Here is a 44,254-nt window from a genome sequence, read left to right on the forward strand (position 1 = left end):
TACGTAACCAACGAGGCCCCTCGGGTGATGAGTTCAGACGTCAGACATCTGTCTCAACACCCCTGGAGCCTCGCCCGTTCTGCCCCAACCCTCGTCACCCGACCGATGACCGAACTGAAAACGCTCAGTCACTACGAGTACGGGCCCTGCCGCTCCAAGCTCTGTCCGGGCCACGCCCAGGGCTTGTACCAGAAGGTTGGAAGTCAGACCGCCTCGCCGGAATTTCCCCGGCACTGACCGTGTTGCAGAGTGATTCAGCTGATCTGCGACATGACCCTCGCGTCGCAAGAGTGATGTCGCAGACCTGCCAGCCTTCACTGCACGAGGCCTGTTGAACTGATCACGCAACGACACACCCTGCACAGGACGGAATTCATGGCCTCGACCAACACCACCACCATGTGCCACGCTGACGGATTCGGCTTACCTACTCGATCTCCCCTGATCGGGTGGCTGGCCGTGAGCGCGATAACGCTGGGAATCTTCTCCATCGTCACGACCGAGATCCTGCCGATCGGCCTGCTCACCACGATCGGGTCCAGCTTCGCCGTCTCCGACGGAATGGCCGGTCTGATGATGACCATGCCGGGACTTCTCGCGGCCATCTCCGCACCCGTGGTCACCGTGGCGACCGCACACATCGACCGCCGCCTGATGCTGTGCGTGTTCATGCTCCTGCTGGCTATGGCGAACTTCCTGGCCGCCGCAGCACCCGACTACTGGCTGCTCCTGGTCTCCCGTGTCATGGTCGGCATCGTCATCGGGGGCTTCTGGTCGATCGGTACCGGACTGGCCGAGCGTCTGGTGCCCGCGGCGTCGGCCGGTCGCGCCACGTCGGTGATCTTCTCCGCAGTGCCACTGGGCTCCGTGCTCGGTGTACCGGCCGGCACATTCATCGGGGACCTGGCCGGCTGGCGCACGGCATTCGTCGTCATGGGCGCCCTCACCGTCGGTGTGCTGGCCATGCTGCTCCTGGTCATGCCCCCGCTGCCGCCCGACCGGACAACCCGTCTGGGTGTGCTGCGCAGCATGTTCAAGGGCGTCAATACGCGTTTCGCACTGCTGCTGACCTTTGTGGCCGTGCTGGCGCACTTCGGGACCTACACCTACATCACTCCGTTCCTGGAGCACGTCACCGGTGCCGGTCCGCAACTGATCACGGTCTTCCTGCTGGTCTACGGTGCCGCAGGAATCGTCGGCAACTTCCTGGGCGGAGCGGCGGTCACCCGCTACCCCCGGACCACCTTCGGTCTCGCCGCCGGCATGATCGCAACCGCCACCTTGCTGCTGCCGGTCCTGGGGCGCTGGCAGATCGGCGCGCTTGCCTTGCTGATCGTCTGGGGCGTTGCTTATGGCGCCGTCCCCGTCTCCTCCCAGACATGGTTCGCCAAGGCGACCCCCGACGCGCCCGAGGCAGCGTCGGTGCTGTTCACGGCTTCCTTCCAGGCGACGCTCTCACTCGGCGCGGTGGCTGGTGGCGTCATCGTGGACCGAACCTCCCTATCCACGGTCATGACGCTCGGCGGCCTCGTCGCCGTGCTTACGGTCGTGGCCGCATGGGCGCACTTCGCCCGCCGCCTGACATGGCCGGACCACACCTGACGGCAGACCCCGGGCCTGACCGTGCCCGGGGTGGATGACTTCCGCGAGGCAGCTCGCAGAGATCTCGAGCATCTGTTCCGGCGAGCGGCTTCCGCGGTGCCCCGCAGGACCGGACGCGGACGGTGGGCGGGTGCGCCGCCGCCGAGAGTGCAGTGTGTGCGGGGAGGACGTGCCCTACGAGCACGTGGCCAGTGGCGTACAGCGACTTCACCGTGCCGCTGTCAGCTACCTACCGCTCGTCGGGTGGGTTGACGACGGCGCCTCCTGCTCTACCAGGCAACCTCCAGCGCCATGGGACGGCGAAGGATGAGGTTGAGAGGGCGGGACGCGGGGGTTTCAACGGTGAGGGTGAGGTCGGGCAGGGCCTGTGTGAGAGCGGTCAGGGCGTGCTGCGCGACGAGGCGGGTGTACTGGGCTCCGGGACAGTAGTGGACGCCCGCGCCGAAGGCGAGCGTGGGGGGCGTGTCCCGGCGGCGGTGGTCGAAGGTGAGGGTGTCGCGCACGCCGTGGTCTTCGTCGTGAGCGGCTGCGTGCATGAGCAGCAGCAGGCGGGACCCGGCGGGCAGGTCGGTGCCGGCGAGCGTGACCGGGCGGGTGGTGGTGCGGATCCAGCCGATGAGGGGCGGATCCATGCGCAGGGTTTCCTCGACGGCAGCGGGTGCTTCCTGGGGGTGCTGTGCCAGCCGGCGGTAGCCGTCGCCGGTGAGGAGGTGGCGGAGGCCGGTGACGATGAGCAGGCCGAGGGTTTCGGCGTTGGTGGTGAGGACCTCCATCAGGGTGGAGGCGATCTCGGCGTCCGTCAGGGCTGCACCGTGCTCGTCGCGGTGGTCGATCCACGCGGTGGTGAGGTCGTCTCGCGGCTCGCTGCGCCGCCGGCCCACGAGGTGGGAGCAGTGGTTCCACAGGTCGAGGACGGCTTGGGCGCAGCGTTGTTGCTCGGCGGGTGGCTGGAAGGACCAAAGGAGGTCGGCCATGCCGGCCGAGCCGTCGATGACGCATGGTTCGTTGTCGGGGGCGACGCCGATCAGGTCGCTCATGATGCGGGCGGTGAGGGGGCGTGCGAAGTCTGCGGTGAGCTCGCCGCTGCGGGTGGGCCGCGCGGCGAAGGCCTTCGCCGCCTCCTGGGCGCGCTTTTCGATGTGGGTGTGCCAGGGGGCGAGCTGAAGCGCGCTGGTGGGCCACACCGCGGTGAGCGCGTCACGGTAGCGGGTGTGGACGGGGGGATCGGTGGAGGCCGCGACGGGGACGTCCTGTACGCCCGTGTAGATGCGGGCGGCCTCGGGATCGGTGGGCTGGACGGGGTCGTAGCTGTGGGCGGGGGTGAAGATGCGGTGGCGGTCGCGCAGGACTTCGTCGATGTCACGGTGGCGTGAGACGACCCACAGGCCGAGCTCGCGGTCGTGATAGACGGGGTGCTCCCGGCGCAAGTGCGCGTAGGCAGTGTGGAAGCCACCGGTGGCGTGGCCGGTGATGGTGCCGGGAGCGTGGGCGGGGCACCCGGGGTACGGAGTCGTCACGGGTTTCCTTGGCGGAACGAGCGGAACGAGCGGAACGAGCGAGGCGAGAGGAAGGCGCGGAGCGAGAGGAAGGAGCGAGGACGAACGGGGCGGGGCAGCATGGTCAGCTGAGCGGGGAACTGCGCAGCAGGCAGGCTACGTAGCCGGTCTTGTCCGTGAGGAAGGTGAGAGTGTCGGTCAGTGTGGTGTCCATGCCCTCGGCGAAGTCCGTGCCGAACTTCTCGGCCACGACGGTGCGGTTCTCCCGGTAGATGCGTTCGTAGGCGATGCCGGTGGGGGCGATGTGCTCGGTCAGGTCGTGGACCTGCTCGGCTGTGAGTCCGGCCGCGCGGACCTGGTCAAGGACTTCGGCGTGGGTGGGCAGCGGGCAGAAGGCGAACGCGTCGCGGCACATGGCCAGTTCCGCGTCCGTGGCGGGGGCGCGCTGGGTGTAGAAGGTGACCAGGATCGGCGCTCCCGGGCGGGCGACCCGGGCGGTTTCGCGCAGTCCCTGAACCGGGTCGTGGAGGTGGGGAAAGCTGTCGAGGGCCCAGACGGCGTCGAAGCGGTCGCTGTCGTGGGGCAGGTCCATGGCGTCGCCGAGGGCGAAGCGGACCCGCTTCGTCATTTCCGCGGCGGCGGCACGGCGGGTGGCCTCGGTGATCTGGGCGTGGCTGATGCTGCACCCGGTGACCTCGATGCCGCGCTGCCGGGCGGCGTGGAGGGCGGGGCTGCCGTGACCGCACCCCACGTCGAGCAGGTGGTGGCCGGGTTCCAGGCCGAGCAGGTCGCAGAAGAAGTCGGTCATCCGGTCCTGGGCCCGGGTGGCCAGCTCCCGGGCGGGCCGCGGGCCGTCGAGGTCACCCTGCTGCCACAGCCCGTAGTGGAAGCTGTCCCCGCTGATCAGTTTGCACAGCTCGTCGGAGGCTTCGTACCAGGCGGCGACGTCGGCCGAGGTGAGTGGGGGCGGGGTGCCGGGAGTGGTGGGCGCTGTGGGCGCGGTGGGCGTCGATGTCATGGGTCGGCTCCTATCGGGTGCGGCGGGGGCGGGCCAGGAGCATGACGGCGTCGTCGTGGAAGCGGTCGGTGCCGGTGGCGAAGTGCTCGCGCAGGGGCGGCAGCAGTGCCTCGCGCAGCTGGGCGAGCCGGGGATGCCCGGTGTTCCAGAACTCGGCGAGCACGCCGGCCGCGGCTTGTGCCCTGGCCTCGGCGCCCTCCTCGGAGAAGACCACGTCGACACGGGCGCGGGTGAAGGAGATGTCGTCGAAGCCCCGCTCGGCCAGGGTGTGAGCGGCACGGGTGAGCAGGTAGCCCTGGTGATCGTGCGGCTCTCCGAGGAGCGGGGCGCAGGTGCGGTTCCACAGGTCGATGAGCTCGTTGTCCGGGGCGCCCTGGACGAGGACGACACGTGCTTCCGGGTGCTTCCGGTCGACGGTACGGGCCATCTCGGTGACGGCCGTCTCCGGATCGTCTGTGTAGTGCAGCACCCAGGTGGCGACGGCGGCGTCGAACTCCGCGTCCCCCAGTGGAAGGCGCTCGGCGCACCCGGGCAGCACGGTCACCCCGTGTCCGGCCAGGGGCCGCATGCTCTCCTCGCGCGCCGCGTGCGGTTCGACGGTGGTCACCGACCCCAGCCGGGCGGCGATCTCCTTCACGACCGCGCCGGTGCCGCCGCCCACGTCCAGGACCCTGTTGTTGTTCGCCAGTGCGTTCACGACGACGGCGATGTCCTGGCGTTCGAAGCGGGCCTCCATGCCCAGCCAGCCCTGCTCACTGAGCTCGTGCGGGCCCCGGTAGGACTCGGGGAGCGGGTACGGGCCGGCCAGGGGGTGCGGGGGTACGGCCGGGCCGCCGGGCTTGCGGGCGTAGACGAAGAGGTGCTCCTCGGCGCCCATGCCGGGGAAGTCGGGGTGGAAGATACTGACGTGCTCGTGCACGATCTCCAGGCCCGCCTCGCGCAGCAGCCGGCCGTACGTATCGGTCGGATAGCTGGTGCAGCGGATGGTCTGGCCCATCCACTGGATCTCCTCGCCCTCCGCGTCGAAGGGCACGGTCGCGAAGACGAAGAGCCCGCCCGGGACCAGCCAGTCGGCGATCCTCGCGAGGGTGGCATCCAGGTCCGTGCGGGGCATTTGGAGGAGGGGGAAGAAGGCGGTGACGGCGTCCCACTGCCCGGAGGTGTCGGGCAGGGCCCGGACGTCGGCCAGTTCGAAGCGGGCACGGGGGACCTGGGTGCGGGCCAGCTCGACCATCGTCTTTGACACGTCGTAGCCGGTCACCCGGTGACCGGCGGATGCGATCAGGTCGGCGGTCGGCCTGCCGGTGCCGGAGCCGATGTCCATCACCCGTGCCTGCTCGGGCAGGCGGGCCAGCAGCCAGTCGATCGCCGCCAGCCGCTCGGTGAGTTGAGCGTAGGCCTCCTCGTACGTCTTGCCGAGGACGTCGAAGGGACGAGCGGCGGCTTCCGCCGAGCCGGACGGCTGCGGGGGAAAGCCGGTCGATTCCACGGTCATCGTGTGATGGCTCCTCTTCCGGACGTGGCGATCACCACGCCGTCGGAAGACTACACTGCGGATTTTTTCAGTAACACACAGTTGTTAACCTGTGCTGATTCCCTCCTCCTCTCTGGGAGCTGACCCCGCATGACCAGCACCGTATCCACCGGCCACGCCGCGTACTTCACCTTCCGTGACCAGCTCCTGGGCGACCTGTACGAACTGGGGCGGTAGCGCTTCCGCTGGGGCCGCTGTGCGGCCCTGACGGCCTCTACCGAAGCCGCGCGGCAGGGACGGCGGCGGGTGCACCGGCATGGTGCGGTCATGGTGGGGTCATGGTGCGTTTGGCGGGAATCAGGTCTTTCGTGGCGATCTTCGCAATGTTTGGCTGGCTGCGTTGTGTCCGCTGACGTTCACGAGGAGCGATGACGCATGGCAAGTGGTTCCCGTTCCAAGCCGCTTCAGCCCACCCGCCCGACCGCGCCGACCGAACCGGTGAAGCCCGTTCCACACCGCGTTCCGGGTCCGGAAGAGGCGACCGGCGAGTACACGATGAACTGGCGGCCTCCCCGGACGGGCCACGAGAGGGTGAAGCGCACGATCGTCCGGCTCATACCGCCGAAGTCGAAGCAGCCGTCGTGGAAGGGATACACGAACGCCAGTCTCCGTGCGGCGATGGACGAGGTGGTCGCGTACGCGAAGAGCCATACGTTCACCGAGTTCCGTGACCACCTGCTGGCCGACGGAGTCCTTCCGGAGTGCATCTCGGAGGACGAGTACAACGACGTCCTCTCAGGAAGCAGTCCCGATCAGAACCTGTGGAACCCGCCTGGCCCGTTCAAGTTCGACGCGACGACCATGTGGTCCAACAGCGCGGAGGACGTCTACCGCGCCGCGCGTGTCCCGGGCCCGAAACGCTACTCGGCCAAGCAATTCACGGCCGTCGGCCTGACCGACCTGGCGCCGGCCTACACCGAGGCCGCCTCCCAGCAGGCGTGCAAGGACAAGCTGACCGAGCAGGCCGCAGAGACCGACCGCAAGGACACTGCCGCCTACGACGAGGCGATGGAGACCTACCGGCAGGACAAGACCGCCTACGACCAGGACCTGGCCGCCTGGGAGAAGTCGATGGACGCCTACCGGGCCGAGCTGGCGGACTACCAGCAGTGGCTGCGGGACAACGACCTGTGGGTGGTGCGCGGCCAGTACGAGTTCTGCGAGCCCGGCGACGGCGCCGACGCCCTCATCGAGCCGGCCCGGGCCCCGGCGGCGGGCACCACCCGGTTCGTGGACCCGGCCCCGGACCACGTGCACGTCGGCTGGGGCCGCGTCGGCGGCTCCCGTACCGATGCCCTGGACGGGTGGCGGGCCGACGCCCAGCTGATCGCCGACGTCACCCCCGTACCCGGAACCACCGATGTGACGATCACGGCCCGCCTGCGCGGCGTCGCGGTCCGCCGCAACGACGCCGGGGTGTGGGGCCGCACCGCCCCCTACAAGGCGCGTGCGGTCCTGAACCTGCTCGCCCGGGACATCAACGGCAACTTCGGGGTGGTGTCCCGGGCGAAGACGGACGATTCGGTGGACGTCACCGGCACCGATCCGATCCTCGTGGGCACCCTCACCCACACCGTTCCGCGCAACGCGCTGATGGACCTCGCGATCGACTGGCTCTTCTGCGCCGACGAGCCGTACGGCGACGCCGTCATCGTCCGGGGGATGACCAAGGGGCTGAAGGTGCTGTTCCTGCCGCCGTCCCTGGACGGGACCGGCCCGGGAAGGCCAATGATCCGGCCACCGGCAACCGGACCGGAGAGACGACCGTGGCCCGCTCCACCCCGATCCAGCACACCGTCCACGGCCACGCCACCCTCACCACCGCACCGGCCAAGACCACCGGCAAGACCACCGTCTCCGCAGAGGTCTACGCCGAGCTGCGCGGCATGGCCGACCTGCTGCCCGAACTGGGCACCAGCGTCGACCTCGACATCGTCAGCGTCCTCGAACGCTACGACACCGCCACCGACCGGTGGAAGAGCGTGGCCTCAGGCTCCACCCGCGTGAACAAGGGCCGCCTGGCCTCCTCGGTGACCAGCGGCAAGTTCAGCACCGAGGTACCCACGGGCGAACTGAACCTCTACCGCTACGCCTGGCGCGCCGGGGACACCTTCCAAGGCGGCTCCTACGTCGAGGGATCCCTCTTCCCGATCTACACCACCGGCAAGTAGTCCGGGCGGACGAGGAGGGAGTACGCCGGCCGCCCGTGCGTGGGCCGGCCGGTCCGAGGCGCCGGCCGCGGGCCGGGGCCCTCGGGACGGAGCCGGGCCCGCGTTGAACGGGCCCGGCTGGTTCGCATGGGCCGGCCGAGGGGCGGGCGGGCCGATCCGCATCGGTCCGCCCGCCCCTCAGCCACCCACTCGCCGCTCGTCACGCGAAGGCGCTGTGCCCGGTGACGGCCTTTCCGACGATGAGGGTGTTCATCTCGCGGGAGCCCTCGAACGAGTAGACGGCCTCGGCGTCCGCGAAGAACTTGGCGATCTCGTAGTCGAGGACGATGCCGTTTCCGCCGAAGAGTTCACGGGCCCAGGCGACGCATTCCCGCATCCGGGTGGTGGTGAACGCCTTGGCGAGCGCCGCCTGTTCGGCACCGCCCCGGCCCGCGGCGACCAGCTGGTTGAGGCGGACGACCATGCCGAACATCGCGGTGACGTTGCCGAGCATCTTCACCAGGAGGTCCTGGACCAGCTGGAAGGAGCCGATGGGCCGGCCGAACTGTACGCGCGTGACGGCGTAATCCCGCGCGAGCTCGTAGGCGCGTACCGCGATCCCCAGCGCTTGCCAGGCCACCCCGCCCCGCGTGTGCGCCAGGACGGCGGCCGTGTCGCGGAAGCTGTTGATGCGCTGCAAGCGGTCGGATTCGGGAACCCGTACCCCGTCGAGGACGATGTCGGCGTTCTGCACGGTCCGCAGCGCGACCTTCCCCTCGATCTTCGTGGCGGTGAAACCGGGGGTGCCCCGCTCCACCACGAATCCCTTGACGTCGCCGTCGGTGACGTCGCGAGCCCAGACGACGACGAGATCGGCGAAGGTGCCGTTGCCGATCCACCGCTTGGCACCGTCGAGCACCCAGGTGTCCCCCTCGCGCCGGGCGGTGGTGCGCATGCCGCCCGCGACGTCGGAGCCGCCCTCGGGCTCGGTGAGGGCGAACGCACCGATCTTGTTCATCGCGGCCATGTCCGGCAGCCAGCGCTCGCGCTGCTCGGGGCTTCCGCCGCCGCGGATGCTGCCCATCGCCAGACCGGTGTGGACGCCGGAGAACACGGCCAGTGACGGGTCGACGCGGTTCAGTTCGAGGTTGAGGAAGCCGGAGAAGAGCTCGCTGCGCGGGCGCCCGTCGCCGAACTCGGGGTAGGCGTATCCGGCCAGCCCGAGCTTGGCCAGCTTCCCGACCACCTCGAAGGGGAATTCCGCCCGGTCCCAGGCGTCCTGGGCCAGCGGCCTGATCTCGCTTTCCAGGTAGTCCCGGATGGTGGCCAGTTCGGCCTGCTCGGCATCACTGAGCAGGTCGGAGAATCCGAAGAAATCTGGAGTGGGGTTGGCGGACTTGGGCATCGTTGCCTCCTCGTTGTGAGAATTCAGCGTCGTGAAAATTCAGCCGTGGTCGGCGCGGCGCAGCGCGGCGGTCAGGGCGAGCTGTTTGCGGTCGCGGAGCAGGGCGCGCGTCCGGTACGCCTCGGGGCCGTGTCCGTACGCGGCCTCGGTCTGACGGACGATCGTGGCGACGGCGTCGTCGCCCAGCTCCGGGCGGCCGAGGCGTTGCCAGCCCTCGGCGAGGCCGGGGCCCAGGTGCCGCATCATGTGGCGGATGCCGCCGGGGCCGCCGCCGAGGTGGAAGCTCTCGAACGGGCCGACAGCCGCGTACCGGCCGCCCAGCGACGCTTTCATCACGGTGTCGAGCTCGTCCGCGTCCACCACCCCGGTGAGGACGAGGTGGATCGCCTCCTGGAGCACGGCGCTCTGCAGCCGGTTGGCCGCGAATCCGGGGATCTCCTTGCGCAGCCGCACGGGTGTCCTGCCCAGGGCCCGGTAAAAGGCGGCGGCCGCCTCGACGACGACGTCCGCGGTGCGCTCGCCCGGCACGATCTCCACGAGCGGTACGAGGTGCGGCGGGTTGAAGGGGTGCGCGACCAGCAGCCGGGCGGCGACTTCGTCCGGGAGCCCTGCGGCGATTTCCGAGGCGATGATTCCGGAGCTGGAGGTGGCCAGCACCGCGTCGGTTGGGGCGTGCCGGGCGATGTCGGCGAACAGCCGCTGCTTGAACTCCAGGTTCTCCGGGCCGTTCTCCTGGACGAGCCGCGCTCCGGCCACGGCCCCGGCCAGGTCGTGGGTGGTGCGGATGCGGCTGTGCAGTGCGGCGGCGTCGCTGCCGGGCAGTCCGGCGGCGAGCATCGGCAGTGCCTCGTCGAGGGCTTCGCCGAGGTCCTCGCGCGGATCGGTGACAGTGACCTCGATTCCGTACGAGGCGAACAGCGCGGCCCACGCGAGGCCGATGGTGCCGGCGCCGACGACGGTGACGGCTTTCCACTCGGAGGTTGTCCCGGGGGTCGTCCCGGGGCTCGTACCGGGGGTCATGACGCCTCCTCCTCGGCGAGGTAGTCGTGGACGGGAACGGCTCGGTCCAGCGTGAGGTCCGTGACGATGTGACTGGCCGCGACGATCTCGCGCACCGGAAGGTCCGCCAGCGGCGCCAGCACGTGCGCGAAGAGCTGCAGCCGCGCGGGGCCGGTGTAGGCCTCCTTGACCACGAGGTCGGTGATCCTCGTGCGGACCAGCTCGCAGACGCGCGGGGTGCCGTCGTAGCCGGGGACGACCTTGACCATGTACGTGGGCACGGCGATCTGCTCGCGGGCGAGCTCGGGGTCGAGCGGCCGATGCTTGTAGCCCATCGTCGCGGTGGCCACCCGCACGCTGCCGTAGTCCAGCGTCCCGACCAGTGCGGCGTGGTCCGCGAACAGGGCCGGCGTGCCCATCGCCTTCGGGTAGGCGCTCACCTCGCGGCCCGCGGCGGTGGCGGCGAAGCTGTCCAGGTACATCGCGTGCAGGTACTCGCCGCGCTCGTCCCCGAACCGCACCGGGATCGCCTGCCCGGCCTCGACGTACGGTCCGTAGGCCGTGACGTCGCCCATCTTCATCACCTCGAACCGCACCAGCGGCTCGCCGGGGTCGACTCGCAGCGGCTCGGGCACCACGGCCCGCAGTGCGTCGGGGTCGGTGCGGTAGACGATGCTGAGGTACTCGCGATCGGTGAAGCGGGCCGCGACCGGGGCGTAGGCGGGGGCCGTGACGGGAGTGCTGAGGGTCTCCAGGATGCGTGCGCGGTTCATCGTCGTGTGCGTGCGGTTCATCGTCCGCTCCACTGCGGGGTGCGCTTCTCGGTGAAGGCACGCACGCCCTCGGCGAAGTCGGCCGAGCGCAGCAGGGCTCCGGCTTCGGCGGCCTGCACGGCGAACGCCTCCGGCTCCGGCGCGCCGTCGGACAGCCGTACGGTCCTCTTCACCGCGGCCAGGGCCAGGGGCGCATTGGCCACGATCTCCTCGGCGAGCTCCAGTGCGGCCGGCAGGGCGCCGCCGTCCGGGGTGAGGCGGTTGACGACACCGAGCTCGCGGGCGCGTTCGGCGGTGACCGTACGGCCGGTCAGGAGCAGTTCCATGGCCAGGTGATGGGGGATACGCCGGGGGAGCCGTACGACTCCACCGCCGGCGGCGATCAGCCCGCGCCGGACTTCGGGGAGGGCGAAGCGGGCGCCCTCGGCGGCGACCACTAGGTCGCAGGCCAGGGCGAGCTCGAAGCCGCCGCCCAGGGCGTGGCCCTCGACGGCCGCGATCAGCGGCTTGGTCGTGGGCGCCTCGGCGAGTCCGGCGAAGCCCTTGCCGGGCACGGTCACCTGCTCGCCGCGGGCAGCGGCTTTGAGGTCCATGCCCGCGCAGAAGGTGCCGTCCGTGCCGGTGAGCACGCCGACCCGCAGCCCGGGGTCGGACTCCAGCCGGTCGACGGCGGCGGCGATGCCCAGGGCCACCTCGGCGTTGACGGCGTTGCGGACCCGGGGGCGGTCGATGGTGACGACGAGGGTGCCGCCGACGCTCTCGGTGCGGACAGCCTCAGTGCAGACAGTCTCAGCACAGAGGGTCTCAGCACGGGCGGTGTCAGTACGGACGGTCTCGGTGCGGACGGTGTCCGCTCGGATGTCGCTCATCGCCGCACCTCACCGCGGTCGATCTCGGCGAGCACTTCCTGCGTGTGCTGACCGGGCAGCGGCGCGTGCCGGCGCACCGAGGCCGGTGTCGCGGAGAACGTCAGCGGTATGCCGACCACCCGGTACGCGCCTTCGCTGGGATGCTCGGCGACGTCCAGTAGATGTCCCTCGCGGACGTACGGGTCCTCCGGGGCGTCGTCGAGCCGCAACACGGGGCCGACGGGGATGCTGTGCTTGGTGCACACCTCCGTCCACTCCTCCGTGGTCAGGTGCGGCGTCACCGTCTCCAGCAGCTCGGCGAGGGCCTCGCCGTCCCGCTGCGCGTCGATGAACTCGCCGTTGACCCGCGGATCGCCGGCCAGGTCGGGACGGCCGGCGGCGGCGAACAGGTCGCGGAAGTTCTGCGGGCTGTACGGGATGATCATGGCCAGGCCGTCCTTGGTCGGGCGGGCCCGGTGCCCCTTGTTCATGGACAGCGGAAAGCCGGTCGGGCCCATCGGCGGCTCGAAGGTGAGGCCTTGCAGGTGCTCGACCAGGTTGAACGCCAGGAGCGTGTCCACCATGGGCACTTCGACGTGCTGGCCGCGGCCGGTCGCGCGCTGGTGGACGAGGGCGGCCAGCGCCGCGTAGACGATCGTCAGCGCGGCGACCTTGTCGGCGATGATGCTCGGCAGCACCACCGGTGCCCCCACGTCGCCCGCGCGCTGCGCCAGGTCCAGCAGCCCGGAGGCGGCCTGCACCGTCTCGTCGTACGCGGCCAGCTTGGCCCGGTCGGAGTCCGGGCGGAACCCTTGCGCATGGACGTGGACGAGGCGCGGGTGGTCTGCGGCGAGGCTGTCGTAATCCATGCCGAGGCGGCGCAGGGCCTCGATGCGCATGTTGGTGATCAGGATGTCGGCGGTGCCGATCAGCTCCAGCGCCCGGGCGCGTTCGCCCTCGTCCTTGAGGTTGAGCGTCACGCTGCGCTTGTTGCGGTTGACGTTGAGGTTCAGCGGCGTCATGCCGGGCGTGCGGTGCAGAGCGCCGACGCGGACGGTGTCGTTCGGCGATTCGATCTTGATGACGTCGGCGCCGAGGTCGCCGAGGATCTGCGCGGCGTAGGGCCCCATCACGACGGTGGCCATGTCGATGACGCGCACACCGGCCAGCGGGCCGCCGGCCGACGGGTCTGTCCCTGCCGCGGGTTCTGCGAATTCTGCTGATTCCATTACCACTCCACTACGGAAAACGGGATGGAAAGGGGGCTTGAACTCCTCGTGAGGGGTGTTCCTGCGCCCAGGGAAAACGCTAGTCCGGTGGTGTGTGGGAACCCAAGCGATCAGTGACACCAATGCGCGAAAAACGGCGTGACCGCAGCGGTCACGCCGTTTTCCGGACAGGGTTTCTCAAGGGTTTCTCAGGATGTCCCGGTGAACACGGCTCCGGTCTCCGCCACCAGCTCATGCAGGTCACCGTCCGGTTCTGCCCGGTCCCGGCGCCAGATCAGCCCGGTCGCGAGGGCGGGGGAGAAGTCCCGGAAAGGCAGGACGACGCTCGCTCCCTTTCCGCTCTCGCCTTCTTCGTTTTTCGTGCTGAGCAGGGTGATGCCGAATACCGAGCCGTTGGCCACGATCTCGCGGACGCTCGCGTAATCCCCGATGTTGAGGGTTATTTCCTTTCGGATGCCCGCGGCCTTCAGGCGCACCCGAAGCTGGTCGAAATACGTTGGGAGAGTCCCGGGAGCCGACGTCACATAGGTGTGGTCCGTGAGCTCGCTCAGCGACACCGAACTCCGCGCACCGAACTCGGCGGCCGGCAGCAGCGCACCCAGCGGCTCGCGCAGCAGCTCCAGCACCTCGATCCCCTCGGCGTGCACCGGCAGGTGCACCAGCGCCATGGCCAGGTCACCGCGCTGCACCGCCTTCACGAGGTTCGCGCTGTTGCCGGGCCAGCGCTTGACGTCGAACCCCTCGGCGCAGCGCTCCTCGACCCGCTCCAGCCGCTCCCGCAGCTGTGGGTGCAGAACGGGCACCACCCCCACGTACACCGTCTGCCGCTCGGATCCCAGGGCCCGGCGCAGCTGCCAGGGAATGTCGTCGAACCGGCCGAGGACGTCCTTCGCGACGGGCAGCAGCGCCGTGCCGGCGCTGGTCAGGGCCACGTGGTGCGAATCGCGGTCGAACAGCCGCTGGTCGAGCTCACGCTCCAGGTCCCTTATCCGCTGACTCAACGGCGAGGTGGCCATGTGCAGTTGACGCGCGGCCCGGGAAAAGCTGAGGTTCTCGGCGACCGCCACGAAGTAGCGTAGATGGAAGATCTCCATCGCCGTACCCTAAAACCCCTCTGGTGACGCTGTGACCAGGGGCTGGGCGTAAGTACTTCAGCGAGCTGCTGTTCCAGCCGCGCCGCCTGTCCTGCTCGGGGTGCGGTGCCACGGACGGCTGGGAGCCGGAAGCGCGGGGCACAGGGCTGGCCGGCGCGGTGATGGGCGGCACCGAGGACCCGTTCTTCCGGCGGCCGCTGTGGCTGCAGACCCGTTGCTGCGGGAAGTTCCTGTGGGCGTACAACGAGGCACATCTGCACGAGCTGACCGCCTACACAGAGGCCCGCCTGCGCGAGCGCGGCCCCGCCCGTCCGACGATGGCGATGCTCGCGCGGCTTCCGGCGTGGATGAAGCGGGCCGAGAACCGCGACAAGGTCCTGGCCGGCCTGGGAACACTTCGCGTCCTGGCCGAGCGGTCGTCCCCCGCGGACCGCTCCGATGCGGCGCACGAGCACGACGACCGTCCCGGAGCGCACCACAGCGTGTACTTCCGCGGCGGCGCGTACTGAGTCCGACTGCCTCCGGCTGCCTGCCACCTGCTGTGCCGGGCCTGCGTGGGGGTGTCGTACGGGGGCATGCTGCTCACGACGTGAGGGACGCCGTGGGGCCCCGGCCGGTGCCGGGCCCCACGGCATCTCCGGGGCGTCACGAGCCGGAGAGCTCGACCATCTCGGTGATCTTGTTGCCCGGGCCGAGCGTCACGTTGTAGTAGTTCTGGCCGGCGCACCACTCCTTGTGGTCCGCCTTGCTCTGGTTGTCGTACTGCTGGTGGTTCGGGTCCGCGCATTCCTTGACGTGACCGATCCCGGAGAGGACCTTGTCGGTCGGCCGCGCCGGGCGGACCTCGGGGCCGTCCTGGCCGATGACGGTCACCTTCGCGTGCTCGTTGTCGAAGGCATAGGTGTTCGTCGCGCCCTCGGGACGGTAGAAGGCGCCTTCGTCCATCGCCGTGTTGCAGGACACCTTGGCGTCCTGCGCGACGATGTTGTTCATCGCGCCTTCGACGACGTTCACCTTGATGAGCTTGTGGCCCTTGGGCAGCGGTGCGCACGGGTCCTTGTAGCCGTCCTTGTAGCCGTCCTTGCCCTTGTCGCCCTTGCCCGCAGTGGGCTGCGACGGCGCCGCGCTCGCCGAACCCTTGGCGTCGTCCTTCTTGCCGCCGTCCTCGGTGGGCCCGCAGGCAGTCAGCGCGAGCGCGCCGGAGACGACCAGTGCGGCCGCGACGACATGGCGAATGGGCATAGGGATCCCCCAGGGTGCTGCCCGGCATCGACTGCCGGGATTGAACGGTGAACTGCTTACGAACCAGCCGGAAGTTTATGAGCATGATCATGGCGAAAATCGGCCGTTTGCTCGACCATGATCAAACTGCGACCGAATGACGACGGAGCCGTATCCGACCTGTATCCGGGTCCCGCCTGACCGTGCGATGCCGTACCGCCTTCCGCGCGTACGCCCGGGGGTCCTACCTTCGCCGGTCTGCGCAACCTCATCGGCCGACGTGCTGCCCCGGAGTACGACGGTGCCCACTCGGGCGTGATCCCCGAGTGGGCACCGTCGTGTGGAACGGCAGCCGCTGCGGCACGGCAAGGTGCGGCGGCGCGGCGTCAGGGTGTGGCGGTGAGGGCCGGCCAGAGGGTGGTGGCGGTGACGGATCGGGCCAGGCGGACGGCCCAGCTGTTCTCGTCGCCGTCCTCGTCGCGCCAGGACCACAGCCGGGTGGTGGCGAGGTGGAGCGGGCTGAGCTGCGTAATGCCGATGGCGCCGTGCAGCTGGTGGGCTATCCGGGCGATCTCGGCGGCGGAGGCGGATGCCTGGGTCTTGGCAGCGGCGACGGCGAACGCTGCGGCCGGGCTGCCGGTGTCCAGGGGCGCGGCGGCGGCCTGGACGGCGGCGCCGACTAGGGCGGTCTCTTCGATCAGGCGTGCCTGCTCCTGTTTGACGGCCTGGAAACGGCTGAGCGGACGGCCGAACTGAGTGCGGGCGGCGGTGTGGGCGACGGTCAGCTCGGTGCAGCGTTCGGCGGCTCCGGCGATCAGGGCGGCCCGGGCCAGGGCCGCGCGGTGCCCGGCCTCGTCGAGCAGGTGCCGGGGGATCCGGCGGACCTGTGAGGCGGGGATCTCCAGGGCGGTGAGGTGCAGGTCGTCGCGGGGTTCGCCGGCGAGGTTGCCGCCGGGGGTGAGGACGGCCCGGTCCGGGGCGAGGGTGAACAGGACGGGGCCGGAGGGTGCGGTGGCCAGGACGATCACGGCGGTGGCGGTGCGGGCCCAGGGGACGCGGCGCAGGATGCCGCTGACCAGCAGCGTGTCGTTCTCGCCGGAGCAGCCGGCCGAGCCGACGGCCGAAGCGGCCGGGTGGGCGTATCGGATCGTCAGTTCGGGGGCGATGGCGTAGCTGAGCGGGCCGTCGGGTACGGGGAAGCCGGCGCGGCGCAGGAGCGGGCGGGCGACCAGGGCGGTTTCGGCGAACGGCGCGGGGACAGCGCGGCGTCCTGCCTCCCGGACGGCGGCGAGGACATCGGCGGTGGAGGCGGACGGGGAAGGGAGGGGCACGGCGTCCGGGGCAGTGGTGTGGGTGACGGTGGCGATGGTGTCCGGGGCGGCGTAAAAGGCGGTGGTGTCGTAGTCGTCGGCCGGGATGGCGGGGGTGTCGGTGTGGATCGTGTGGGTGTTCATCAGTGCTGCTCCAGACCGCGAGTGATGATGCCGCGAAGGATTTCGTTGGTGCCGCCGCGCAGGGTGTAGCCCGGGCTGTGGAGCAGGGCGAAGGCGAGCAGTTCGGAGTGGGTGCCGGGGGTGGCGTGCGGGTCGGCAGGGGTCGGCAGGATGCTGCGGACGGTGTCGACGAGTGCGCCTTCCAGCCGGGTGCCGAGGTCCTTGACCAGGGCGGCCTGGATGTCGGGCGAGGCTCCGGCGTCCAGCGCGGCGGCCACACCGAGGGACAACCGGCGGACGCTGTGAAGACGGGCCGTCAGGATGCCGACCTGACGGAGCTGTTCGGCGGTCGCGGCGCGCTGTCCGAGTTCGCGGAGCAGGGAGACCAGCAGGGGAAAGGTGGTGAGGTAGCGTTCCGGGCCGCTGCGCTCGAAGGCGAGTTCGCCGGTGACCTGCTTCCAGCCGTCGCCCTGCCGTCCGAGCAGCATGCCGTCGGGGACGTCGACGCCTTCGAGGTGGAGGGCGTTGAAGCGGTGCTCGCCGCTCATCAGACGGATCGGCTCGATCCGCACGCCCGGGGCGCGCAGGTCGACGATGAACTGGCTGAGGCCCGCGTGCCTGTCCCCGGTCTCGTCGGTGCGGGCCAGCACGATGGCGTAGTCGTTGACATGGGCGCCGCCGGTCCACATCTTAGTGCCGGTCAACCGCCACCCTCCGGCGGTGCGTTCGGCGCGAGCGGCGACCGAGGCGAGGTCGGAGCCGCTGCTCTTCTCGCTCATGCCGATGGAGAAGAAACACTGCCCGGCGGCGATCCGGGGCAGGAAGAAGCGCCGCTGCTCCTCGCTGCCGTGCTGGAGGACAGAGGGTCCGGCCTGCCGGTCGGAGACCCAGTGCGCGCTGACCGGAGCCCCGGCGGCGAGGAGCTCCTCGATCACCACGTAGCGCTCCAGGAATCCGCGGCCGGCGCCGCCGTACTCGGTGGGCAGGGCCATGCCGACCCAGCCGCGCCCGGCGAGGCGGCGGCTGAAGCCGTCGTCCCAGCCGGCCAGCCAGGAGTCGGGGCGGCCGAGCACGGTGCCGCGGGCGTGCTCCTCGTCGAGAAAGGCACGGACCTCGGTACGCAGGAGAAGTGCCGATTCGGGCAGGGTGACGTCAGGAAATACGAGAGGTGACGGCCTCGAAGAAGACATGGTTCATTCGCTCCCGGATTGGTGAATCAATATTGGTGAATCAAAGGTGAATTTCTTTTCAGTGCGGAAACCCGGAAACCCGGTCAACCGGCGGGGCGCAGCAGGGAAGGGTCGAAGCCGGCTTCGCGGAGGACCTCGTCGGTGTGCTGGCCGATGCCCGGGCAGGGCCGCGGCTCCGGCTCCGGGTCGGCCGAGTAGCGGACCGGGCGGCCGATGACCCGGTAGCGGCCCTCGGTGGGGTGCTCGGCCTCCCGCAGGAGACCGCCCTCGCGTGCGTACGCGGTGGTGGCGGCGGACTCCAGGTCGAGCACCGGGGCGGCGGCGATGCCCGCACGATCGCAGAATGCCTGCCACTCGGCGCTGGTGTGGTGCGGGGTCAGTCCGGCGAGCAGCGGATAGAACTGGTCGGCGTTGCGGGCCCGGTCGGGACCGGTGGCGAAGCGCGGGTCGGTGGCCAGTTCGGGGCGGCCGACGAAGGCGGTGAAGTCCCGCCAGTTGCGGTCGCTGTGCGGCAGGATGCACATCCAGCCGTCGGCGGTGCGCTGGGCACGGCGCTGCGGGCTGAGCGAGCGGGCCGAGCCGAACTCCCCGTCGGCCTCCAATGCGGCCGCTCCCAGGTGCTCGACCAGGTTGAAGGCGAGCATGGTGTCGGCCATGGGGACCTCGACGTGCTGGCCGGTGCCGCCGTGCTCCCGGTAGTGCAGCGCGGCCAGCACCGACTGGGCGATCTGCATGCCGCAGATCTTGTCGGCCAGTACGGTGGGGACGTAGTGCGGTTGGCCGGAGACCTTGTGGTTGAGCCAGACCAGGCCGCTGGCCGCCTGGATGATGTCGTCGTAGGCGGCGTGGGTGCCGTAACGGCTGTCGCTGCGGAAGCCCTGGGCGCTTGCGTAGATCAGCCGGGGGTTGACGGCCGCGACCTCGCGGTACCCCAGGCCGAGCCGGTCCAGGGCCTGCGGGCGCAGGTTGGTGATGAAGACGTCGGCGGTGCGCAGCAGGGCGAGCAGGGCGTCGCGGCCGTGCGGGGCCTTGAGGTCGATGGCGGCGCTGCGCTTGTTGCGGTTCAGGTTCAGTGCCGGGCCGCCCATGCCGGGGTGGCGCCGCGGCGGGTAGTGGCGCGTCATGTCGCCGGTGGGCGGCTCGACCTTGATCACGTCTGCGCCCAGGTCGCCGAGTTGCTGGGCGGCGTACGGGGCCATGATCACGCTGGCCAGTTCGATGACGCGGACTCCGGCGAGGAGTCCCCGGCCGGACGGGCCGCTCGGCTTCTCGGACATCGTTCGGTGCCTCCTGGGGGCGTGCGGTAGGGGAGTTGGGTCGGGCGGTACGGACAGTGGCCCGCGGTACGTGGTAGGCGGTACGGGTGGCTGGAGAGCGGTGGCGTACTGCCTCGTTCCTGCCTCGTTCCTGCCTCCAGGAAATCCGGCGGGCACCGGCGCCGTCCAATATTTGTTGGGCGCCGTACAGATATGGCGGGGGATATGTATCCACGGCCCCGACTCGGCTCATACGGCCGGGGATATCGGTGATTCGGCGAACTGATATTGGACGTAGCGGGTCGAGCCCGCTGTGCTGATGGAGGCCGCCCGGCGAGGGCCGGCCGCCGCGTCCGACGCGGCCCGTCGTCCCTTGAGGGGACCCGATGAGGAGAGCCGGCATGACCGTCGAACAGCAGCAGAACAGCAGCACCGCGTACGGCGCCCTGGAGAGCCTGTACCGGGAGTTGGGGATCACGGCACATGACGCCGGCGGCACGGTGAAGATCACCGGAGCAGATCCCGTGACGTCCTCGGTGCACCGGATCGGCGACGCCGCGGCGGCCGCGCTGGCCGCGCTGGGCACCGAAGCCGCGGCCGTCCACCAGCAGCGCGGCGGCGCGGCGCAGGACGTCACGGTCTCCGTGGAGGCGGCGGTGCGTCAGCTGATGGCCGTGTTCTACACCCGGATGCGGGGCGTCCCGGTCGCGCACATGCAGGAGGACCCCAACCTCCTGGGCAACAGCGACTTCTACCGTGCCGCCGACGGCCGATTCGTCTTCGTACTGTTCTCCTACCCGCACCTGCGGGACATCGCCTGCCGGGTCCTCGACTGCCCGCCGGACCGCGAGCGGATCGCCGCTGCCGTCGCCCAGTGGGACGCGCTGCGCCTTGAGGAGGCGATCTGCGAGCGGGGCGGCACCGCGATCGCGGTACGGACCCAGGACGAGTGGCGCCGGCATCCGCAGGGCCGGCTCCTGGCGGAAGGGCCGCTGATCCGGATCGAGAAGCTCGGCGAGAGCGCGCCGGAGCCGTTCCCGGAGCCGTTCCCGGCGGCGGACGGCGGCCTGCCGCTGGCCGGGGTACGGGTGCTGGACAACACCCATGTGATCGCCGGCCCGATCGCCGCGCGGATCACCGCTGAACTGGGCGCCGACGTGCTGCACCTGTCCGCGCCCGGCCGCCCGGACCCGGTCGGCATGATCGTCGAAACCGGTATCGGCAAGCGCGCCGCCTTCTGTGATCTGACCGACCCGGCCCAGGCCGCCGCCTTCTGGTCCACCCTGGCAGGCGCGGACCTCTACGTCAGCAACTACCTGAACCTGGACAGCAAGGGATTCGGCCCGAAGACGCTGGCCGAGCGGCGGCCCGGGCTGGTCGTGCTGGACTTCCACGGCTGGGGCACCCAGGGCCCATGGGCGCAGCGCGGAGGATTCGACCAACTCGCCTCCGCCGCCACCGGGTTCGCCGCCGAGGAAGGTTCCTTCGACGCGCCCCGGCTGCCCCCGACCTACCTGCTCAACGACTACCTCGCCGCCGTACTAGGTGCCACCGGAGCGCTGGAGGCACTGCGCCGCCGAGCCCGGGAAGGCGGCAGCTACCGGGTCCACGTCGACCTGGCGAAGGTGTGCATGTGGGTGCAGGACCTCGGGCTGCTGCCGCGAGAGCAAGTGGCCGGGCTGCCCGCCCCCGACCCCGCACGCACCGGCGCCGGGCTCGCCACCGTGCACGGGCCGTTCGGCGAGGTCTGCTATCTACCGACCCAGGTGGGCTACTCCTCACTGGCTCCACGCCTGAACCGCACCGCGGAACCGCTGGGCGCTTCACCGCTCGCCTGGTGACGCCACCGCGGCTTCGGCACCCCTACGAAGCGCCGCCTCCGTGAGCGCCGTCTCCGGAAGAGCCGCGATGCGCATCTGCGAGCTCACCCGGTGCGCCGCCCCCGTGCACAGCGCTGTCCGCTGCGGCCGCACCTCTCCTCAGCCCGGAGTACCCGCTGATGGCCTATTGCTCCGGTCCGGCGGCGCTGCGCCGCAAGATGTGCGGCGCCGGAGCCGACCGGCTGCAGGCCGCGCTCCTCAAGGAGACGGTGCATCCGGCCACCGAGGGGACGGGCGGGAGAACAGGAGCCGGACGCCGGGCGGCTACCGGACCGTACGGGTACCGCGCGGCTCGGGGCGGCTGCCGGCCTCCTGACCGCTCCCGTCCTCCACCTGCTGCAACTCCTGCACGGGCGCTGCCCCGCCTCCCTCGATCTCGGGACGGTGACGCCGCATCAGCTCCAGCAGGGTGGAGACGGCGGAGTCGGCGGCCGGGCGGCTGAGCGCCGCCACCGTGGTCACCAACCGGTCGGCATCGCTCTCGATCGGGACGAAGCGGACCATGGGATGTCCGAGTGCCGCGATCCGCTCCGGGACGAAGCTCAAGCACACTCCGGCCGCGGTGTAGCCCAGCATGCTGGTCAAGTCCTCGGCCTGAGCGCGGCTGCGCGGGACGAAGCCGGCCTTCCGGCAGGCGCTCTGGATCACCTCACGGATCTGGGGCATGGCCTGCGGAGCGGCCGTGACGAACTCCTCGTCGCCGAGCCGGGAGAGCGGCACCGAGGCGGCCCCGGCGAGCGGATGGCCGAACGGGACAGCCAGCACGGTGCGCTCCTCGGCCACCTCCCGCACCTCCAAACCCTCCAGGTCCGTCACCGGCAGCCGGACCAGCGCCAGGTCCACCGCCCCGTTCCGGACCTGCCCGGCCAGCTCCGCAGAGCTTCGCTGACGGACGTGCAGCCGGAGGTCCGGCACCTCCCGGGCGGCCACCGCGAGCAGCCGGGGCAGATGCCAGTAGCCCAGGCTGCTCACACAGCCGAGCTGAACCGTGCCCTCGACACCCCGGGATATGCGCCGGACCCGTGCCACGGCAGCGCGCTGCGCCTCCAGCATCTGCTCGGCGTCCGCCGCGAAGGCCGCTCCTGCCGCCGTCAACTGCACGCCCCGGCCGGTGCGTTCCAGCAGCAGCACGCCAAGGCCGCGCTCCAGCCTCTGGATCGCCTGGCTGAGCGGTGGCTGACTCATCGACAGCCGGTGGGCCGCACGGCCGAAGTGCTGCTCCTCGGCGAGCACCACGAACTGCTCGAGCAGGCGGGGGGTCAGCTCCATGACCGGTAACCCTAAGGCGCTCTCCCAGAGTGGATCAAGAAGATGTGGATCAAGAGCGCGGGACGGCCGGTCTTCACGGTCCGGGCAGCGGCGCGGCATTACGGGAAGAGGCTGCGGGGCCCGGCGGCATCCCGGCACGGCCACCTTGCCGAATGGAATGGGTGGTGAGCCGGGTGCGAGGGATGCCCGACCAGTGGGGCCGTCGGGGTTCCCTTGCCCCGGATTCTCGCGGCCGGCGGGCCGGAACGCACGCCGTGCCGCCCGCCCGGGGCACCCGGGAGCCGCACCGGCGAGCCCCCGCCGGCCCGTCGTGGCCGACCACGGGCCCGTGCCACCGGCCACCGGCCGCCGTCGGCCCGCGGGCCGCGAGAGGGCGCCGTGCCGGGGCCCGGCGGCATGGTCGGCTCACCTGCCGGTGCGGACGGCACGGCCGGAGATCCGGGTGACCGGGATGCGCACCCACATGTCCCGGTCACCGCCCGCCCAGGGGTGTGGGCTCGGTGCCAGTCCTCCCCGGGCCGCCGCCTCCTCACGGTCAGCCCGAGCTCCTCGCGGCGCCGCGCCGCACGACGCCCGATGTCACCAGGGCGTGCGGGCCGTACTTCGGGCGGCTGCCGGTTCGCGGTGCTCACGGTGCCACCTCCTCAGTCCGCCCGCCGGACCGCGACGGTGCGTGCGCCGGGCTCCTTCTTCGGGGGCTGCGGTACACGCACCGTGAGGATGCCGTCCCGGTACTCGGCCGTGACGCCTTCCTCCGGCCGGCTCAGGTAGGTGGGACGGCTGCCGCGGATCTCTCAGCGACGCCGCCCGGCCATGGGCCGCTTACAGAACAGACTCACTCTCACTCTTCGGCTCACTCTTCGGACGAGTCCACGTCGTCCGTGTCCTCCTCGCCGCTCATGCCGTAAAGACACTCCGGGAATCCCCTCAGCTCCGGAGTGGCTCTTGACGGAAGAGTGGACAGTTGCGACGGGAGATGTACGAACAGCGTCGGGCCGAAGGCGTGGCACGACACGGTGACGGCCTGCTCGATCACCGGCGCGTGCGCCGGCTCCGGCAGGGCGGGGGAGGGGAGCGCGGCAGCGTAGGCGGTCGATGCGGCGCCCGTGAGCAGGCCGATGCCGGCGGTGGCGAGGAGCAGGCCCGGCGAAGGACGGTGGAACGAAATCATGGAGCCGAGCATGCAGCGGGAAGGCGCCGCAGAGCAGCAGGGACACAGCGTCACCCCTCGAGTGAGTGACGCCCTGTCAACCGAGCAAGCACCTCACTGATCCCCCCCCGGCTCACTTGCCACGCCTGGCCGATCTCCTCCGGGCGCTGAGCGGCGCGTGCGTACGTCGGGGAGATTCAGCAGGCCGGGGCCGGCGTGGGCCGGCGTGACTTCGCCGAGGTGCGGGGCCGGCTGAGCGAGCGACTGGACTCTCGGGCCTGGATCACTGACGACGGGCCGGAGCCGCTGTTCGATGCGTCGGCCGGGAGGCTGCGTGAGTGCCGGATAGCACGGGGGTGGGGCGGGCAGAGGCTTACTCCCGTCCGCTGCTCCACCACACCAGGATCACTCCGTGGCGTGACCGTTCACCGGGCGCCCTTGGGGGCCGAGTGGCGCTCCAGGACGGCTTCGACGATCCGCATGAGCCGCTCACCCGCGTGTTCGACGCTTCCGTTCTGGGTGCTTACCTGGGCTCCTTCAAGGATGAAGGTGATCTCAGCGGCCGCCTCGTCCGGATCGGACAGCCCGGCCCGGGCGCACAAGTCAGTGAGCCGGCGCATCTGGTTGGCCTTATGGGCTTCGATCAGCCGGCGCGCCGGGTGGGCGCGGTCGGGCAGTTCCGCGATGGAGTTGATGAACGGACACCCCCGGTGGGAGATCTCGGGAAGTCCGTCGGCGATGAACCGGGCGATCCCCAGGATCTGTGCCCGGGGCTCGTCGGGGTGTTCCTCCTCCAACCGGTCGAACACAGCGGTGTAGTCGGCCGCCACGATGCGGAGCCACTCCTCGACCAGTGCGTCCTTGGTAGCGAAATGGCGGTACAGCGCCATCTTGGTGGTCTCGGCCCGGTCGGCGATGGCCTGGACGCCCACCGCCTTGATCCCCTCGCGCGAGAAGAGTTCCTCCGCCGCGTCGAGGATCCGTTCCCGGGGCGGCAACTTGGCCACCCTGCTCTGCCTGCTGACTCTGTCCATGCTCGCCGTACGGCCCTTCATCGGTCCGGTGGGGGGTTGCGCCGCCTGCTTCCAATGCTACGGTACCGCTCAGTCCCACACGATACCGCTCGGTATCTTGAGATACCGGGCGGTCTTGCTGGCCGGTGTCGCTTCTCCTGAATGGACGAAAATGCAGCTCTCCGAGTACGTGAACTACGACGGCGTCGGCCTGGCTGACCTGGTCGCCCGCGGCCAGGTGACTGCCGCGGAACTCGCCGCGACGGCCCAGTTGGCGTCCGAGGCGGTGAATCCGCAGATCAACGCCGTCGTCGAGACCTGGCCCGCACAGGACACGCCGGCCCCCGGCAGCACGCCACTGGCGGGGGTACCCTTCCTGATCAAGGACCTCGCTGTCGCCATGGCCGGCAAGCGAGTGGAACTGGGCAGCCGCCTCGCCGCGGGAAACGTCGCCGGGGCCGACTCATCACTCATGGCGCGCTTCCGCCGCGCCGGGCTGGTGACACTCGGACGCACGGCGACTCCGGAATTCGCCTACAGCACCACCACGGAAGGCGTCCTGTACGGCGCCACCCGTAACCCCTGGGACCCGACCCGTAGCCCTGGCGGCTCCAGCGGCGGCTCGGGAGCCGCCGTCGCCGCGGGCATCGTCCCGATCGCGCATGCCACCGACGCAGCGGGCTCCATCCGTGTCCCCGCTGCCAGCAACGGTCTGTTCGGGCTGAAACCGACCCGCGGCCGGATCTCCATGGGCCCCGACGCCGACGAGGTCTTCAACGGGCTCGCCGTCCATGGAGCCCTCAGCCGCTCGGTACGCGACAGCGCCGCACTACTGGACCTCGTCCACGGCCCCGAGACCGGTGACCCCTATTCCGCCCCACGGCCGGAGCGGCCCTATGCGCAGGAGATCACCCGCTCCCCGGGCAGCCTGAGGATAGGCCTCCTGACACAGCCCTGGGGCGGTCGGACCGCCGACGCCACCGTCGTCGACGCCACACTGCGCTCCGCACGACTCGCCGAGTCCCTGGGACACCGGGTGGAAGAGGTCCAGGTCGACCTCGGCGTCAGCTGGGAAGAATTCGTCCTGGCCAATGCCCGCATCTGGAGCACCAATCTGGTGACGTGGATCGACGGCTTCGCCGCGGCCTTCGAGCGCCCCGTCGACTCCACCACTGTCGAACCCGAGATGCTGGCCAGCTACGTGTACGGACAGCAGGTCAGCGGGGCCGAGTTCGTCCACGCACTCGCGATGCGCAACAGCGTCGCGCGCGCGATCGGCAGGTACTTCACCGACTACGACCTGCTGCTCACCCCGACCCTGCCCGAACTGCCCGTCCCTTTGGGTACGTACGCCGAGGGTGCCGAAGGCGCCGACGGTCTCGGCTGGGTCAGGCAACTCTTCCACCGCTCGCCCTTCACCGCCGCGTTCAATGTCGCCGGCACCCCCGCCATGTCCGTCCCCCTGGAGACCGACCCCGCCACCGGACTCCCCATAGGCATCCAGTTCGCCGCGGGTTACGGACGCGAGGACGTCCTCTTCCGCCTCGCCGGACAACTGGAACAGGCCGCTCCCTGGGCCCAGCGAACCCCCGCCGTGTGGGCGGGCAATCACCACAACGCCTGACGGCGCGCCCCCCGCCACAACGACGGGCCCGAGCAGATGCCGCCCTTCGCCGGCCGCACCGGCCGGCCCGACTGGGCCGCCGCCGCGTCCGGCGCTGGCCTAGTGTTCCCTCCATGACCTCCCCGGACGACGACACTGATGACAAGCCCAACGTGACCATCCGCTGCCAGGACAACACGTTGGTCGGCGTGACGTTCTGCGACCGGTTCAGCTTCGACGCAGACTCCGTGCACTATGCCGTCGAGCTCCGTGCCCCGGGTCTGACTGCGCGCGTCAACGAGGTCGTCGCCTGGATCTGGGACAGCGATCTCGCCCCGTTCCTGGAGGAGCTCGCCGCCGATTTCCGGGGGTGGGACGGCGTACGGAGCTGGCAGACCAACGACCGGGACCTGGCGGTGTCAGCCGTCTTCCGGTCCGGCGGGCACGTCGGGCTGACCTGGTCCCTGCGGCCATGGCCGTCGGACACCGGCGGCTGGAGTGCATCGGTAACCACCTGGCTGGCGTCCGGCGAGCAGATGACTTCTCTGGCAGCCGACATCCGGCACTTCCTCGCCGGGGAACAGCAGTGACACCGGTCATCTGCGTCGTCACCTGGACTGGGGGAGGGGAGTGCTGAGGCGCTGCCGCGCTCGGATCGGTTGTGTATCTGCCGGCTGCCCGGACACCGCCATCGAGGAAGGGCCGGGACCTGTCCTCGATGAGCGGCATCCTGGCCGACAACGCCTACCGTCTGTTGCCGGCCTGGCGGCCGGGCCTCACTTCAGGTGCCGGTCGTAGAACCGGCCCCCATCCTCCACCTCGAACCACGGGGTGCCGACGTGGCCGCCCAGGTTGGCGTGCAGCGTCTTTTCCTTACTGCCGAAGGCGTCGAACAGGTCCAGGGCGCGCTGCCGGGGGTTCCCTTCGTCGTCCCACTGGAGCAGGAACAGCAGCGGAATGGTGACCTGCCGGGCCTCCTCGCGCTGGGCGCGGGGGACGTAACCCCCGGCGAAGAAACCGGCGACCGCGATGCGCGGCTCGGCCACCGCCAGCCGAATGCCGACGGCGGTCATCCCCGAGTACCCGACCGGGCCGCCGATCTCGGGCAGCGCAAGGAGGGCGTCCAGGATGGTCCGCCATTCCAGGACCGCCTTTTCGACCAGCGGGCCGACGAAGGATTCGAAGATCTCGTCGACCGGCTCGCCGGCCTGCATCGCCCGGCGGAGGTCGGCGCGGGCCTGCTCGTCGGTGGCGGAACGGGGCCGGTCCCCGTGCCCGGGGTGGTCGATGGCCGCCACCGCGTAGCCGTTCGCCGCGGAGTGCCGGGCTCGGGCCACCAGTCGGGATTCCCGCCGGTGCAGGCCGCCGTTGTGGCCGATCAGGATCAGCGGGGCCGGTGCGGCGGATTCAGGCGTCCACAGAGTGCCGGGGACCTCGCCGAGGGTGAATTCGCGTTCGAGGACGCCGTCGTCGAGGCGCTGTTCGGAAGTGAATTGCATGGTCGTGCCTTTCGGGAGTGCTCTGGAACGGCGCTCCCGGACGACCTATCGCCCGACCGTGACCCCGGAGGAGAGCACCCATGTCAATACTGCGTTCACGGGTACCACCTCCTCGTTCTCTCGCACGGCCACCGGCAAGGTAGCAGTGGCCGTCGTGCCCTGCCAAACGGTTTTCTGCGGAGGCTCTGAGGCCCGCCGTCATCTGTGATCGTTTCCTGTCCTTGCGGCAGAGGGGCGAGCGCCTGCGGCAGGTGCAGAATGACGGCGCGTGGCGCGCCGGCCCCCGGGCCGGGGCGGTCCGACGACAGTGAGGGGAAGGGCATGGTCGTCAGGTGCACAGGCCCCAGAGGAAGGAATCCCGCCCGGCCCACGAAGTCCGCGGCGTGATCCGTGGTGATCCGGATGGGCGCCACTCCTTGCCCCACCACCTCGCGCCACCAGGCAAGACGGTCCTCCGGCGGCAGGCTGGTCGTGTCGAGCTCCGTATACGCCATCGGGCTCCCTCCAAGCGCTGCGACGGCGCCGAGCATGCACCTACCGCCCACCAGCCACAATCGCCCTCCACTGATATGGCTCAGCGTGCTGTCGGCTATGGCCGGGAGGCTGTGGGCTGCCGTATGAGGTAGGCGCCCCCATCGGACTTGCCTCCGGGTAGCTCAATGACTGAACAAGCCGCAAGCCGCAAGCCGCGGATCCGGAACACAAAAATCATCATGGGCAGGTCAGGCGTTGATCGTTTAGAGTTCTGAGGATCATCAACTGTCCAGGGGGAGCAGGGCATTTCATGGCGATCTCGCGTAGATCCGTACTCAAGGGTTCGTCAGCTGCGGCTGCGGTCCCGTTCGTTGCCGGTGCTGCCGGGGAGGCCGCTGCTGCATCTCCGCCGGCGACGCCGGCGCCCGGGCCGCTCCTGCAAAGCCGGCCGCACCGGCTGGGCGCGCCCGGGGTGCTGGGTGTCCACCTACAGTTCGGTTCGGACCCGTCCTCTGAGATGACTGTTTCTTGGATTACCCCGCAGTCGGTGCGCCGGCCGCAGGTGCGCCTCGGTACGCCGGAGGGCGGGCACGGTGGCCGGGTCGTCGAGGCGGAGACGCGTACGTATCGGGATGGGTTGTCGAAGGAGGAGGTGTACGTCCACCACGCCCGGATCACCGGCCTGCGCCCCTCGACCACGTACCTGTACGCGGCCGGGCATGACGGCGCGGCCCCGGAGACCGGTTCGTTCACCACGGCGCCGCGCGGCCGCGCCGCGTTCACCTTCACCAGCTTCGGTGACCAGGCGACACCCAACCTGCGCCGGGTCATCCACCTCCCGGACGGCGTCCCTTCCCCCGTCAACCGCTACCCGTTGCACACCAGCAGCCAAGTCGGCTCGCCCGCCTCGGCGGACATCGTCTCCGCCGTCGAGCGGGTCGCCCCGCTGTTCAACTTCGTCAACGGCGACCTGTGCTACGCCGCGATCGCGGGTGCGTGGGGCACGAGCCGGACGGCGACCTGGGCGGACTGGTTCATCAACAACAGCCGTTCCACCCGGCTGCGCCCGTGGATGCCGTGTGCGGGGAACCACGAGAACGAGAAGGGCAACGGGCCCATCGGCGCCGCCGGCTACCAGACCTACTTCGCACTGCCCGCCTCCTCAGCCTCCTCCGACGAGGAAACCCGGGGCATGTGGTACGCGTTCACCGTCGGCGCGGTCCGCTTCATCAGCCTCGCCAACGACGACGTGGCGCTCCAGGACGGCGGAGACACCTACATCAGCGGCTACTCCGGCGGCGCCCAGCGCCGCTGGCTGGAACGCGAACTGAAAGCCGCACGCGCCGACCAAGCCATCGACTGGATCGTGGTCTGCATGCACCAGCCGATGATCTCCAGCCACCGCAGCGCCGGCAGCGACCTGGGGGTGCGCCGGGCGTGGGGCCCGCTGTTCGACGCGTACGGGGTTGACCTGGTGGTCAGCGGGCACGAGCACCACTACGAGCGGTCCCACCCGGTACGCGGCACTCTCCCCAACGAGGCCCGCACCCCTCTCCCGGTCTCCACCCGCACCGACCTCATCGACACGGGCAAGGGCACCGTCCACATGGTCATCGGCGCGGGCGGCAACATCGCCACGAGCCAGGACGACCTCTTCGACACCCCCCAGGCCCGGGTCCTGACCGGCCTGAAAGACGACAAGACCTCCTCCGGCCACCGCGAACCGGTATGGATCCCCGAAGAAGCACCCTGGGCCGCCGTCCAGGACCGCAAGTACAACCGCGGCTTCGCTGCCTTCGACATCGACCCCGGCACCCACCGCGAGGGCCTGACACGCATGCGCGTCACCTACTACACCTTCGACGGCCCCCACGGCGACCTGACCCCCGTCGACACCTTCACCCTGCAACGCCCACGCGCGGACGCCCGCCACTGAACCACCCAGCACCGGCGGCCCGGACCCGCGGGCGGAGGAGGCTGGTCCGTTCCCCCGTCGCGCGGGGAGCAGCCGCCAGCCATTCGACGTGGGCCCCGCTGGGAGCCCTGGTTGTCGAGTGCATTCCTCGCGCTCGCGGGGATGGTCGTGGCCGCAACGGTTGGAGGGAAGTGCGCAATGGGCGTTCCCTGTGTCCGTTGAGGTGGTCCAGAGAGCTCCGAGCATACGGCTGCCGGATGCTCCGGTGCCCGCGTGATGGTGGGAGGCTCTCCGCTCTCACCCGAGGGGCGGGCGGATCGCCTGCCCTTCTCGCTGTGGCAGGGCGCGAGCCTTGGAGCCTGGGCTTTCTGGATGAAAGCATGATTAATATGCTGGCATGCTTGGGGCGTTGGGTTGTGGGCGAGTCGTTCCAAGGGTCTGATAGCTGAGGTATGTCCGAGTTTTTGCAAGTGAGTAAAAACTGGCCTGGGCCCCACTAAAAGGCCTGGTCGCCGAGTGTGCTCCCCGCACCCGCGGGGATGGTCCCACCGCGCGCCTCGGCGCCCGTGGCCTGCTGTCCTCGCCGCAACGCATGCACGCGGCGGTGATGTCCTCCTTCGCCGACCTCCTGCCCAATGGGGGAGACAGCCCGCGAATCCTGTGGCGCGTCGACCGCAATTCCCGGGCAGAAGTCCTGCTCTACATCGTGAGCGCCGACCGCCCGGATCTCACACACCTGGTCGAGCAGGCGGGCTGGCCGACGACGGCCGGCTGGCAGACGTACGACTACAAGACCTTCCTCGACGGCCTCACCGAAGGCAGCACCTGGGCCTTCCGGCTCACGGCCAATCCCGTTCACCATGTGCGCCGCACACCCGAGGAGCCCCGCAAACGGACGGCACACCTCACCCCGCGCCACCAGATGGGCTGGCTCCTCGCGAGGCAGGAGAAGGCCGGATTCCGAGTGCTGGAGACACCGGCCGACCGGCGGCTACCGAATGGAGGGAACGAACACCAACTGACGGTACGGGACGAGCAACGCCACCGTTTCGACAAGAACGAGCTGAGCACCGGCCAGGCGAATCGCGTCCCCCTGGTAACCGTAACCTTCGACGGCCGCCTGGAGGTGACCGACCCGGCAGCCCTGCGCCGCACACTCACGCTCGGGCTCGGAAAGGCGAAGGCGTACGGGTGCGGCTTGATGACGATCGCCAAGGTCGGGTGAACCGTCATGACCACGATTTCCCAGCGCCCCGGGTCATCGCCACGTCAACTGACACGCGCGGCGGACCGCGTCTCCTTCGTCTACCTCGAACGGTGCTCCATCAACCGCGACGCCAATGCCATCACAGCGGAGGACGCGGACGGTACCACCCATATCCCCTCCGCCACCATCGGAACTCTGCTCCTCGGCCCCGGCACGCGCATCACCCACCAGGCGATGAGCGTGCTCGGGGACAGCGGAGCAGCAGTGGCATGGGTAGGTGAGCACGGCGTCCGCTACTACGCGGGTGGACGTTCCCTCAGCCGCTCCTCAGCCTTGCTGGAGGCCCAAGCCACCTGCTGGGCCAGCCGCCGCACACGGCTGGAGGTGGCGCGGGCCATGTACCGGATGAGATTCCCCGACGAGGACCCCTCCGGCCTCACCCGTCATGAACTCCTCGGCCGCGAAGGACGCCGACTGAAGGATTGCTACCGCCAGCAGGCAGAACTGACCGGCGTCCCCTGGCACGGCCGTCGCTACGTGCTGGGAGACTTCACCGCCGGCGATGCGGTCAATCAGGCCATCACGGCCGCCGCACAGTGCATGTACGGCGTCACACATTCGGTGGTCACCGCATTGGGCTGCTCCACCGGCCTCGGCTTCGTCCACTCCGGCCACGAACTGTCTTTCGTCCTGGACGTTGCCGACCTCTACAAAACCGAGATCGGAATCCCCGTGGCCTTCGAAGTCGCCGCGGAGAGCCAGGAAGACGTGGGAGCACGAACGCGCCGGGCCTTGCGGGACAGAATCAACAAAGCACGTCTCCTCGACCGATGCGTTGCCGACATCAGACACCTGCTCCTGCCGGACGCGGCGGTGGACGAGCCTTCATCCAATGCTGGCGAAGGCCGTGTACTCCTCCAGTCGGACCGCGCCGTTGAGGTGCCGGCCGGACGCAACTACGGGGGCGAGGTGACCTGGCGACGGTCATCGTGCTCACCCAGTGCCCGGTGGGCCTGCGTGGCTTCCTCACCCGCTGGCTGTTCGAGATCTCACCAGGCGTCTTCGTAGGCAAACCGTCGGCGCGCATCCGCGAAGCGCTCTGGTCAGAGGTCAAACAGTACGCAGGCCAGGGTCGAGCCCTTCTCACCTTCACCACGGACAATGAACAAGGCTTCACCTTCGAAACCCACGACCACAAATGGCGTCCTGTCGACCACGAGGGTCTCACCTTGATCCATCGTCCGAGCGATCGCGCAGAAGGACGGGTAGCACAGGCGAAGGGTTGGAGCAGGGCGGCGAAGCGGCGCCGTTTCGGCAATCGGTAAGGGGAAAATAGGTTGATTGCCTAAATCCATGAAAGCGTGCGAGACGTGGGCTGCGCCGTGCTCGAGATACAGGTCACGAAACTGCTCCCTGCGATTGCCCCGGTTCCTACCTGACGATCGCCCACAATGGCGAGACGATGGCAGCGATTGGCGACCTGGCCGGGCAGCACCCGGTCTACCGGCGGACCGAGGGCGCCGGGACCTGGTGGTCGACGTCGGCCGCCGTGGTGGCTGCGCTGGACGGGGCGTCGGCCGACCCGGCCGCGCTCGCCGCCTATCTGGCCCTCGGACAGCCGGACGTCCTCGGGTAGCGGAGCCTCTGCCGCACGATGAACCGGGTGCCGACCGGGCACCTGCTGCTGATCACCCTCAAGCAAGCCTCGGCCATACGCTACGAGCTGGCCGAGGCCGAGCCGGTGAGCCTGCGCGATGCTGCCCTCACGGTGCGGGCCGCGGTGAGCGAGGTGGTTGGCCTGAAGATCTTTAGTCCATCGCCGGAGCCGGTTCTTGGGAGGCCGGCGTGGTGGTGTCCTTGTCCTCGCTGGGCAGCGGTTCGGGGAGCGCTGCCCAGGCCGGCGAGGTGAAGGTGCCCGTGTCGGCGCCGCACTCGGTCAGCGTGCGCAGGAAGTGCTCCGGCTTGCCGTCCACACCATGGATCACCTTCACGGGCCTGCGGGTCGTGTTGGCGAGGGTCTGAGCCTGGTCCATGACGGAGGCGACGATCAGCGTGAGCTGCCCGTTGACCGAGATGGACCGGGTGCGTTCCGGTCCGGTGTGCCGCCCCACGGCCACGTGCACTTCCCAGCCGACGGGCCGGCGGTGATAGTCGGCCAGGACCTGCACCAGCCATGCCTCGGCCTCCGCGTCCGTCAGGTCGCCGCCGTCGCGCAGCTGGTCGAGGCGTTCCTCGCCCGGGCCGGGCTGTGCTGCAACCTCGGCCATCCACTCAGTGAAATCCGTCATGGCCTGGGAAACGACCGGGGTCGACTCCGGTCGCAATACTTACGGCCGTCCGGGTGCCCACGCGGCGACCAGCGGCCCGCAGGCCACCGACCGCGGACTGCCCTGACCCTGGTGAAGGTGCTGCTCCTCAGACGCCGGTTCCGGCGGTGTCCCCAGGCTCGGCCGACCGCACCAACCATTGCTGGGCTGCCGTTGCAGCCTTGGCCTGGACGAGGGCGGTAGCGGATCAGCAGAGGGGCGCTGACTGCCCGGAACCGGCAGTGGCGGGGGTACCCGGTACCGCTCGGGGCCAGTGGCCCGGGTTGTCGGCCGGCTGTCCGGTGGTGGGTCGCTGTTCGAGGGTGGTCTCTCCACCGCGGGCGCTGTGGCGGTAGACCAGGGAGAGACCGGCACGGGTGAGGGCTGTTCCTGGGCTGTGGTGGTACGGGTGGTGGCCTCGCGGGCACCGGAGGAGAGGTGGGTGCAGGTGATGTGCCAGACGCGCGACGTGTCGGCCGGCCGCGCCGCTGCTCCAGGAGGTCCGGGCCGGCGGACAGGCTGTCCAGGGCGCCGAATCCCACGGCGTCGTCCGGGCCCTGCCCAGGTCGGCGCGGCCCGTGAACGTCTCCTTGAAGGCGGCGACGATCAGGTCGCACCGGGCACCGCTGAAGAGGACAGCGAGGACAGCGTCGCCGGGGGCTTCTTCTTCAACACTTTCGACGCCTACCGAGAAATCCCCACGCTCGGAGAGGCCACCCTCGCCGCGCGCATCCCCGCCGACACCTTCTCCCGTCGATACCTCGTCCACACCGAGGCCGCGTCGGCGGAGTGCTTCTCGGTCACCGAGTTCTCCCGTGCAATGGTCGAGCGCCGCTCCGGCCTCCCGTACGGCAGGAGCCGTCTGTGGGCGGCCACGAAGATGATCTGTGCGCTGCGAGAGCCCAAAGCCACCTCCTCGCCGCCGCTATGGAAGACCGGTTCCAGCAGCCGGAACGCCGCTGCGCCTGCCACCCGCTACGACCCCCCTCTCCGCACCATGCGTGAGCCGACGGACACGATCCGGAACCGCCTCTTCGGATGAGGGCAGGAAGCACGGGCCCGGCGCAGAATTGGTGGTGGCGGGGCGCGCTCGTCGTGTGCCTCGCCCGCCCTACGAGAGAAGGGGCACCGGATGGCCGGCGTTGAACGGCGCAGCAGTCCGGCGTGGCTTCCGGCCTCGCTGCTTTCGAGCCGGCAGCTGAGGACGCTCGCGGACCTCGGGGCCGAGCGCACAGTGGACTCCGGCGAGATCCTCTTCTCGGCGGGAGACGCCTCCTACGACTTCTTCGTGGTTCTGGACGGGGCCGCGGACATCGTCGAACAACTCGGTGCCGCCGAGCAGCGACTGGTCGCCTCGTACGGCCCCGGAGAGTTCCTGGGCGAGATCGGCATGCTCACCGGGGAGCGCGCGCGTTTCGCCGGAGTCATGAGAGGGCCGGGCCGAGTCCTACAGGTGCCGCTGGACCGGATTCAAGAGCTCATCGCACAGGACCCCGGTCTCAGTGACTACATCATGCGGACCTTCCTCGAACGCCGGGCGAACCTGTTGCGCCGAGGCGCCGGGCTGATCCTCATCGGCTCGCGGTACGACGAACGGTGCCGGGCTCTCCTACAGTCCTTCTCGCTCAGCAGGATGGGCGTCACTTGGATGGACCTTGAGGACCAGCCCGACGCCGAGGCGCTGCTGCGGGAGCTCCAGGTGCCGGTGACGGACCTGCCGATCGTCCTGATCCCCGGGAGGCCGCTGCTGCGCAATCCGCAGCCGGCCGACCTCGCGGCGGAGTTCGGGGAGCCGCCGACTGCCGTCGACGACGGCCAGGACGCCTGCGAACTGCTCGACTTGCTCGTCGTCGGTGGGGGCCCAGGCGGTCTGGCAGCTGCCGTCTACGGCGCATCGGAGGGACTGAGGACGGCCCTCATCGACGCCGCCGCCTTCGGCGGCCAGGCCGGTACGTCCTCAAGGATCGAGAACTACCTGGGCTTCCCCGCCGGTCTGTCCGGCGCGGAACTGGCCGCACGCGGCGCGGTCCAGGCGGCGAAGTTCGGCGTACGGCTCCACCGCAACGCCCGTGCGACACGCTTCGTGAGCCGGGGCGGGCTGCACACCGTGGTCTGCGACGACGGGAGAACCTTCCGCGCCCATGACGTCATCGTCGCCACGGGCGCCGAATACCGGCGTCTGGACGTACCCGGCATCGGGGCCTGGGAGGGCAACGGCGTCTTCTACTCCGCCACCGTCGCCGAGGCCCGGCACGCGATCGGACGGCCGGTCGCGGTCATCGGCGGAGCGAACTCCGCGGGACAAGCGGCGATGTTCCTCTCCCGGACCTCTGATCCTGTGTACCTCCTGGTGCGGGGAGACGACCTGGAGCACGCGATGTCCCGCTACCTGGTCGACGCCATCCACTCCAATCCGAAGATCGACGTGCGGGTTCGAACAGAAGCGGTCGGCATCACCGGGAACTCCTCGGTCATCGGCCTCGATGTCGTGGACCGGGCCGCCGGACAGCTCTCGACCCTGGAGCTCGACGCCGTCTTCGTGTTCATCGGCGCGACCCCCTGTACGGACTGGCTGGGCGGCCGGCTGGCCACGGACTCCAAGGGCTTCCTGCTGACCGGGCACGACCTCGACGCTGTGCGAACGTACGGACGCGGTCCCCTCGCCTTCGAAACCAGCGTGCCCGGCGTGTTCTGCGTGGGTGACGCGCGGAGCGGCAGCGTCAAGCGTGTCGCCGCAGCCGTCGGAGAGGGCTCGGCGGCGGTGCGCCTCGTCTTCGAGAGACGCCGGATCGGCGGGACGGAGACCTTGTGCCCCTAGCCACCGCCGGCACTCGGACATCCGGTCGTTCGAGGGACCGGGCCGGATAGCCGGGCTCGGGCTCGCCCGGCCCCGGGGTCCGTCGGCTGCCCTGCGACCAGGCACTTCTCCGCCGCTGAACCGAGCGCGTGCCAACTCGCAGGTCATGCGCGACGAGCGCATTGTCATCCCTTTGAAAGAACTGCTTAGCCGCCTCCAGCCGAAATCGTTCCTGGAAGGCTCGGCGCTTGTCGGGCAGCCCGCCGCCCTGCGCGTACCTCATTCCGCGGTGAGAACTCCCCCCCCGGCGGTACGGGGGAAGACGGCCGGCACGTCGACGAGCCCACCGGGATGCTGGGGAGCAGCGTGCCCGAACTACCCCCGCGGGTGCGGGGACGACAGTAATGGGGCCGCCGGGGCCCTCCGGTTTATGGCTGGCCCAGTTCGTGCGCCGGGATGGCTCGGCATGCACTGGCTCCCGCCGGCGCGTCCCGCCATGCTCGGATGCTGTAACGGTGTGGGCACGTTGCCCGCATCGCCGTCGGCTCCGAGTGAGGACTCATGGGCAGAGCCAGACCTGTACGGGCGGCGCAGGTACTGGCTGGAACGCCGGCTGTGATCGCTGCCGCGGCGCATCCCGCGGACTTCGCCACCTCGGCGGCTGAGACGGGGGGAAGACGCCCCCAACCGTGAGGCGGGATTCGGCCTCGGACGGTTTCGAGGACAGCCCTTGAACCACTTGGGAGCGCTTCACCGACGGAGTTCATGGCTGGGTTGCAGAACGGCAGAGCGGACGGGCGTCTCCGTCGGTTCGTGGGCAGGCCGCGCGAGCAACATCTACGCCCACTCCGCTTTCGGCCCCGACACCGGGGTCGGACAGTTCATCCGTCTCAACGACTCGGCCCTGGAATGCTTCTGAACAGGAGGAACTCATGCGCATGCCGCAACGTCTGACGGTAGTGATCGGTACCGCGACGGCATTGGCCGGGAGCCTGTTCGTCGCCACACCGGCATCCGCCGGGACGGCGTCAGTCGCGTCCGATACGTACTACTACAAGAACCTCGCCAGCGGTCGATGCCTGACGGAGGGAAACAGCCCCTACAACTACACGGTGGTCAAGAGGTGCGACAGCAGCGCATCGCAGCAGTGGTTCCACGAGTACCTCGGCGGCTCCTTCACCGTGCGCAATCAGTTCAGCGGCCAATGCCTCGAAACAAGTAGAGGGCACGGCGGCCAGCCATGGGGATACCCCTGCAACGGAGGCGTGGGGGAGAAGTGGATCATGCGGAACCACGGCAATGGCCGCGTCTCCTTCGAGAGCGTGTCATATCCGGGGCAGTGCCTGGAGGCTGACCCGCTCGGCCGGGCCGAGGAGGTAGTGCTGTGGGACTGCTCGTACGCGGCGAACCAGCTGTGGTACTCGTGACAAACTGACGGACCAGGAGTCGTGACGCGGTGCGGCCGAGTGCCCGGTGTACTGGATCCGGCAACGCCGCCCGAGCGCCTCCCGGATTTCCTCTACGGAGCCGGGATGTTGGACGTCGGGCCGGGTTCGCGGATCCATCCGGGCGGCCTGCGCCGACGTCATGACGTCCCATCGGGCGTCGTTGCCGGGCAACTGCGCCTTGACCTCGACTGCCGGCTGCTCCACGCCACGCCGTACCGCATCCCGCACACCCCCATGTGATCCGCTTGGGCAGCAGGGTACGGAGCCGCCGATTACGTTCCGGCCTGTGGATAACCTCGACCGGGGACGCTCAGGGACTGTCCGCGGCGAGGTACATCGCCGCGAGGGGGCCGTCGTGCTGAGCCTTCCGAAGCGTCGCGGCTCGGCCGTCCTCCGGTTGACGAGCGATGGCCGGTCCCTCACTAGAGGGTCCGACCGCCGCTGTTCGTGGGTGCATCACGGGGCTGGTGAAGATGTCGTGCCCGCCGGTGCATCGCCGGACAATGTGCCGTGCGCCCCGTATTCGCTCCGTCCCGTAGGAGCAGGTTGCACGCCAGCCCCCGGATCGGGTGAGCTCGTCGGCGACGGCTGTTCAGCTGAGTGCCACCCTTGCCGCCCTCCGGTCAGGAGGTCTTCTGCAGCAGCCAAGCGTTCGGCGTGAAGGAGGAGTTGACGAAGACCACGCAGCCGCCGCTGTAGTAGGTCTGGACCTTGGTCCAGCCCTTCGGCGGTTGCGCGCTGGCGCAGGCGTTGACCTGGGTGCCGACGGGGAGGCCGTCCAGCTGCTTGATCATCTTGATGTTCGAGCCGCTCATCACGCGGCACGAGGCGCTGGTGCCCCAGTTCACGTCGACCCAGCCGTCCGGGGTCATCGAGTCGGCGCACACCGTGCGGGTCTCGCCCGGCGACGCCTGGGCCGGGCTCGCCGTGACGGAGGCGACGAGCGCCGCGCCGAGAAGTGCCAGACCCGCGGTGCGGAGTCGTCTCATGAGGTGTCTCCCAAACGTAAAGAGTGCACTGATGCGCTGATGAAGGATCAGTGGTGGTCACGGGCATTCAATGGCCTGTGTGAAGGTCTTGAGGAGAGTGTTTTCGGCCATGAAAAAGGCCGCGAAGGGCCTTCTCAAGGTTTACTCGTCTCCTCAAGGCTTTGAGGAAGCCGCGAAAAAGCCGCCGTGCCGCACGGGCGCGGGCCCGTGCGGCACAGTCGTGAGCAGCGGTAGCGGTGGTAGTTGCCCGATGTGCACCGGACGCGTTTGTGCGAAGGCCCGCGCGGAAGCAGTCGGCGCGGAGGCCGGGGCCACCGGAAGGATTCCTTGTACGGCTCCTTTCCGGTGGACCCCGGACGGCGGTGGGCACCACCGGTCAAGGTGAAGCCATCGGCTCGTTCGAAGCGGCTGTTCGGCTCTTCAGCTGTTCGGCTGACGGTCGAGGGCATTCACGGCCGGTGCCCGATGTCCCCGGCGCGGTAACGGGACCGGGACCCGGCCTGGCCCGCGGGCCGCTTGCTTGTCACGTTCTCCGTGTTGAAGTTCCGGCAGGGGCAGGGGCAGTGAACGGCTGGCCGGTGCGAGCGGGGCTGATGGGGGCGTTGTCGAAGGTGCGGGTGGTTGTGGTTCCGGCGCGCACGGTGATGTTGTCGGCGTTGTAGCGCTTTGCGGGTGCACCGGGCGTGGTGGGGGCCCAGTAGGTGATGTCCCAGGTGCCGCGTTCCGGCGTGACGAAGTAGGTGGCGGTGCCGGGGACTGTCAGGCGCCCGGTGAGGCCGGCCGTCGGTCCGGCGCTCGGCTCCAGGTCGACGGTCGCGGACCCGGTGGTGCCAGGCCGGGCACCACCGCGGACCTGCACGGTGGCCAGGTCCTTCGCGGAGGGATGCCGGGTGAGCCCGGTCAGGGCGCGGGGCCCGGTGAAGACGTATCCGAGTGCGTAGTCGGCGGACTTGGTCGTCCAGTACGCGTCGTACCACTGCTTCACCGCCCCGGGCTCGGCGTCGGGTCCCAGGTGAGCGACGCGCAGGCTCGGTGTGGCGATCATCCGGTTGATGAGGCGGGTGGTGCCGCCGTGCTTGACCTCGGTGACCATCATGCCGTGCAGGAACGCCGCGGAGCGGTCGGGCGGCCGCACATCGACGGGGGCTGTGGTGCGCGCGTCGACGGTCACGGTGGTATCGCGGTCGAGGTCGAGGCGCGGCTGGACGACCCAGTCGGTGCCGTCCGCGGTGTTGCCGGTGGTCAGGTAACTGTCGAGCAGGTAGCGGCCCTTGGGCAGGCGTACGGTCGTCGTGCCGGAGGCGTCGTGCGGATGGACAGTCTCGCCGGCGCCGGGGCCCGAGATGCCGGTGACGGTGGTGTCGTAAGCCCCCGTCGAGCTGCCGCCGCGATCGAGGTGACGGATCGTGAGACTGTACGTCTGCGGCGCCGCGGCGAAGGCCGCGGCACCCGGGGCCATGGCGTCCAGGGCAGGTGTCGCGCAACCGGCCAGGGCGGCAGCGACGGTCAGGATCCGCAGGACGCTCCGGCGGGGTACGGAAGAAGTGGTCATGATCTGCACTGCGCCACAGGGCACGGGAGTTCCTGTGGGCTGCGTCACTCGGAACGCGAGGCCGCGGCCCGCACGGCCCGCATGGCCCATGTGGTGCACATCACCGGAACCCGCGCGGCGGAGGTGGCAGAGCAGAGTGTGGAATCACTGATGAGGCACCGCTTCCGCCGCGGAGACCGCGACGCCTTGGCGGAGCTGTACGACGAGCACGCCCAAGTGCTGTACCGCTACGCCCTGCGGGTGACGGGCGACTGGGCGGAGGCTGAAGACGTGGTCTCGGCAACCTTCCTGGAGGCGTGGCGCGGCCGGGAGGGCGTGCGGCCCGACGGGGACAGCCTGCGCCCGTGGCTGCTGGGAATCGCCACCAACATCATGCGTCGCAACGCCCGCGCACGCCGCCGCCGCGACATCGCGCTCGCCCGCTTCCCGGAACGCGGCTCGGTTCCCGATTTCGCGGACGACCTCGTCGCTCACCTCGCGGACGCCGAGCAACTGCGCGCCGCGCACGCCGCCCTCGCCCGCCTCCGGCGCCGCGACCGGGAGGTCTTCACCCTCGTGGTGTGGGCGGGCCTGGACTACGCGGCCGCGGCCGAGGCGCTCGGCGTGCCCGTCGGCACGGTCCGCTCGCGCCTCTCCCGCGCCCGTACCCGGCTGCGTGAACTCGCGGACGCCGAAGCCCGCGCCGCGCGCTCGCAGACTCCGCGGAGCGGAGCCGAGCGGACTCGCCCGGCGGCCGGGGAAGGTCCCGCCACCGGCGTCGAGACGCTGGACGATCCCCGCGACAGGCCCCGCGCCAAGCCCTTCACCAAGCCGCTCCCTAAGCCTCTCGACGAGCCGCTCACCAAGCCACTCAGCAAGCCGCTCACCAAGCCTCTCGACGAGCCCGAACCGGGCCGCCTTACCGTGGCGCGGCCCTTGACCCAGGAGAGTCACGGATGAACACCACCCCGCGGCGCCGTCCGCTCCACGGGGCCGGGTCCGAGGAGGCCGAACGCCTCGGTCTCGCCGCCCTGCTGCCCCCGCCGCCGGTCCCCGGCCTGGGCCCCGACCGTGAACTGCTCCTGAAGGAAGCACTGCTGCACAAGGCCGGCCTCCCCGAACCGCGAGGGAGCCTCGCCCCTCGTGCCGTACGCCTGCATGCGCGGCGGCGCCTGGTCTTGCGGGTCATGGCCCCGGCGGTCGCCTGCGCCCTGGCGGCCGGCGGCATCGTGGTGGCGAACCTCGCGGACACGCCCGGGCACCAAGCCCCCGCGGCCCCGAGGGACGACGCCGCCCGCGCACCCGAAGCGGTCCGGCTCCTCGGCCGCATCGCCCTCGCCGCCGCAGCACAGAAGCAGCCGGCCGTCCGCGCCGACCAGTTCGTATACGTCGAGAGCAAGGTCGCCTACGCCGCACAGAGCGCCGCAGGAGGTTCCCTGACCCTGGCTGCTGTACACACACGGCAGGTGTGGCTGTCCGCCGACGGCAGCCGCCCGGGCCTGCTGCGCGAGGAGGGCCGGCAGGACACGCCGCTCGGCGCCGATGACACACCTGTCTACGCCCTGGACGGCCCCGGGGCGACACCCCGGCCGACCACCTTGCGCAAGAGCCCGTCGATCAGTGACCCGACCCACCAGTACGTCGCATCGCTGCCCACCGACCCCGTCGCCCTGCTGAAGCTGATCCGGGACGAGACCCGCGGACAAGGACAGAGCCCGGGCTCGGATCCCGATCAGCGGGCATTCGCCGCGATCGGCGATCTGCTGGCCGAGACGTGGGCGCCACCGCAGGTCAGCGCCGCGCTCTACAAGGCCGCCGCGAAGATCCCCGGGGTCACGGTGGTCCCCTCGGCCGCGGATGCCACGGGACGCGAGGGCGTCGCCGTCGCCCGTACGGCGCACGGGCGGCAGACGCAGTGGGTCTTCGACCGGAACACGTACGCGTTCCTCGGCGAACGTACGGTCCTCACCGAAGCCGGGGAGGCGGGCCCGGCCGGGACGGTTGTCGGCACTTCCGCGGTCCTCGCCAGGGCTGCGGCCGACCGCGCCGGTGAGGTTCCCGCCGGGCACAGATGACGCGCCGGGGCGGGTTGGGGCCCGGCGTCCTCGCTCCGGCGGCCCAACCCTCAGGCGTCCTCAGTCGTCTGTCTTGATTTTCTTCATGACGAGGTGGGAGTCGACGCGGGTGACGGCGCGTAGCCCGATGAGTTTGTTAGTCAGGAACGTCTCGTAGGCGGCGTGGTCGGCGACGGCGATGCGGATGAAGTAGTCGGGGCGGCCGAAGAGGCGGTGGAACTCGATGACCTCGTCGTAGGAGGCGATGGCGGATTCCAGTTCTTCGACGGTCTGGAGGTCATTGACGCCGATCTCCACGGCGGCCATCACTTCGAAGTTCCGGCCGGTCGCGGTGGGGTCGATGCGAGCCCGGTAGCCGGTGATGATTCCTTCGTCTTCCAGGCGCTTGACCCGGCGCAGGCACGGCGGTGGTGTCAGGCCGACGCGCTTGGCCAGTTCGACGTTGCTCAGCCGCCCGTCCTGACGCAGGTGAAACAAAATTTCACGATCAACGCTATCCATGCAATAAAGTATCCCACATGGCATAGTGCGGGGAATAATGGGAAACCAAATTACGCGACGAAACACCTAAAATTGCTGCATGAACGCCGCGTCAGATGCGGTCCTGGAACGCCGTCACCAGGACACCGCCGCACCCGCTGTCCCTCCCGTTCCACCTCCCGCCGGGTCCGACTTCCGGGCCGCTCTGAAGGACTCCAGCTCCGTGGGCCTGGCGCTGTTCCCGCTGGGGATAGCCTTCGGTGTGCTCGTCGTCCACGCGGGGCTGGCCTGGTGGTGGGCACCGGTGATCACCGCATTCGTGTACGCGGGCTCGCTGGAGTTCCTCCTCATCGGCCTCATCACCGCGGCAACACCCCTGGCCCAGGTCGCGCTCACAGCTTTCCTGGTGAACTTCCGGCACGTCTTCTACGCCCTGTCCTTCCCTCTGCACCGGGTCGGCGGCCGCTTCGGCAAGGCCTACAGCACCTACACGATGACCGACGAGGCCTACGCCCTGACCACCGGTGAGGCCGCTCAGTCCTGGAGCGGCCGGCGGATCCTCTGGCTGCAAGGGCTCTGCCAGGTCTACTGGGTCGCCGGCGCGAGTCTCGGCGCGTTCTTCGGTGTCCTGGCCCCCGCACAACTAGCCGGTCTGGACTTCGCGTTGACCGCCTTGTTCGTCGTCCTGGCCGTCGACGCTATCCGCGCCCGGCGTGACATCCCCACCCCCGTCCTGGCTCTGGTGTGCGCGCTGGTCGCCCGTTTCCTGCTGCCGGGACAGATGCTCCTCGCCGCCCTGGGCCTGTTCACCGCCGCCCTCCTGACCCGCCGCGCCCTCGTCTCACGAAGGGAGGCGGCCCGTGCCTGACAACACGGCCTACGTCGCCGCCGCCGTCGCGATATCCGCCGCCGTCACCTGGGCGCTGCGCTGCCTGCCCTTCGCCGCACTCGCACCCCTGCGGGCGAGCGAGACCCTGCGCTACCTCAGCGTCTGCATGCCGGCCGGCGTGATGGTGATCCTCACCGTCTACACGCTGCGCGACGTCTCCCTCGAAAGCGCCCCGCCCGCCGGCCTGGCCCTCGCGGCCACGCTCTGCCTGCACCTGTGGCGACGCAACGCGGTCCTCAGCGTCCTGGGCGGCACAGCAATCCACGTCGCCCTGGCGAGCACCCTCTTCAGCCACTCCTAACCATCCCCGTGCGTCCGAGCCGCTACCGACACCGCCCGCCGACGCCACCGTAAAGCCGTTGCTGTGGACCAGGCTGGACCACCCCGGAGTCCGGAAGGTCTGGGCCGGCCAGGGCTTCGCCGGCCGCCTGGTCGAGTGGACCAGTGAGATCCTCGGCCGCGACCTGGAGATCGTCCGCAA

Annotated in this window: 41 protein-coding genes; 19 read left to right on the forward strand and 22 right to left on the reverse strand. The window is 70.0% G+C overall.

Annotated elements, in window-relative coordinates; all coding sequences use genetic code 11:
* Positions 1–399: 399 nt before the first annotated feature.
* Entirely contained in the window at positions 400–1,602 is a 1,203-nt protein-coding gene (locus D7231_RS32770) for an MFS transporter (protein WP_199739507.1), read from the forward strand.
* A 269-nt stretch (positions 1,603–1,871) separates the two neighbouring features.
* Here D7231_RS32770 and D7231_RS32775 read toward each other — a convergent pair whose 3' ends face one another.
* The 3 genes from D7231_RS32775 to D7231_RS32785 form a co-directional block, all read right to left on the reverse strand.
* On the reverse strand, positions 1,872–3,119 hold the full coding sequence (locus D7231_RS32775) for a cytochrome P450 (protein ID WP_120759680.1): 1,248 nt from the start codon (positions 3,117–3,119) through the stop codon (positions 1,872–1,874).
* A gap of 103 nt (positions 3,120–3,222) precedes the next feature.
* Entirely contained in the window at positions 3,223–4,116 is an 894-nt protein-coding gene (locus D7231_RS32780; protein WP_120759682.1) for an SAM-dependent methyltransferase, read from the reverse strand.
* A gap of 10 nt (positions 4,117–4,126) precedes the next feature.
* Positions 4,127–5,611 (reverse strand): methyltransferase domain-containing protein, encoded by a 1,485-nt coding sequence (locus D7231_RS32785; RefSeq protein WP_120759684.1) that lies wholly within the window; start codon positions 5,609–5,611, stop codon positions 4,127–4,129.
* Positions 5,612–6,025: 414 nt separating this feature from the next.
* Here D7231_RS32785 and D7231_RS32795 point away from each other — a divergent pair, with 414 nt between their 5' ends.
* The gene (locus tag D7231_RS32795; protein ID WP_147449836.1) at positions 6,026–7,657 is read left to right on the forward strand and encodes a hypothetical protein; all 1,632 of its coding nucleotides are present in this window, start codon (positions 6,026–6,028) and stop codon (positions 7,655–7,657) included.
* Positions 7,654–7,821, forward strand: a complete 168-nt coding sequence (locus D7231_RS36670; RefSeq protein ID WP_158673865.1) for a hypothetical protein — start codon at positions 7,654–7,656, stop codon at positions 7,819–7,821. Before D7231_RS32795 ends, D7231_RS36670 begins: the two co-directional genes overlap by 4 nt.
* Positions 7,822–8,020: 199 nt before the next feature.
* Here the strand turns inward: D7231_RS36670 and D7231_RS32805 are convergent, their stop codons facing one another.
* From D7231_RS32805 to D7231_RS32830, 6 genes are all read right to left on the reverse strand, one after another.
* Positions 8,021–9,205: an acyl-CoA dehydrogenase family protein gene (locus D7231_RS32805; protein ID WP_120759692.1), complete on the reverse strand. Its 1,185-nt coding sequence runs from the start codon at positions 9,203–9,205 to the stop codon at positions 8,021–8,023.
* 39 nt (positions 9,206–9,244) lie between these two features.
* Entirely contained in the window at positions 9,245–10,225 is a 981-nt protein-coding gene (locus D7231_RS32810) for a 3-hydroxyacyl-CoA dehydrogenase NAD-binding domain-containing protein (RefSeq protein WP_120759694.1), read from the reverse strand.
* Positions 10,222–10,977: an acetoacetate decarboxylase gene (locus D7231_RS32815; protein ID WP_120759759.1), complete on the reverse strand. Its 756-nt coding sequence runs from the start codon at positions 10,975–10,977 to the stop codon at positions 10,222–10,224. The genes D7231_RS32810 and D7231_RS32815 overlap by 4 nt, the downstream gene beginning before the upstream one ends.
* A gap of 17 nt (positions 10,978–10,994) precedes the next feature.
* Entirely contained in the window at positions 10,995–11,846 is an 852-nt protein-coding gene (locus D7231_RS32820) for a crotonase/enoyl-CoA hydratase family protein (protein WP_120759696.1), read from the reverse strand.
* Entirely contained in the window at positions 11,843–13,054 is a 1,212-nt protein-coding gene (locus D7231_RS32825) for a CaiB/BaiF CoA transferase family protein (protein ID WP_120759698.1), read from the reverse strand. Before D7231_RS32825 ends, D7231_RS32820 begins: the two co-directional genes overlap by 4 nt.
* Positions 13,055–13,242: 188 nt before the next feature.
* On the reverse strand, positions 13,243–14,148 hold the full coding sequence (locus D7231_RS32830) for a LysR family transcriptional regulator (protein WP_120759700.1): 906 nt from the start codon (positions 14,146–14,148) through the stop codon (positions 13,243–13,245).
* A 161-nt stretch (positions 14,149–14,309) separates the two neighbouring features.
* Between D7231_RS32830 and D7231_RS32835 the strand changes: the two genes are divergently transcribed.
* Entirely contained in the window at positions 14,310–14,657 is a 348-nt protein-coding gene (locus D7231_RS32835) for a hypothetical protein (RefSeq protein WP_242000044.1), read from the forward strand.
* 136 nt (positions 14,658–14,793) lie between these two features.
* Here D7231_RS32835 and D7231_RS32840 read toward each other — a convergent pair whose 3' ends face one another.
* The 4 genes from D7231_RS32840 to D7231_RS32855 all read right to left on the reverse strand — a co-directional run bounded on the left by D7231_RS32840 (position 14,794) and on the right by D7231_RS32855 (position 19,269).
* The gene (locus tag D7231_RS32840) at positions 14,794–15,390 is read right to left on the reverse strand and encodes a DUF3558 domain-containing protein (protein ID WP_120759705.1); all 597 of its coding nucleotides are present in this window, start codon (positions 15,388–15,390) and stop codon (positions 14,794–14,796) included.
* A gap of 365 nt (positions 15,391–15,755) precedes the next feature.
* Positions 15,756–16,823: an acyl-CoA dehydrogenase family protein gene (locus D7231_RS32845; RefSeq protein WP_120759707.1), complete on the reverse strand. Its 1,068-nt coding sequence runs from the start codon at positions 16,821–16,823 to the stop codon at positions 15,756–15,758.
* Positions 16,823–17,992: an acyl-CoA dehydrogenase family protein gene (locus D7231_RS32850; protein WP_120759709.1), complete on the reverse strand. Its 1,170-nt coding sequence runs from the start codon at positions 17,990–17,992 to the stop codon at positions 16,823–16,825. Before D7231_RS32850 ends, D7231_RS32845 begins: the two co-directional genes overlap by 1 nt.
* An 83-nt stretch (positions 17,993–18,075) precedes the next feature.
* On the reverse strand, positions 18,076–19,269 hold the full coding sequence (locus tag D7231_RS32855; protein ID WP_120759711.1) for a CaiB/BaiF CoA transferase family protein: 1,194 nt from the start codon (positions 19,267–19,269) through the stop codon (positions 18,076–18,078).
* A gap of 380 nt (positions 19,270–19,649) precedes the next feature.
* Between D7231_RS32855 and D7231_RS32860 the strand changes: the two genes are divergently transcribed.
* Positions 19,650–21,089 carry a CoA transferase gene (locus tag D7231_RS32860; RefSeq protein WP_158673866.1) on the forward strand — a complete coding sequence of 480 codons (1,440 nt, stop codon included), beginning with the start codon at positions 19,650–19,652 and terminating at the stop codon, positions 21,087–21,089.
* 303 nt (positions 21,090–21,392) lie between these two features.
* Here the strand turns inward: D7231_RS32860 and D7231_RS32865 are convergent, their stop codons facing one another.
* The 4 genes from D7231_RS32865 to D7231_RS32880 all read right to left on the reverse strand — a co-directional run bounded on the left by D7231_RS32865 (position 21,393) and on the right by D7231_RS32880 (position 24,581).
* Positions 21,393–22,397, reverse strand: a complete 1,005-nt coding sequence (locus D7231_RS32865; protein WP_120759715.1) for a LysR family transcriptional regulator — start codon at positions 22,395–22,397, stop codon at positions 21,393–21,395.
* A gap of 644 nt (positions 22,398–23,041) precedes the next feature.
* Entirely contained in the window at positions 23,042–23,188 is a 147-nt protein-coding gene (locus D7231_RS38620) for an Hsp20 family protein (RefSeq protein WP_120759761.1), read from the reverse strand.
* Between the two features lie 62 nt (positions 23,189–23,250).
* A complete protein-coding gene (locus D7231_RS32875) occupies positions 23,251–23,568 on the reverse strand; it encodes a hypothetical protein (protein ID WP_147449837.1) in 318 nt (105 codons plus the stop codon).
* A 404-nt stretch (positions 23,569–23,972) separates the two neighbouring features.
* On the reverse strand, positions 23,973–24,581 hold the full coding sequence (locus D7231_RS32880) for a TetR/AcrR family transcriptional regulator (RefSeq protein WP_120759719.1): 609 nt from the start codon (positions 24,579–24,581) through the stop codon (positions 23,973–23,975).
* Between the two features lie 151 nt (positions 24,582–24,732).
* Between D7231_RS32880 and D7231_RS32885 the strand changes: the two genes are divergently transcribed.
* Together D7231_RS32885 and D7231_RS32890 are read left to right on the forward strand one after the other, a co-directional pair.
* Complete coding sequence (locus D7231_RS32885; RefSeq protein WP_120759722.1) at positions 24,733–26,184, forward strand: amidase; 1,452 nt, start codon at positions 24,733–24,735, stop codon at positions 26,182–26,184.
* Between the two features lie 113 nt (positions 26,185–26,297).
* Positions 26,298–26,753 carry a DUF6228 family protein gene (locus D7231_RS32890; RefSeq protein WP_199739506.1) on the forward strand — a complete coding sequence of 152 codons (456 nt, stop codon included), beginning with the start codon at positions 26,298–26,300 and terminating at the stop codon, positions 26,751–26,753.
* Positions 26,754–26,939: 186 nt separating this feature from the next.
* Here D7231_RS32890 and D7231_RS32895 read toward each other — a convergent pair whose 3' ends face one another.
* Positions 26,940–27,662 (reverse strand): dienelactone hydrolase family protein, encoded by a 723-nt coding sequence (locus D7231_RS32895; protein WP_120759724.1) that lies wholly within the window; start codon positions 27,660–27,662, stop codon positions 26,940–26,942.
* Positions 27,663–28,446: 784 nt separating this feature from the next.
* Here D7231_RS32895 and D7231_RS32900 point away from each other — a divergent pair.
* From D7231_RS32900 to D7231_RS36675, 5 genes are all read left to right on the forward strand, one after another.
* On the forward strand, positions 28,447–30,072 hold the full coding sequence (locus tag D7231_RS32900) for a purple acid phosphatase family protein (protein WP_120759726.1): 1,626 nt from the start codon (positions 28,447–28,449) through the stop codon (positions 30,070–30,072).
* A 571-nt stretch (positions 30,073–30,643) separates the two neighbouring features.
* Positions 30,644–31,276, forward strand: a complete 633-nt coding sequence (cas6e, locus tag D7231_RS32905; protein WP_120759728.1) for a type I-E CRISPR-associated protein Cas6/Cse3/CasE — start codon at positions 30,644–30,646, stop codon at positions 31,274–31,276.
* 6 nt (positions 31,277–31,282) lie between these two features.
* The gene (cas1e, locus tag D7231_RS32910; RefSeq protein WP_120759730.1) at positions 31,283–32,326 is read left to right on the forward strand and encodes a type I-E CRISPR-associated endonuclease Cas1e; all 1,044 of its coding nucleotides are present in this window, start codon (positions 31,283–31,285) and stop codon (positions 32,324–32,326) included.
* A complete protein-coding gene (gene cas2e / locus D7231_RS32915) occupies positions 32,233–32,583 on the forward strand; it encodes a type I-E CRISPR-associated endoribonuclease Cas2e (protein ID WP_120759733.1) in 351 nt (116 codons plus the stop codon). The genes cas1e and cas2e overlap by 94 nt, the downstream gene beginning before the upstream one ends.
* Before the next feature lie 137 nt (positions 32,584–32,720).
* Complete coding sequence (locus D7231_RS36675) at positions 32,721–32,894, forward strand: hypothetical protein (RefSeq protein WP_158673867.1); 174 nt, start codon at positions 32,721–32,723, stop codon at positions 32,892–32,894.
* Positions 32,895–33,066: 172 nt separating this feature from the next.
* Here the strand turns inward: D7231_RS36675 and D7231_RS32920 are convergent, their stop codons facing one another.
* Positions 33,067–33,525, reverse strand: coding sequence for a hypothetical protein (locus D7231_RS32920; protein WP_120759735.1), 459 nt, complete (start codon positions 33,523–33,525; stop codon positions 33,067–33,069).
* Between the two features lie 313 nt (positions 33,526–33,838).
* Between D7231_RS32920 and D7231_RS32925 the strand changes: the two genes are divergently transcribed.
* The 3 genes from D7231_RS32925 (at position 33,839) to D7231_RS32935 (ending at position 37,788) form a co-directional block, all read left to right on the forward strand.
* A complete protein-coding gene (locus tag D7231_RS32925) occupies positions 33,839–34,606 on the forward strand; it encodes a hypothetical protein (RefSeq protein WP_158673868.1) in 768 nt (255 codons plus the stop codon).
* Between the two features lie 90 nt (positions 34,607–34,696).
* Positions 34,697–36,382 carry an FAD-dependent oxidoreductase gene (locus D7231_RS32930; protein WP_120759739.1) on the forward strand — a complete coding sequence of 562 codons (1,686 nt, stop codon included), beginning with the start codon at positions 34,697–34,699 and terminating at the stop codon, positions 36,380–36,382.
* 911 nt (positions 36,383–37,293) lie between these two features.
* On the forward strand, positions 37,294–37,788 hold the full coding sequence (locus tag D7231_RS32935) for an RICIN domain-containing protein (RefSeq protein ID WP_120759741.1): 495 nt from the start codon (positions 37,294–37,296) through the stop codon (positions 37,786–37,788).
* Positions 37,789–38,432: 644 nt separating this feature from the next.
* On the opposite strand, the gene D7231_RS32945 is transcribed toward D7231_RS32935, so the two are convergent.
* Positions 38,433–38,798: a hypothetical protein gene (locus tag D7231_RS32945; protein WP_120759743.1), complete on the reverse strand. Its 366-nt coding sequence runs from the start codon at positions 38,796–38,798 to the stop codon at positions 38,433–38,435.
* A gap of 523 nt (positions 38,799–39,321) precedes the next feature.
* Positions 39,322–40,350, reverse strand: coding sequence for a hypothetical protein (locus D7231_RS32950; RefSeq protein WP_147449839.1), 1,029 nt, complete (start codon positions 40,348–40,350; stop codon positions 39,322–39,324).
* Between the two features lie 150 nt (positions 40,351–40,500).
* Between D7231_RS32950 and D7231_RS32955 the strand changes: the two genes are divergently transcribed.
* Both D7231_RS32955 and D7231_RS32960 read left to right on the forward strand, forming a co-directional pair.
* Positions 40,501–41,289, forward strand: coding sequence for a sigma-70 family RNA polymerase sigma factor (locus tag D7231_RS32955; RefSeq protein ID WP_120759747.1), 789 nt, complete (start codon positions 40,501–40,503; stop codon positions 41,287–41,289).
* On the forward strand, positions 41,286–42,404 hold the full coding sequence (locus tag D7231_RS32960) for a CU044_5270 family protein (RefSeq protein WP_120759749.1): 1,119 nt from the start codon (positions 41,286–41,288) through the stop codon (positions 42,402–42,404). Before D7231_RS32955 ends, D7231_RS32960 begins: the two co-directional genes overlap by 4 nt.
* A gap of 60 nt (positions 42,405–42,464) precedes the next feature.
* On the opposite strand, the gene D7231_RS32965 is transcribed toward D7231_RS32960, so the two are convergent.
* A complete protein-coding gene (locus tag D7231_RS32965) occupies positions 42,465–42,905 on the reverse strand; it encodes an Lrp/AsnC family transcriptional regulator (protein WP_120759751.1) in 441 nt (146 codons plus the stop codon).
* A 79-nt stretch (positions 42,906–42,984) separates the two neighbouring features.
* Here D7231_RS32965 and D7231_RS32970 point away from each other — a divergent pair, with 79 nt between their 5' ends.
* Positions 42,985–43,752, forward strand: a complete 768-nt coding sequence (locus D7231_RS32970; RefSeq protein WP_120759753.1) for an AzlC family ABC transporter permease — start codon at positions 42,985–42,987, stop codon at positions 43,750–43,752.
* Positions 43,745–44,074 (forward strand): branched-chain amino acid transporter permease, encoded by a 330-nt coding sequence (locus D7231_RS32975; protein ID WP_120759755.1) that lies wholly within the window; start codon positions 43,745–43,747, stop codon positions 44,072–44,074. Before D7231_RS32970 ends, D7231_RS32975 begins: the two co-directional genes overlap by 8 nt.
* Positions 44,075–44,254 lie beyond the last annotated feature (180 nt).

Origin of the sequence: Streptomyces klenkii, assembly GCF_003626645.1 — a bacterium.
Lineage (GTDB): Bacteria > Actinomycetota > Actinomycetes > Streptomycetales > Streptomycetaceae > Streptomyces > Streptomyces klenkii.

Coding starts and splice junctions, on each gene's coding strand:
- D7231_RS32860 (WP_158673866.1), top strand. CDS start 19,650: ATGACCGTCGAACAGCAGCAGAACAGCAGCACCGCGTACGGCGCCCTG.
- D7231_RS32840 (WP_120759705.1), bottom strand. CDS start 15,390: ATGCCCATTCGCCATGTCGTCGCGGCCGCACTGGTCGTCTCCGGCGCG.
- D7231_RS32890 (WP_199739506.1), top strand. CDS start 26,298: ATGACCTCCCCGGACGACGACACTGATGACAAGCCCAACGTGACCATC.
- D7231_RS32785 (WP_120759684.1), bottom strand. CDS start 5,611: ATGACCGTGGAATCGACCGGCTTTCCCCCGCAGCCGTCCGGCTCGGCG.
- D7231_RS32930 (WP_120759739.1), top strand. CDS start 34,697: ATGGCCGGCGTTGAACGGCGCAGCAGTCCGGCGTGGCTTCCGGCCTCG.
- D7231_RS32850 (WP_120759709.1), bottom strand. CDS start 17,992: ATGTCTTCTTCGAGGCCGTCACCTCTCGTATTTCCTGACGTCACCCTG.
- D7231_RS32855 (WP_120759711.1), bottom strand. CDS start 19,269: ATGTCCGAGAAGCCGAGCGGCCCGTCCGGCCGGGGACTCCTCGCCGGA.
- D7231_RS32865 (WP_120759715.1), bottom strand. CDS start 22,397: ATGGAGCTGACCCCCCGCCTGCTCGAGCAGTTCGTGGTGCTCGCCGAG.
- D7231_RS32875 (WP_147449837.1), bottom strand. CDS start 23,568: ATGATTTCGTTCCACCGTCCTTCGCCGGGCCTGCTCCTCGCCACCGCC.
- D7231_RS36675 (WP_158673867.1), top strand. CDS start 32,721: ATGGCAGCGATTGGCGACCTGGCCGGGCAGCACCCGGTCTACCGGCGG.
- D7231_RS32885 (WP_120759722.1), top strand. CDS start 24,733: ATGCAGCTCTCCGAGTACGTGAACTACGACGGCGTCGGCCTGGCTGAC.
- D7231_RS32955 (WP_120759747.1), top strand. CDS start 40,501: ATGAGGCACCGCTTCCGCCGCGGAGACCGCGACGCCTTGGCGGAGCTG.
- D7231_RS32810 (WP_120759694.1), bottom strand. CDS start 10,225: ATGACCCCCGGTACGAGCCCCGGGACGACCCCCGGGACAACCTCCGAG.
- D7231_RS32835 (WP_242000044.1), top strand. CDS start 14,310: ATGGGCGGCACCGAGGACCCGTTCTTCCGGCGGCCGCTGTGGCTGCAG.
- D7231_RS32880 (WP_120759719.1), bottom strand. CDS start 24,581: ATGGACAGAGTCAGCAGGCAGAGCAGGGTGGCCAAGTTGCCGCCCCGG.
- cas6e (WP_120759728.1), top strand. CDS start 30,644: ATGCACGCGGCGGTGATGTCCTCCTTCGCCGACCTCCTGCCCAATGGG.
- D7231_RS32780 (WP_120759682.1), bottom strand. CDS start 4,116: ATGACATCGACGCCCACCGCGCCCACAGCGCCCACCACTCCCGGCACC.
- D7231_RS32895 (WP_120759724.1), bottom strand. CDS start 27,662: ATGCAATTCACTTCCGAACAGCGCCTCGACGACGGCGTCCTCGAACGC.
- D7231_RS32770 (WP_199739507.1), top strand. CDS start 400: ATGTGCCACGCTGACGGATTCGGCTTACCTACTCGATCTCCCCTGATC.
- D7231_RS32970 (WP_120759753.1), top strand. CDS start 42,985: ATGAACGCCGCGTCAGATGCGGTCCTGGAACGCCGTCACCAGGACACC.
- D7231_RS32900 (WP_120759726.1), top strand. CDS start 28,447: ATGGCGATCTCGCGTAGATCCGTACTCAAGGGTTCGTCAGCTGCGGCT.
- D7231_RS32820 (WP_120759696.1), bottom strand. CDS start 11,846: ATGAGCGACATCCGAGCGGACACCGTCCGCACCGAGACCGTCCGTACT.
- D7231_RS32965 (WP_120759751.1), bottom strand. CDS start 42,905: ATGGATAGCGTTGATCGTGAAATTTTGTTTCACCTGCGTCAGGACGGG.
- D7231_RS32960 (WP_120759749.1), top strand. CDS start 41,286: ATGAACACCACCCCGCGGCGCCGTCCGCTCCACGGGGCCGGGTCCGAG.
- cas1e (WP_120759730.1), top strand. CDS start 31,283: ATGACCACGATTTCCCAGCGCCCCGGGTCATCGCCACGTCAACTGACA.
- D7231_RS32950 (WP_147449839.1), bottom strand. CDS start 40,350: ATGACCACTTCTTCCGTACCCCGCCGGAGCGTCCTGCGGATCCTGACC.
- D7231_RS32920 (WP_120759735.1), bottom strand. CDS start 33,525: ATGGCCGAGGTTGCAGCACAGCCCGGCCCGGGCGAGGAACGCCTCGAC.
- D7231_RS32945 (WP_120759743.1), bottom strand. CDS start 38,798: ATGAGACGACTCCGCACCGCGGGTCTGGCACTTCTCGGCGCGGCGCTC.
- D7231_RS32805 (WP_120759692.1), bottom strand. CDS start 9,205: ATGCCCAAGTCCGCCAACCCCACTCCAGATTTCTTCGGATTCTCCGAC.
- D7231_RS32935 (WP_120759741.1), top strand. CDS start 37,294: ATGCGCATGCCGCAACGTCTGACGGTAGTGATCGGTACCGCGACGGCA.
- D7231_RS32825 (WP_120759698.1), bottom strand. CDS start 13,054: ATGGAATCAGCAGAATTCGCAGAACCCGCGGCAGGGACAGACCCGTCG.
- D7231_RS32845 (WP_120759707.1), bottom strand. CDS start 16,823: ATGAACACCCACACGATCCACACCGACACCCCCGCCATCCCGGCCGAC.
- D7231_RS32815 (WP_120759759.1), bottom strand. CDS start 10,977: ATGAACCGCGCACGCATCCTGGAGACCCTCAGCACTCCCGTCACGGCC.
- D7231_RS32830 (WP_120759700.1), bottom strand. CDS start 14,148: ATGGAGATCTTCCATCTACGCTACTTCGTGGCGGTCGCCGAGAACCTC.
- D7231_RS32795 (WP_147449836.1), top strand. CDS start 6,026: ATGGCAAGTGGTTCCCGTTCCAAGCCGCTTCAGCCCACCCGCCCGACC.